This window comes from Nitrososphaera sp., from assembly GCF_037447015.1.
Taxonomy (GTDB): Archaea; Thermoproteota; Nitrososphaeria; order Nitrososphaerales; family Nitrososphaeraceae; genus Nitrososphaera.
On record NZ_JBBIHK010000002.1, the window covers coordinates 23273 to 80128 of the forward strand.

General features: G+C 57.7%; 57 protein-coding genes. 33 read left to right on the plus strand and 24 right to left on the minus strand.

The genetic code is table 11. The annotated features are described in order from the left end of the window. The 6 genes from WKI84_RS01120 to WKI84_RS01145 form a co-directional block, all read left to right on the plus strand. The coding region (locus tag WKI84_RS01120) for a substrate-binding domain-containing protein (protein ID WP_337861671.1) at positions 1-1084 on the plus strand (1084 nt) is incomplete at its 5' end. Between the two features lie 90 nt (positions 1085-1174). Continuing rightward, positions 1175-3502, plus strand: a complete 2328-nt coding sequence (pstS, locus tag WKI84_RS01125) for a phosphate ABC transporter substrate-binding protein PstS (protein ID WP_337861672.1) — start codon at positions 1175-1177, stop codon at positions 3500-3502. 8 nt (positions 3503-3510) lie between these two features. Then, a complete protein-coding gene (pstA, locus tag WKI84_RS01130; RefSeq protein WP_337861673.1) occupies positions 3511-4452 on the plus strand; it encodes a phosphate ABC transporter permease PstA in 942 nt (313 codons plus the stop codon). A 70-nt stretch (positions 4453-4522) separates the two neighbouring features. Continuing rightward, positions 4523-5386, plus strand: coding sequence for a phosphate ABC transporter ATP-binding protein PstB (gene pstB, locus WKI84_RS01135; protein ID WP_337861674.1), 864 nt, complete (start codon positions 4523-4525; stop codon positions 5384-5386). Between the two features lie 39 nt (positions 5387-5425). Beyond that, entirely contained in the window at positions 5426-6085 is a 660-nt protein-coding gene (locus tag WKI84_RS01140; RefSeq protein WP_337861675.1) for a PhoU domain-containing protein, read from the plus strand. Between the two features lie 116 nt (positions 6086-6201). After that, the gene (locus tag WKI84_RS01145) at positions 6202-7314 is read left to right on the plus strand and encodes a phosphate uptake regulator PhoU (RefSeq protein ID WP_337861676.1); all 1113 of its coding nucleotides are present in this window, start codon (positions 6202-6204) and stop codon (positions 7312-7314) included. A 44-nt stretch (positions 7315-7358) separates the two neighbouring features. Here the strand turns inward: WKI84_RS01145 and WKI84_RS01150 are convergent, their stop codons facing one another. Both WKI84_RS01150 and WKI84_RS01155 read right to left on the minus strand, forming a co-directional pair. Then, a complete protein-coding gene (locus WKI84_RS01150; protein WP_337861677.1) occupies positions 7359-8174 on the minus strand; it encodes a hypothetical protein in 816 nt (271 codons plus the stop codon). Between the two features lie 77 nt (positions 8175-8251). Continuing rightward, the gene (locus WKI84_RS01155; protein ID WP_337861678.1) at positions 8252-9199 is read right to left on the minus strand and encodes a hypothetical protein; all 948 of its coding nucleotides are present in this window, start codon (positions 9197-9199) and stop codon (positions 8252-8254) included. A gap of 187 nt (positions 9200-9386) precedes the next feature. Here WKI84_RS01155 and WKI84_RS01160 point away from each other — a divergent pair, with 187 nt between their 5' ends. Next, the gene (locus WKI84_RS01160) at positions 9387-10106 is read left to right on the plus strand and encodes a hypothetical protein (RefSeq protein WP_337861679.1); all 720 of its coding nucleotides are present in this window, start codon (positions 9387-9389) and stop codon (positions 10104-10106) included. A 203-nt stretch (positions 10107-10309) separates the two neighbouring features. Here the strand turns inward: WKI84_RS01160 and WKI84_RS01165 are convergent, their stop codons facing one another. Together WKI84_RS01165 and WKI84_RS01170 are read right to left on the minus strand one after the other, a co-directional pair. Further along, positions 10310-10651, minus strand: a complete 342-nt coding sequence (locus tag WKI84_RS01165; protein ID WP_337861680.1) for a DUF190 domain-containing protein — start codon at positions 10649-10651, stop codon at positions 10310-10312. A gap of 3 nt (positions 10652-10654) precedes the next feature. After that, positions 10655-11044, minus strand: coding sequence for a CrcB family protein (locus tag WKI84_RS01170; protein ID WP_337861681.1), 390 nt, complete (start codon positions 11042-11044; stop codon positions 10655-10657). Positions 11045-11287: 243 nt separating this feature from the next. On the opposite strand from WKI84_RS01170, the gene WKI84_RS01175 reads away from it, so the two are divergent. From WKI84_RS01175 to WKI84_RS01200, 6 genes are all read left to right on the plus strand, one after another. Further along, entirely contained in the window at positions 11288-11473 is a 186-nt protein-coding gene (locus tag WKI84_RS01175) for a hypothetical protein (protein WP_337861682.1), read from the plus strand. Positions 11474-11500: 27 nt separating this feature from the next. Then, positions 11501-12163, plus strand: a complete 663-nt coding sequence (locus WKI84_RS01180; protein WP_337861683.1) for an NUDIX hydrolase — start codon at positions 11501-11503, stop codon at positions 12161-12163. Positions 12164-12204: 41 nt separating this feature from the next. Continuing rightward, complete coding sequence (locus tag WKI84_RS01185) at positions 12205-14391, plus strand: ATP-binding protein (RefSeq protein WP_337861684.1); 2187 nt, start codon at positions 12205-12207, stop codon at positions 14389-14391. Between the two features lie 55 nt (positions 14392-14446). Next, positions 14447-15004, plus strand: coding sequence for a MarR family transcriptional regulator (locus tag WKI84_RS01190; RefSeq protein ID WP_337861685.1), 558 nt, complete (start codon positions 14447-14449; stop codon positions 15002-15004). A gap of 169 nt (positions 15005-15173) precedes the next feature. After that, on the plus strand, positions 15174-17483 hold the full coding sequence (locus WKI84_RS01195) for a HAMP domain-containing sensor histidine kinase (protein WP_337861686.1): 2310 nt from the start codon (positions 15174-15176) through the stop codon (positions 17481-17483). Between the two features lie 420 nt (positions 17484-17903). Further along, complete coding sequence (locus WKI84_RS01200; protein ID WP_337861687.1) at positions 17904-19802, plus strand: sensor histidine kinase; 1899 nt, start codon at positions 17904-17906, stop codon at positions 19800-19802. Positions 19803-19859: 57 nt separating this feature from the next. On the opposite strand, the gene WKI84_RS01205 is transcribed toward WKI84_RS01200, so the two are convergent. From WKI84_RS01205 to WKI84_RS01215, 3 genes are read right to left on the minus strand one after another with little or no spacing between them, the layout of a single operon-like run. Further along, positions 19860-20711: a metal ABC transporter permease gene (locus WKI84_RS01205; protein ID WP_337861688.1), complete on the minus strand. Its 852-nt coding sequence runs from the start codon at positions 20709-20711 to the stop codon at positions 19860-19862. An 18-nt stretch (positions 20712-20729) separates the two neighbouring features. Beyond that, positions 20730-21485: a metal ABC transporter ATP-binding protein gene (locus WKI84_RS01210; RefSeq protein ID WP_337861689.1), complete on the minus strand. Its 756-nt coding sequence runs from the start codon at positions 21483-21485 to the stop codon at positions 20730-20732. Beyond that, on the minus strand, positions 21473-22384 hold the full coding sequence (locus tag WKI84_RS01215; RefSeq protein ID WP_337861690.1) for a zinc ABC transporter substrate-binding protein: 912 nt from the start codon (positions 22382-22384) through the stop codon (positions 21473-21475). The genes WKI84_RS01210 and WKI84_RS01215 overlap by 13 nt, the downstream gene beginning before the upstream one ends. Positions 22385-22482: 98 nt before the next feature. Here WKI84_RS01215 and WKI84_RS01220 point away from each other — a divergent pair, with 98 nt between their 5' ends. The 3 genes from WKI84_RS01220 (at position 22483) to WKI84_RS01230 (ending at position 24399) form a co-directional block, all read left to right on the plus strand. Continuing rightward, entirely contained in the window at positions 22483-22866 is a 384-nt protein-coding gene (locus tag WKI84_RS01220) for a CopG family ribbon-helix-helix protein (RefSeq protein WP_337861691.1), read from the plus strand. Between the two features lies 1 nt (position 22867). Next, the gene (locus tag WKI84_RS01225) at positions 22868-23914 is read left to right on the plus strand and encodes a glycosyltransferase (RefSeq protein WP_337861692.1); all 1047 of its coding nucleotides are present in this window, start codon (positions 22868-22870) and stop codon (positions 23912-23914) included. Between the two features lie 242 nt (positions 23915-24156). Further along, positions 24157-24399 carry a hypothetical protein gene (locus WKI84_RS01230; protein WP_337861693.1) on the plus strand — a complete coding sequence of 81 codons (243 nt, stop codon included), beginning with the start codon at positions 24157-24159 and terminating at the stop codon, positions 24397-24399. 1327 nt (positions 24400-25726) lie between these two features. Here WKI84_RS01230 and WKI84_RS01235 read toward each other — a convergent pair. From WKI84_RS01235 to WKI84_RS01260, 6 genes are all read right to left on the minus strand, one after another. After that, entirely contained in the window at positions 25727-26146 is a 420-nt protein-coding gene (locus WKI84_RS01235; RefSeq protein WP_337861694.1) for a PPOX class F420-dependent oxidoreductase, read from the minus strand. Positions 26147-26225: 79 nt separating this feature from the next. Then, the gene (locus WKI84_RS01240) at positions 26226-27032 is read right to left on the minus strand and encodes a hypothetical protein (protein ID WP_337861695.1); all 807 of its coding nucleotides are present in this window, start codon (positions 27030-27032) and stop codon (positions 26226-26228) included. Beyond that, positions 27029-27379 (minus strand): hypothetical protein, encoded by a 351-nt coding sequence (locus WKI84_RS01245; RefSeq protein ID WP_337861696.1) that lies wholly within the window; start codon positions 27377-27379, stop codon positions 27029-27031. The genes WKI84_RS01240 and WKI84_RS01245 overlap by 4 nt, the downstream gene beginning before the upstream one ends. Positions 27380-27699: 320 nt before the next feature. Further along, on the minus strand, positions 27700-29070 hold the full coding sequence (gene thiC / locus WKI84_RS01250; RefSeq protein WP_337861697.1) for a phosphomethylpyrimidine synthase ThiC: 1371 nt from the start codon (positions 29068-29070) through the stop codon (positions 27700-27702). A 487-nt stretch (positions 29071-29557) separates the two neighbouring features. Next, positions 29558-29995: a cupin domain-containing protein gene (locus WKI84_RS01255; protein WP_337861698.1), complete on the minus strand. Its 438-nt coding sequence runs from the start codon at positions 29993-29995 to the stop codon at positions 29558-29560. Positions 29996-30099: 104 nt separating this feature from the next. Next, positions 30100-30234 carry a hypothetical protein gene (locus WKI84_RS01260; protein ID WP_337861699.1) on the minus strand — a complete coding sequence of 45 codons (135 nt, stop codon included), beginning with the start codon at positions 30232-30234 and terminating at the stop codon, positions 30100-30102. A gap of 119 nt (positions 30235-30353) precedes the next feature. Between WKI84_RS01260 and WKI84_RS01265 the strand changes: the two genes are divergently transcribed. Both WKI84_RS01265 and WKI84_RS01270 read left to right on the plus strand, forming a co-directional pair. Further along, the gene (locus WKI84_RS01265) at positions 30354-31865 is read left to right on the plus strand and encodes an aspartate kinase (protein WP_337861700.1); all 1512 of its coding nucleotides are present in this window, start codon (positions 30354-30356) and stop codon (positions 31863-31865) included. 2 nt (positions 31866-31867) lie between these two features. Continuing rightward, positions 31868-32818, plus strand: a complete 951-nt coding sequence (locus WKI84_RS01270) for a branched-chain amino acid transaminase (protein WP_337861778.1) — start codon at positions 31868-31870, stop codon at positions 32816-32818. Here the strand turns inward: WKI84_RS01270 and WKI84_RS01275 are convergent. The 3 genes from WKI84_RS01275 to WKI84_RS01285 are packed head-to-tail and all read right to left on the minus strand — an operon-like array spanning position 32767 to position 34604. After that, on the minus strand, positions 32767-33081 hold the full coding sequence (locus WKI84_RS01275) for a hypothetical protein (RefSeq protein WP_337861701.1): 315 nt from the start codon (positions 33079-33081) through the stop codon (positions 32767-32769). The genes WKI84_RS01270 and WKI84_RS01275 overlap by 52 nt on opposite strands. Before the next feature lie 2 nt (positions 33082-33083). Further along, on the minus strand, positions 33084-33917 hold the full coding sequence (locus WKI84_RS01280; protein ID WP_337861702.1) for a molybdopterin-binding protein: 834 nt from the start codon (positions 33915-33917) through the stop codon (positions 33084-33086). 15 nt (positions 33918-33932) lie between these two features. Continuing rightward, positions 33933-34604: a translation initiation factor IF-6 gene (locus tag WKI84_RS01285; protein WP_337861703.1), complete on the minus strand. Its 672-nt coding sequence runs from the start codon at positions 34602-34604 to the stop codon at positions 33933-33935. 353 nt (positions 34605-34957) lie between these two features. On the opposite strand from WKI84_RS01285, the gene WKI84_RS01290 reads away from it, so the two are divergent. Beyond that, positions 34958-35404, plus strand: a complete 447-nt coding sequence (locus tag WKI84_RS01290) for a hypothetical protein (protein WP_337861704.1) — start codon at positions 34958-34960, stop codon at positions 35402-35404. A 25-nt stretch (positions 35405-35429) separates the two neighbouring features. Here WKI84_RS01290 and WKI84_RS01295 read toward each other — a convergent pair whose 3' ends face one another. Continuing rightward, positions 35430-36077, minus strand: coding sequence for an NADPH-dependent F420 reductase (locus WKI84_RS01295; RefSeq protein ID WP_337861705.1), 648 nt, complete (start codon positions 36075-36077; stop codon positions 35430-35432). Positions 36078-36134: 57 nt separating this feature from the next. Beyond that, positions 36135-36371, minus strand: a complete 237-nt coding sequence (locus WKI84_RS01300; RefSeq protein ID WP_337861706.1) for a hypothetical protein — start codon at positions 36369-36371, stop codon at positions 36135-36137. A gap of 62 nt (positions 36372-36433) precedes the next feature. Between WKI84_RS01300 and WKI84_RS01305 the strand changes: the two genes are divergently transcribed. From WKI84_RS01305 to WKI84_RS01320, 4 genes are all read left to right on the plus strand, one after another. Further along, a complete protein-coding gene (locus WKI84_RS01305; RefSeq protein ID WP_337861707.1) occupies positions 36434-36820 on the plus strand; it encodes a hypothetical protein in 387 nt (128 codons plus the stop codon). Positions 36821-36886: 66 nt separating this feature from the next. After that, positions 36887-37828, plus strand: a complete 942-nt coding sequence (gene pyrB, locus WKI84_RS01310) for an aspartate carbamoyltransferase (protein ID WP_337861708.1) — start codon at positions 36887-36889, stop codon at positions 37826-37828. Between the two features lie 639 nt (positions 37829-38467). Continuing rightward, on the plus strand, positions 38468-38692 hold the full coding sequence (locus tag WKI84_RS01315; protein ID WP_337861709.1) for an AbrB/MazE/SpoVT family DNA-binding domain-containing protein: 225 nt from the start codon (positions 38468-38470) through the stop codon (positions 38690-38692). Further along, entirely contained in the window at positions 38692-39102 is a 411-nt protein-coding gene (locus tag WKI84_RS01320) for a PIN domain-containing protein (protein WP_337861710.1), read from the plus strand. Before WKI84_RS01315 ends, WKI84_RS01320 begins: the two co-directional genes overlap by 1 nt. 48 nt (positions 39103-39150) lie before the next feature. Here the strand turns inward: WKI84_RS01320 and WKI84_RS01325 are convergent, their stop codons facing one another. Then, entirely contained in the window at positions 39151-40497 is a 1347-nt protein-coding gene (locus tag WKI84_RS01325; protein WP_337861711.1) for an AAA family ATPase, read from the minus strand. Between the two features lie 94 nt (positions 40498-40591). Between WKI84_RS01325 and WKI84_RS01330 the strand changes: the two genes are divergently transcribed. Continuing rightward, positions 40592-41203, plus strand: coding sequence for a hypothetical protein (locus WKI84_RS01330; protein WP_337861712.1), 612 nt, complete (start codon positions 40592-40594; stop codon positions 41201-41203). A 178-nt stretch (positions 41204-41381) separates the two neighbouring features. After that, positions 41382-41540 (plus strand): hypothetical protein, encoded by a 159-nt coding sequence (locus WKI84_RS01335; RefSeq protein ID WP_337861713.1) that lies wholly within the window; start codon positions 41382-41384, stop codon positions 41538-41540. A 91-nt stretch (positions 41541-41631) separates the two neighbouring features. Here the strand turns inward: WKI84_RS01335 and WKI84_RS01340 are convergent, their stop codons facing one another. Together WKI84_RS01340 and WKI84_RS01345 are read right to left on the minus strand one after the other, a co-directional pair. Beyond that, a complete protein-coding gene (locus tag WKI84_RS01340) occupies positions 41632-42975 on the minus strand; it encodes a serine hydroxymethyltransferase (RefSeq protein ID WP_337861714.1) in 1344 nt (447 codons plus the stop codon). 59 nt (positions 42976-43034) lie between these two features. Next, on the minus strand, positions 43035-44018 hold the full coding sequence (locus WKI84_RS01345; RefSeq protein ID WP_337861715.1) for an acetoin utilization protein AcuC: 984 nt from the start codon (positions 44016-44018) through the stop codon (positions 43035-43037). 72 nt (positions 44019-44090) lie between these two features. Between WKI84_RS01345 and WKI84_RS01350 the strand changes: the two genes are divergently transcribed. Beyond that, positions 44091-44696, plus strand: coding sequence for a riboflavin synthase (locus WKI84_RS01350; RefSeq protein ID WP_337861716.1), 606 nt, complete (start codon positions 44091-44093; stop codon positions 44694-44696). A gap of 149 nt (positions 44697-44845) precedes the next feature. On the opposite strand, the gene WKI84_RS01355 is transcribed toward WKI84_RS01350, so the two are convergent. Next, positions 44846-46345 carry an ATP-binding protein gene (locus WKI84_RS01355; RefSeq protein ID WP_337861717.1) on the minus strand — a complete coding sequence of 500 codons (1500 nt, stop codon included), beginning with the start codon at positions 46343-46345 and terminating at the stop codon, positions 44846-44848. Positions 46346-47068: 723 nt separating this feature from the next. Here WKI84_RS01355 and ribB point away from each other — a divergent pair. From ribB to WKI84_RS01385, 6 genes are read left to right on the plus strand one after another with little or no spacing between them, the layout of a single operon-like run. Then, positions 47069-47761, plus strand: coding sequence for a 3,4-dihydroxy-2-butanone-4-phosphate synthase (gene ribB, locus WKI84_RS01360; protein ID WP_337861718.1), 693 nt, complete (start codon positions 47069-47071; stop codon positions 47759-47761). Between the two features lie 19 nt (positions 47762-47780). Continuing rightward, on the plus strand, positions 47781-48335 hold the full coding sequence (ribH, locus tag WKI84_RS01365) for a 6,7-dimethyl-8-ribityllumazine synthase (protein WP_337861719.1): 555 nt from the start codon (positions 47781-47783) through the stop codon (positions 48333-48335). After that, entirely contained in the window at positions 48313-49080 is a 768-nt protein-coding gene (locus tag WKI84_RS01370) for a GTP cyclohydrolase IIa (RefSeq protein WP_337861720.1), read from the plus strand. Before ribH ends, WKI84_RS01370 begins: the two co-directional genes overlap by 23 nt. Positions 49081-49090: 10 nt before the next feature. Next, a complete protein-coding gene (locus WKI84_RS01375) occupies positions 49091-50365 on the plus strand; it encodes an amidohydrolase family protein (protein ID WP_337861721.1) in 1275 nt (424 codons plus the stop codon). A gap of 7 nt (positions 50366-50372) precedes the next feature. Next, on the plus strand, positions 50373-51110 hold the full coding sequence (locus WKI84_RS01380; RefSeq protein ID WP_337861722.1) for a 2,5-diamino-6-(ribosylamino)-4(3H)-pyrimidinone 5'-phosphate reductase: 738 nt from the start codon (positions 50373-50375) through the stop codon (positions 51108-51110). Positions 51111-51114: 4 nt separating this feature from the next. Continuing rightward, entirely contained in the window at positions 51115-53877 is a 2763-nt protein-coding gene (locus tag WKI84_RS01385; protein ID WP_337861723.1) for a helicase HerA-like domain-containing protein, read from the plus strand. A gap of 18 nt (positions 53878-53895) precedes the next feature. On the opposite strand, the gene WKI84_RS01390 is transcribed toward WKI84_RS01385, so the two are convergent. Next, positions 53896-54156 (minus strand): hypothetical protein, encoded by a 261-nt coding sequence (locus tag WKI84_RS01390; protein ID WP_337861724.1) that lies wholly within the window; start codon positions 54154-54156, stop codon positions 53896-53898. 89 nt (positions 54157-54245) lie between these two features. On the opposite strand from WKI84_RS01390, the gene WKI84_RS01395 reads away from it, so the two are divergent. Continuing rightward, entirely contained in the window at positions 54246-55820 is a 1575-nt protein-coding gene (locus WKI84_RS01395; protein WP_337861725.1) for an aldehyde dehydrogenase family protein, read from the plus strand. Between the two features lie 9 nt (positions 55821-55829). Here the strand turns inward: WKI84_RS01395 and WKI84_RS01400 are convergent, their stop codons facing one another. After that, positions 55830-56822 carry a proline dehydrogenase family protein gene (locus WKI84_RS01400; protein WP_337861726.1) on the minus strand — a complete coding sequence of 331 codons (993 nt, stop codon included), beginning with the start codon at positions 56820-56822 and terminating at the stop codon, positions 55830-55832. Positions 56823-56856: the final 34 nt, after the last annotated feature.

A 56856-nucleotide genomic window follows, 5' to 3' on the forward strand; every position in this document is an offset into this window, starting at 1 on the left:
GTCGGACGGCTCGGGCACCACCTTTGTCTGGACCGACTATCTCTCGAAGGTGAGCAAAGAGTGGGATGAAAAGGTCGGCAAGGGGACGTCTGTGCCCTGGCCCACCGGGAGGGGCGCCCCCGGCAACGAGGGCGTGGCCTCCACAATCAGGGGAGCCATGTACTCGCTTGGCTACGTAGAGCTGTCGTACGCGCTTACCACGGGCATGAACTATGCGTACATTCAGAACCGGGCCGGCAATTTCATCGAGCCGACTATCGCCTCGACTAGGGCCGCGGTGGAGGCGTCGGCCGGCTCGCTCCCTGCCGGCGACGAGTCGTGGGAGCAGGTGTCGCTGGTGAACGCGCCCGGCGAGCAGTCGTACCCGATAGCCAGCTTTTCCTACCTGCTCCTGTACAGGGACATGAGCGCAAACCCCAAGGTGGACAGCGCGGCCAAGGCAAAGGCCATAGTGGACTTTGTCGCCTGGGCGGTCAGCCCGGAGGGCCAAAAGTATGCCGAAAAGCTCTCCTACGTGCCGCTGCCAGAGGAGGTCACAAAGCTGAACCAGAAGACGCTTGCCACGCTGACCTACAACGGCCAGCAGCTGTACTCCTCTTCTCCTCTTCCTCCCTCCCCGGTTCAGGAGCAACAGCCCGCAGCGCCCCCGCAGAAAGGAGAAGGGGCAGGCCAGCAGGCCGGGCCTCTGCAGACGGCAAAGAAGGAGTACAAGGCCAAGCTTGTGGCGGTGGCGTCCATCTCTGGCGGCGACAGGCTGAGCGTGCTGGTAAAGAACCCGCGCGCAAGCGACGCGCAGGTGTACAAGGTGCAGATCACGCTTGGCGCGTCCGAGGACACCCCAATCGTCATCGGCTCTGTCAAGGCTCCCCGTGGCTGGACCGGCGACTTTGACGGCAGCGTGGCCACGTTTTCCACCGAAAAGAGCCCGCTGAAAGCAGGCAAGTCTGGCCTATTCAGGGTCACGCTTGCCAGCGGCGACGATGATGGCGCCGGCGCCGCGCCGGCGCGCGCAGGCTGGGAGGCGTACGACGCCGCCGGCAATGCCATCAAGTCCGGCACTGCCAAGGTCAGGGTCCGGTCCTGACCGACGCCGCCTTTTTTCTCTATATAGAATACGTGGATTATGGGCAGTAGTTATAATAGCCCATTGCGTGCGTGATGCACCGTAGCAGTATTGCGCAAGCCTGCAGCAAGAGGAGCACATGCAAAGCCGGCGCTGGCCGTGACCGCAGCCGTCATCCTGATGATTATTATTACAATAACGGCGGCAACAGCAGGCGTTGCCTCTGCGCAGCAGAAGCAGCAGATAAACCTGACAGGCGCCGGCGCCACGTTCCCCTTCCCGCTCATAGACACCTGGCGCGTCGAGTACCAGAAGCTCAAGCCGCACGTCAACATCAACTACCAGTCCATAGGCTCCGGCGGCGGCATAAAGCAGTTCACCGCCCTCACCGTCGACTTTGGCGCAAGCGACGCGCCCCTCTCGCAGGCGCAGCGTGACGCCCTGCCCGCCCCGGCCGTCCACATACCGGAGACGATAGGCTCGGTCGTGGCCGCGTACAACGTGCCGGGCATCAACCAGAAGGGGCTGAAACTGTCAGGCCCCGTCCTTGCAGACATTTTCCTTGGCAAGATAACCCGCTGGGACGACCCCAGGATAAAGTCGCTCAACCCCGACCTGCCCCTGCCAAGCCATGACATCGTGGTGGTGCGCAGGTCGGACGGCTCGGGCACCACCTTTGTCTGGACCGACTATCTCTCGAAGGTGAGCCCGGAGTGGGAGGCGGTGGCCGGGAGGGGCAAGTCCGTCCAGTGGCCCACGGGCGTGGGCTCGCCGGGCAACGAGGGCGTCGCAAACTCGATCAAGGGGACGCCCTACACCGTCGGCTACCTGGAGCTGTCGTACGCGCTCACCACCGGGATGCCCTACGCTTACTTGCAGAACCCGGCAGGCAATTTCATCGAGCCGACCAAGGACTCTATCAGGGCGGCGATATCCTCGTACGCCGGCTCGCTCCCTGCCGGCGACGAGTCGTGGGAGCACGTCTCGACCACAAACGCCCCCGGCGAGCAGTCGTACCCGATTGCGAGCTTTTCCTACCTTTTACTGTACAAAGAGCTCGGCACGAACCCTGCCATGACCGGGGAAAAGGCGTCAGAGCTTGTCAGCTTTGTGCTGTGGGCCGTTACTGACGGCCAGGCATATTCAGGCGGCCTGTCCTACGTGCCGCTGCCAGACGAGGTGGTCGCGCTCAACAAGGAGGCGCTCTCCTCGCTGACGTTTGGGGGCCAGCCTGTGCTGGCGCCGCCGGGGCAGGGCCCGGCAGGAGGAGGAGAAGGAGGAGAAGGAGGAATAGGCGCCTGGCAGCTGGTCGCCGCGCTGGCGGCAGTCCCGGCCGCCCTGATAAGCTATTATTATTACTTGTACCGCCGCCGGCGTGGCAGCAGGGCGCAGCTCGCATTTCAGGAAGGGGCCGCCGGCGACAGCAGTAGCGCAAGAGGGAGGAGGAGAATAGACATTGCGGGCATGCTCAAAAAGCCCCGGGGCGACAGGAGCTTCCGATTCGTCGTGGTCGCAGCCGCCGGCTATACGGCGTTCCTGATAGCCCTCGTCGCCTTTACAATAGCCAGCGGCTCGTCGCAGGTCTTTGCAAAGGAGGGCCTCGGGTTCCTCACCGGGACGGACTGGAACGCAGTCGAGGGCCGCGAGTCCTACGGCGCCCTGCCGTACATCGTGGGCACGCTGGTGAGCTCGGGCATCGCGATGGCAATCGGCGTCCCGATAAGCATAGGGATAGCCGTCTTTGTGACTGAGATAGCGCAGCAGCGGATTGCGACGCCGCTCTCGTTCGTGGTAGAGCTCCTGGCAGCCGTGCCGAGCATCATCTACGGCCTGTGGGCGCTCTTTGTGTTCCGGTTCTGGGTCAGAGACCTGATAGAGGTGCCGCTGAACAACGCGTTTGGCGGCAGCCTGCCGCTGTTTGCGCAGACGCCGTTTGGGCTCGACGTGTTTACCGCCGGCATCGTGCTTGCCATCATGATTATACCCACCGTGTCGTCCGTGTCGCGCGAAGTCATAAGGGCGGTTCCAAACGCGCAGAGGGAGGCCGCCTACAGCCTGGGCGCCACGCGCTTTGAGATGGTGAAAATGGCCGTCTTTCCCTACGCCAAGTCGGGCCTTTTCGGCGCCGCCGTCCTGGGCCTTGGAAGGGCTGTCGGCGAGACCATGCTTGTCACAATGATAATAGGCAACGCCATCGGCGCGGCGGCCATCCCGGACTCGCTGTTTGCGCCAAGCCAGACGCTTGCCAGCCTTATCGCAAACGAGTTCAACGAGGCCGTGACGCCTCTGCACACGTCGGCGCTCATCGGCCTGGGCGTCGTGCTATTTATGCTCACTATAGGGATCAACATCGCAGCAAGGCTGATGGTCGCAAGGATGGCGGCCGGCGCGGCGGCCGGCCCGTCGGCGACGAGCGGGATAGCGAGGGTGAGGGACTGAGCAAGTATATGGGAGAAGAAACAGGAGCGGGGGGCAAGAACGCCGTGGAGGAAGAAGAAGAAAGGAGGAGCGCCAGCCGCGCAAGGGAGATCCAGGCGCTCATGGCCCGGCAGTCCATCAGGCGCAAGATGATGGACAAGCTTGCCACCATTCTGGCAGTCGCCTGCGTCGTCGCGGCGATAATCCCGCTTGGCAGCATTCTGGTCGAGGTGGTGAAAAACGGCGTCTCTGCCCTGAGCGTCGAGTTCCTGACGCAGCCGCCGGGCTCGCTCGGGTCGGGGGAGGGAGGCATCGGGCCGGCCATACAGGGGACGCTGATAGTCATAGGGCTCACGTCGCTCATCGGGGTGCCTGTCGGCGTCCTTGCCGGCATTTATCTGTCCGAGTTTGCCGGCTCCGGCCCGTTCCCCCACGCCGTGCGCTTTTTAAACGACGTGCTGACCGGCCTGCCCTCCATAGTGCTTGGCATAGTCGGGTACGTGGCAATAGTGCTTGCGCTTGGCTCGTTCTCGGTGTGGGCCGGCGCGTTTGCGCTCTCTATCATCATGATACCAATAATCGTCCGGGTGACCGAGGAGACGATGGGCATTGTTCCAAACTCGATCAGGGAGGCCGGAAACTCGCTTGGCATCCCCAAGTGGAAGACGGTGCTCTTTATCGTTCTGCCTGCTGCAAAGAGCGGCGTGCTCACTGGCGTCATCCTGGCCGTATCCAGGATTGCCGGCGAGACTGCGCCCCTCATAATGACCATTCTTGGGACGAGCCTCTTTTTCTCCGGCTTTGCCGCCCCCGTGGACGCGCTGCCGCTCCGCATCTGGCGCCTTGCGTCGCAGCCGTACGAGTCGGCGCACTCGTTTGGGTGGGGGGCCGCCCTCGTGCTCATACTCATCGTGCTTGGCCTCAGCGTGGGGCTGCGCATGGTGGTGCTGAGGAGGCTTCGGGCGCAGTGACCAGCAGCCGCTATTTTCTATATTCTCTATATAGGCAAGGCATAATTAGGCAAAGGGGCGAGTCTAACCATTGACAGCCGAAGGAGGGGGGCCGGCAAGCAGTAGCAGTAGCGGTGGAATGGACACCGAGGTCATCCCTTCGTCGTTATCATCGTCTTTGAATCCTGACTTTAGGCAGCGCTACAAGGTCTCAATAAGGGAACTCAACGCCTGGTTTGGCGCAAAGCAGGTTATAAAGAACGTCAGCCTCGACATCAAGGGCAACACGGCCACAGCAATCATCGGCCCGTCGGGATGCGGCAAGACCACCCTCATCAGGTGCCTCAACCGCATGCACGAGATGACCCCCGGCGCGGCCACGCGGGGCAAGGTGTTCCTCGACGAGACCGACGTCTATGACAAAAAGGTCGATCCTGTCGTCGTCAAGCGCCGCATAGGCATGGTCTTCCAGAAGCCAAACCCCTTTCCGACCATGAGCATCTATGACAACGTTGCCGCAGGGCTAAAGCTGAACGGCATACGGGACAAAAAGCTGGTGGACGACGTGGTCAGAGAAAGCCTCGAAGGGGCTGCGCTGTGGGACGAGGTAAAGAACGAGCTTTCCAAGCCCGGCATCGGCCTCTCTGGCGGCCAGCAGCAGAGGCTTTGCATAGCAAGGGCGCTTGCGATGCACCCCGAAGTCCTGCTGATGGACGAGCCCACGTCGGCGCTCGACCCGATAGCCTCTGCCAAGATTGAAGAGCTGATACACAGCCTGAAGAAGGACCTGACGATAATCATTGTCACGCACAACATGCAGCAGGCCGCCCGCGTCTCTGACTATACTGCTTTTATGTATCTGGGCGAGCTTATCGAGTACGGCCCAACCAAGCAGATATTTGAGAACCCGGAAAAGGAGCTCACCGAGCGGTACATCTCGGGCAAGTTCGGCTAGCGCGCAGGCGGCAAAGGAAGAAGAGGAAAAGAAGAGAAAATGACGCGCTTGCTGGACCTCGGCATGGACAGGATACGGAACATCATCATGGACATGGCCAAACTGTCAGAGCACTCGGTCGAGATCGCGATAGACTCGTACTCCAAGGGCATCAGCTCTAAAAAGCAGATATTCGAGTGGTCGGAGCAGCTGCGCGTTTTGCAGGACGAGGTCGGCGATTTGGCAATAGAGCTTATAGCGCGCTACCAGCCGGTTGCGACCGACCTGCGCTTTATCCGCTCGTGCATGGAGATTTCATACGGCTTTTCCCGGTTTGGGCGGTACGCCTACGACATCATGGACGTGCTTGAGACGATGGGCTCGATAGCGGACTGCGACAAGAGCGCGGTGATGGAGATGGCTGGCACCGTGAAGGAGATGATACACATGAGCGTCCAGGCGCTCCAGTCAAAGGACAAGGACGCGGCGGAAAAGCTGTACGAGATGGACAACACCGTGGACGCGCTGTACAGGAAATACCTGCGCGAGGCGATAACGCCGAGCACCAAAAAGGACGCAAGCGAGATGGTAAAAGACCCGCGCTGCTACGTGTCAAGCTTGCTGATTCTGCGGTATCTGGAGCGGATCTCCGACCACGCCTGCTACATAGGCGACTCTGTCCACTACATTGCCACGGGCGTGTCAAGCCCGCGACGGTGAGACGACGGTACAACGACTAGATGTTGTATATAGAAAACTGGGAGCCCCATAGCGCGACATAGTCTACCCTCGTAAAGGGTTTATTCACAGTTTCCTCATGCAATCGAGTGAAGGCTATGCAAGCTAATGAAATGGCAGCGGCGACAGCAGCAGGAGGGCTAGATTACCGGGAAGTGCGCAAAATCCAGTTCACCGGCAGGTCCACCTACGTCCTGTCCCTGCCCAAGAAATGGGTCGAAGAGATGGGGCTGAAGGCGGGCGACCAGGTCACGCTGCTGCGGGAGGGGGACAACTCGCTCTCGGTGGTGCCCATGTCCTCCGCTGCCGCCGCCGGCTCCGGCTCGCTCCCGGAGGCGACTGCGATCATTTTGCCGTCCGAGAGCCCAAGCACGCTCCGCAGGCGCGTCGTGTCGATGTACCTGGCCGGCTACAACATCATCCACCTGAAGGCGAAATCGGGCAGGATGGGGCCGGCGCTGCGCGACGCAGTGCGCGAGGTGGCCCGGCGCAACCTGGTGGGGACGGAGATGATAGCGGACGCGCCCGACATGATCACGCTGCAGGTGCTGCTGTCGCTCCCCGAGCTGTCCGTCAACACGGCGATAAGGCGCATGTACCTCATCGCGTCGTCGATGCACAGGGACGCCATGGCCGCGCTCGCCGAGATGAACGCCGAGCTTGCAAGGGAAGTCATAAAATCAGACGACGAGGTCGACCGGTTTTCCCTTTACGTCCTGCGCAACCTTGTGATGGCCGCGCAGAACGGCCGGGTGCTGCGCGAGATGGGGCTGAAAAACCCGTCTGACTGCCTGGGATACAGGGCGGCGGCAAAGAGCATCGAGCGCGTAGCCGACCACGCCTGCGGCATAGCCGAGGCGGCGGCCCGGCTGAAGGAGAGGCTGCCGAAAGAGACGCTGCAAAAGGTTGAAAAGATGAGCTACCTTGCGCTGTCGGTGCTTGGCGACGCGGCAGAAGCGCTCCTGCGCCGCGACTACCAGCTGGCAGACAGGACCGTCGACGCGGCCGGCGGCGTGCACGCGCTGGAGGCAGACGCCGTGCAGGCGATGGAAAGAGAAAAGGTGCATGACCAGGCCGCCACGGTGAGGCTTGTACTTGAAGACATACGGAGGACGGCAGAACATGCGAGCGACATTGCAGAAGCAGCCCTCAACGAGACGATAGGCGAAGAGATGGCGATGGCGGCAGCTGAAAAAGCGCTGGGGCGATAAAAAAATGAAAAAACTGGTTGGGTGAGGGCTCTGCTGCTGGCTGGTCAGCCGGTGAGCGGGAATACCGCCACCATTATCTGGCCGCTGTCGTACGCAGAGCCGTCGCCGTCCAGTCTCACCTTGAAGCTGCCGTTGCGCCATCCCGGGTCGACTGCCGTGCTGCCGACCTGCAGCTGCAGCTGCTGCGGCTGTGCCATCGTCATCGGCGAAGTAGCGTTCCCCATCGCAGGATTCATCATCATCTGGTTGTGCCAGTCCTGCCACTGCGTGGTTGTATTGCCGGCCTGCGCAAGCTGCCGCGCCATCTGCGTGTGCCACTGCTGCCACTGCGTGCTGTTCCACATGGGATAGCTGGTGTTTCCTGCAGCTGCAGTCATTCCACCGCTGCCACCCATCATCATTCCACCGCCGCCCATCCCACCGCTGCCACCCATCATCATGCCGCTACTGCTCATGGTGGGGCCGTGCATCATGCCCATCATCGCCATTGGGTTCGTGTTTGCCATGATGGTTATGCCCGGAGACCTGCCCGTTCCCGTGTACCTCAGCGACACAGTCACCTCGCTGTCGCCGGTCACCGACACGCCGGTCACCTGCACGCCTCTGGCGGCGCTTGAGCCCGTGCTGCTAAACATCTTGCTATACGGCTGCTGCTCCTGCTGTTGACCTGCAATGCCCTGGGCCATGCTCCCCTGGTTTGCCATCCCCTGGTGCTGCATAGTCTGGGCGGATGCCGGGTTGGTCTGGGCAAGGGCTGAAAACAGTGCCGCAAATGCCAGAATAAAAGCCAGTCCTGCTATTGCTCCTGCAAAGAATAGCCGCTGCCGCCGATGATTATTGTTGATGTTATTGTTGCTCATCGGATCAGGTTTTGCTGTTTTGTCTATTTAATGGACGGGAATACAGTGCACTGCATTGCACGCCATTGCCTTTCTCCTCATCCAAGGGGCACGAGCACGGCCAGGATGGCCACTATTATGACGGGCATCAGCTTCCTCATCCTGGCGTTCACCTTCACAGCCTCCTGCTCCTTCTTGTGGTCTACAAGCCTCATCTGCATCACCATCGAAAGCAGGTTGTTCAGGAAGAGCGCGTACACGATTATCATCACCTTGTCTATCAGCGTCAGATACCCGATTGGCGGCAGCTGGTTGGCCGCGTTCAGGTGGGCCGCCACCGCTGCAAGGAGCGTCGACGCGGCAAGGCCGATCCTGGGCGCAAAGTTGGTCGGGCTCATCCAGAACGCCAGCATCGCTATCGTCGTTATGATGAGCACCGGGAATATCGTCTTCAGAAACGACGAAAGCGCAGCCCGCTCTATCGTGAATGTAAAGACGTACCTTGAAAAGGCGCTGTCCGGGTACTCGTGAACCGTGACTTCGGACCTGCTGCCGCCCAGGCTCCAGCCCGGCACGTTTATCAGCCTGTCAAAGCCGCTTGCCTGCTCGTCCGGGACGAAGACCAGCCTGTCCACCTCCTCAAAGCCTTCGACCTCTATCGTGACCTGCTGCCTGTCAAAGGGGTAGTCGCGAAAGTCCATGTTCTTGATGAACGTGCCCCTCACCCTGGCCTCGTAATAGTTCTGCTCGACGCGCTGCGGCTCGGCCGTAAAGCGCAGCGCGTTTGTAAAGTCGAACCGGGGCTTTTCCTCCACAAAATTTGTGGTGGCCGGGTCGTCTGACGCAAACCAGATGTAAAAGTCAAGGTCGTACGAGCCTGTCTGGGTGTCTATCTTGCCGATGTTGACCAAGTAGACTCCGACCGTGTACTTCTTGGGCCCTTCGCTCTTTCCATCCTGCGCAAATGCAGAGGTAGGAGCAGGAACAGTAGTAGCGGCCAGCAAAGACGAAAACGCCACGAGCGCGATCAGGATTGCCGATGCCACAGGATTCCGGTACAATTTTTAGCATCTGCTTTCCATGAACAGATTATATATTAACGTCACCCCGGCGCTTTTTGCCAAAGCCGGGGCCGTCTTTTTGATTTCTCTTTTCTTGCTCCCGACGTTCCTGCGTATCTTTTGCTCCTGCAAGCAAGTATCTCATTAAAATTTCAGCGTCCAATAATGTCACATGGCAAGCGACAACAACAGCAGCAACAAAAGCCCCATAGACTTTGTAGACTGGGAGGAGCTCAAGGGCAAGGAGGCGCGGGGGATGACCGACAGCGTCGACCTTGGCGAGATTCAGGGCATAGGCCGCAACTATGTCATAACCAAGAAGGGGAGGGTGAGCAAGGACACGTTCTACGTCCCCAAATACCTTGCAGAGAGGTACGACGGGAAAAAGGTGTATTTCCACGTGAGCGAGTCGCAAAAACACGAGTTCATCCGCACAAGCCCGCCTACCTACGACGAGTATGTGGCAAGGTACGGGCCTGCCAGTGGCAGCAGCAACAGGAGCATGCGCCCTGACATCGAGACCCGGGTGTACGTGGTGGACACGACGCCGGTTGAGGTGGAGCCGGACACGACGACGGCCACGGTGACTACGGTTACGGCAGTAAAAGGAGAAGGGCCGGCCGCGGCTGCCAGTACAACAAGAATGGAAGAAGAAGAGGAGGAGCCTGCCGTGATCGACTGGGACCGCGTGGTGCACAAGAACGTCCGCACGATGGACGGCAAGCCGGTGGGCAACATCGTGGCGGTGCTGGGAGACGCCATACACGTCGAGTCGCAGGGCTCCCGGTCGGCGTACCTGATACCAAAGAAAGAGGTCGGGGCGTTCGACGGCTCCGAAGTCGTCCTGAAGGCGCCGATAGCCGACTTGGGGGCGTACATGCGCCCCGGCTAAACAAAGGGTCGGGAGGGACGGCTTTCATGACAGCAGGCCGGTGAAGAGATAGCCCGCAAGGAAAGAGAGAGGACGACAAGGGAAGGAGGCGGCCCGAGTCCATCGACGGCTGCTGCTGCCGCCGCAAGTACAGGCGTATTTGCAACTATGCAGCGGCGGGCCGCATATCATACAGCATCAGTTGCTGCTATTATTGCTGGCTACTATACCACGTCAACTTCGTGCAGCGTCACCAGGCCGTTGTCTCCCACCATCATCTTTATCTCTGGAAGCAGGGGCTCGATCTTTTCCTTCCTGTCTATCACCTCGATGACAAGCGGCATGTTGACTGCGATGCCTTCTATGTGCAGGGTCGACTTGCCGCGCTTGCCAAAGCCGTCGACGCCCGTCCACACCGTCGCCCCCGCGATGCCGGCCTTTATCAAAAAGTCGAGCAGCGCCTTTGCAAGGCGCCTGCCCTTCACCTCGTCGTTCCTTTTTATCCTGATCGTCAGGCTGACGTACATCTTGGCGCCTGCCATGCCCTCACCCCCCGCCCCCACCACCTGCTATTCCACGCTCCCCTTCATGATAAGGCCGGTTATCAGGCGGCCGCCCATGACTGCACCGATCGACAGGCCGACGTTTGCCAGTATGTTGACTGCCACGGTCAGGTACTGCCTGTTGTCGATCATGTGGCTGGTTTCAAGTGCAAAGGAAGACATTGTCGTAAGCGAGCCGCAGAACCCGGCTGCCGCAAGCAGTGAGTAGCGCGCGTCGAGGTTCCACACGACGGAAAGGACTGAAAACACCCCGAGGATAAAGCTGCCTGCCACGTTGACTGCCAGTATGTTGACCGGCATGGTCCCGATGATCAGGGGGGACTCGACCATCTTGTACCTCAGAAAAGCGCCGGCCACAGCCCCCGCTGCCAGGAAGACAAATTCAATCCCTTTCATTTTCCCGTGTGCCCACCAAGTAAATGCTCTCCTTTTTCCTGTCTGGTAGAGGCATTATCAGCACCTTTGCAAAAGGGCGGTTCTGACTTTTTTCTATTTTCAAGTCAAGGCTAATGCCATAGCCTCTGTGCGTATATTCTCTGCTACATGCTGGACTGGAGATAAAAAGATAACGCACCCGTCAGCAGCTTTTCCTCCCAAACTTTTTACGCAACGTTCCCGTAGGGATGGCTGATAGTAACAATGGCTACCCTGTGCTACATCTGCAACACAAACGCCGCGACGCTTGAATGCGCCGACTGCAAAAAACCGGTGTGCAGGAGGTGCACCAAGGACTTTCCGTTTTCGCCGGGCGTCTGCTTGGAATGCGCGGCAAAGGTAAAGACCGGCCTTGGCGGCATGAGGAAGGACAGGGGCGAGATCTTTTAATCCGTGCGCGGCTTTCCCTTGCTTGCCGTGAAAAGCAAGAACGCGCCAAAAGGCTGGAAGCTGAAATCGTCCCGGCAGGTGTACGACAGCTATTACCTGAAGGTGTTTGAGGACCGGCTCGACCTGGCCGGCACGGACAAGCTCTACATAAGGGGGGTGAGGCGCGACTATTGCACCATCGTGCCCTTTGCCACCGCCGGCGCCAACAACAATAACAACGGCAGCCCTGGCATCCTGACGATAAGGAGCTACCGGCACATAGTCGACTCGTACCAGCTAGAAGTGCCGTCCGGCTACATCGACCCCGGCGAGACGCCGAGGCAGGCCGCGGCGCGCGAGCTGGAGGAGGAGACGGGCTATGTCGCAAAAAAGCTGGTGCACGTCGGCTCGTACACGCTGGACTACTCGATGTTCGAGCAGGTGGGCCACGTCTTTGCGGCGTACGGCCTTGAAAAGACCGGCAGGCTCAAACTGGGGGACATGGAAAAGATATCCAGGACGGGTTTTCTGCCTGCGGAAAAGGTAAAGCAGATGCTGCTGAAGGGCAGGATACTGAACGCTGCGACCATCGTCGCCCTGTACCGGGCGCTGCATTACCATGAAAACACACTACGACAGCAGCAAAAGCGCAGACCCGGCCGCGCCGCTGCTGCGGCGTCCATGCAAAAGATAGAACAATCCCACATCTAGCTTATTTGCAGGCTGGATGGAAGTAACGCGCGCATACATTCTTGTCCGATTCTAGCACCAAAGAAGGAGAAGAAAGCCACATGCAGGAGAAGGGGAAAAGGGCAGAGGAAGGCTTTCTCCGGGAAAAGCAGCAGGCGCTGCTTGTGGCCGCCCTGGTGGTGCTATCGGTCTCGCTTGCAATATTCCTGCAGGCGTACTATTCTGCGACAGAGAGCCGGGCGGTCAATTCGGCGCGGGAGCAGGTGGAGAGGTACACAAAGACTGCGGCCGGCACGCTCTCGCGCCTGCTTGAAGTAAAGCTCGAGTCGATAGGGAACAACCTCGCCACCCTTGCAGACTCGCGGGCTGCCCAGGACGGCGAGCACGAGAGGATGAAGATGCTGCTGATGTCGAGGCAGCAGCTCACACAAGACCTGACCGAGAGTTACTTTTGGCTCGACAGGGACGGCAGGGTGGTGTGGGGCGCCCTGATGGTCGAAGACCCCGCGGCAGCCAGGTTCGCCGGCGCCGATTTCAGCAACAGGGACTATTTCCTAATGGCAAGGGACACCGGCCAGCCCTATTACACGTCCGTCACCGACTCGGCAGACGGCATACCGAGGATCTACATAGCGTACCCGATAATGGCGCCAAAAGGGGGCGCCGCCTCGCCTGACGGCGGCGGCGACGGCGACGGCGGCAGCAGCACGGAGGAGCTAGAGTTCAGGGGGGTCGTGGCGGCGTCCATCAAGCCCGGCGCGCTTGCCGAGTTCATAAACGCCAACCTCCCGGCCGGGTTCGCCGGCAGGATAGGGGTCCTGGACAGGGACGGCTCGATAATCTACACGGACGACCCCTCGCTCTTTGGCGAGAACGTCTTTGGGAGGCGGGTCCAGTCTGCCTTCAACGCCACCATCTTTTCAGGCTCGCCAGGTCAGAGGGACGCCATGAACAGCATCCTGCGCGACTCGCTGGCAGGCAACAGCGCCTCGACCACCGTCGTCATCTCAGGCTCCGACACGGCCTATTCCTACCACCCGCTGTATTCGAGCAACGGGCAGCTCGTGGGCACGCTGCACGTGCTCGCCCCCTTCACCTTCAGCAACGACATCGCGCAGGTGATCTCGTCGCAGAGGGCGGCAAGCCTCACCTCCATCGTGGCAATAGGGGGCACGGCCACCTTCCTGGCATACCTCATCCTTTCATGGAACAGGAGGCTTGAGCAGCGCGTGGGCGAGCGCACGGCAGAGCTTGCGGCCAAGACGCGGCAGCTGGAAAAGTCAAACGAGGAGCTTGCCGCAACCACCGAGGATTTGCGGGACGTGGTCGAAGAGCTGGCAGACAAGAACAGGGAGTTGCAGGATGCCAACAGGCAGCTGGAAGAGTACAGCTCGCAGCTTGAAGAGGCAAACGAGCAGCTGAAAAAGCACGACAGGATGCAAAAAGAGTTCATCAACATAGCCGCGCACGAATTGAGGACGCCCATACAGCCCATCCTGATGGTGTCAAGCCAGTACGACCTGTCCTCAAAAAACGCGGGAGAGGCGGAGGATGGGGAGGAGGAAGAAGAAGATACCGACGAAGAGATGCGGATAAAAAAGATAGAGATGCGCCTGATAGCAAGGAACGCCGCCAGGCTGGACAGGCTCGCATCCGACATTCTGGATGCGACCCGCATTGAATCGGGCATGCTGCGGCTGAACAGGGAAGAAAACGTGGACCTGTCCCGGCTGGCGTCTGAAGCAATCGAGGACGCAAAAAGGCAGGCTGCTGCGGCGGCCAACAATGCAAGCAACAGCAACAGCATCAGGTTCGAGCTGGACATCCCAAAGGGGCCTCCGCCCGCCGTGACGGCTGACAGCTACCGCATAAGGCAGGTGCTTGCCAACCTCCTGAACAACGCCATCAAGTTCACGCAGCAGGAAGGAGGAGGGGGGACCATAACCGTCAGGGTAGAGCGGCGGGACACGGCGGGAGAAGTGCAGGTGTCAGTCTCTGACACCGGCAGCGGCATAGACCCCGAAATAAGGCCCCGGCTTTTCCAGAAGTTTGCAGGCAAGTCCGAGGTCGGCACGAGCACCGGCCTTGGGCTGTACATCTCCAAAGCCATCGTAGAAGCGCACGGGGGAAGGATGTGGGCCGAGAACAACGCGCACGGCGACGGCAAGGGAACAACGTTCGCATTTACCCTGCCGCTGAGGAGCCCCGCCCCTTCATCGCGCGATACGCCGCCGGCCGATGGCAGATGACGACGATGATGATGACGGGAAACAATTTAAATCCTGATTTGCAGCAATCTACCATATGTCAAGCGTGAACGACAGCCCGCCGCACTTTATGGTGCTGGACGCGATATCGAGGGGCATGAGGTCGATAGGCAAGATAGCGAGCGTGACCAGGATGAACAAGGCGCAGGTAGAGATGATAGTCAACGACCTGGCCGCGCAGCGCCTCATAATCGTGAGCGAGAAAAAGGGCTTTTTCGGCAACAAAAAGCAAGAGATCACGATAACCGAGACGGGCATGCGCGTGCTCATGGCAAAAAAGCAGGAGCTGGAGAAAAAGTTCCAGCAGTTCCAGCAGTGGTATTCAAACGGCCAGATACAGCAGATGCAGAACTCGATGGGCTCCGACAGGATGTGGATCCCGTTCATGCTGTTCTCCGGCATAATGAACGCCATGTTCTTCATGTCCATGATGTCGCTCATGGGCGCCGCAATGACGCCGGCAGAGAGCCAGTTCGCCGGCGACGCCGGGGGAGCTGGAGCTGACGCCGGGGCTGCGGGCGCAGACGGGGGCGGAGCAGACGGCGGCGACGCCGGAGGCGGAGGAGATTTCGGCGGCGGCGACTTCGGGTTCTAGCAGACGCCGCCTGCCCTCTTCATTTTCTCTCTCTTTCTCTTTCTTTTGAAGCACAAGCGGCTCCTTTTTCCAGTTTCAAGCCGGCAAAAGATCCCACGGTAAAAAAATCCTAGAACTGTGTATTCTTTCTTTTAAATATCCGGGCTCGTCTCTATAGCTAATACGTGCCATGGTAGGGGACGCGACACCACCATCACCGCCACCGCCGCCACCACTAAAAGAAGAAACAACGATTCTCCGCGGTATAGAGGCAGTCACCCCTGCAGTAGTACAGGTGACTGTCAACGCCAAAAAGCGGTACGCCGTCTGCGCAAACTCGGCAGGCCCTTCCCTTGCTTTTGAGGTGCCCGAATTCAAAAAGGCGATTGCGGACATGGTGGCGAGGGGAGTGCGCTGGCGGTACATCACAGAGATAACAAAGGAGAACCTGGCCTACTGCAAGCGGCTGCAGGAATACGCCGAGCTGCGGCATCTCGACGGCGTCAAGGGCAATTTCGGGGTGAGCGAAACAGAGTACATTGCCGCCGGCATACTTGACAGAGAAGAAGAGGAAAAGTCAATCCCCGAGCTGGTCTACAGCTCTGCAAAACCGGTCGTGGAGCAGCAGCAATACCTCTTTGAGCTCCTCTGGGGCAAGGCGGTGCCGGCCGAACAAAAGATAAGGGAGATAGAGGAAGGGGTGCTGCCGCCGGAAACCCGGGTACTGCGCGACCCAAAAGAGATCGTCGCAAGCACCGTGCGCATGGTCGAAACCTGTTCCGAGCTGATGATCTCCGGGACGCCACAGGTGATGCGGCTTGTCCGGGGCCACGGCATCCTCTTTGACCTCTACAAGAAGCTGGCCGCCATGCACAAGGCAGGACGGCACGGGGGTATACGCTACGCGCTGTTCATCGACAGGGAGGCCGTCGATGTCGTCAAGGAGTTCCTGGAAATCGGCGTGCAGGTGAGGCACATAGGCAACATGCCGCCCAACTATTTCGCAGTCACCGACAAGATGTATGCCAGCATAGTCGAAAGGGTGCAGGGCGACAGGATCCCCGGCAACCTGCTCATCAGCACCGAGCAGCCGTATATCGAGCATTTCAGGCGCATCTTTGAAGAAACGTGGGACGACGGGATCGACGCCCAGAAGAGGATCGAGGACCTGGAGTCTGGCTATAGCATCGACATGGAAAGCGCCATCCTGTCCAGCCCGTCCAAGATAGAGGGCATCTACAAGGAGATTCTGGCTTCTGCCAGGCAGGAGGTCAAGCTCATCCTGCCTTCCGTCTCGGCGCTGAGGAGGCAAAAGGAGCTGGGCGTGCTTGCAGCGCTTGAGCAGCTGGTGGCGCGCCGGGGAGGAGGAGAAGGAAAAGAAGGCGTCAGGGTCAGGCTGCTGCTGGCGTCGTCTGACAGCGATAAAGAGCCGCCGGAAAAAGAGTTTGCCGCGCTGCGCCAGCATGGCATAGACGTTCAGCTCCTTGCCAGATCGCCCGCATCATCGTTGTCGCCAGAGGCGGCGACGACGACGGCGGTGGTGATGGCGACCAAAGTGATAGTGGACGGCAGGGTGGCGCTGGTGATCGAGATGCGGGACGACTCAAAAGCCACCTTTGCAGAAGCGATAGGCCAGGCCATGCTCCTGACCCAGAGGTCGCTTGTAGCGTCCTATTCGAGAATGTTTGAAACGCTGTGGTCGGAGGCGGCGCTGATAGCAAAACTCAAAGAGTCTGACCGGCTGCAAAAAGAGTTCATCAACATAGCCGCCCATGAACTGAGGACGCCCATACAGCCCATCCTGATGATCGCAAGCACGTTTGAGGTCGACCCCTCCCAAAAAGAAGAAACGCAAGAGGAGAAAGAAGGAGAGCAAACGGTGCAGCTGAGCAGGCAGGAGCTGCGGCTGATCGCCAGAAATGCTCGACGGCTGGAGAGGCTGTCGTCAGACATACTGGACGTTACAAGGATAGAGTCGGGCACGCTAAAGCTGAGCAAAGAGGACACAGACCTTGCGGCGCTAATATCGGAAGCAGTCGACGACGCCAAGAACCAGGCTGCGATAGCAGACGGCCACGTCAGGTTCGCCCTGAACCTGCCGCCAAAAGAAAAGGGGCCCGTGGTCGCCCCGGTGGACAGCTACCGCATAAGGCAGGTGATGGCAAACCTCCTGAACAACGCCATCAAGTTTACAGAGAAAGGCACGATAACCGTGGGCCTGGAAAAGATCGACGATGGCGGGCAGCAAAAAGAAGCCAAGGTGTCCGTGTCTGACACCGGCCGCGGCATCGACCCCGAAATAATGCCCCGGCTGTTCCAGAAATTTGCAGGCAAGTCCGAGCTGGGCACAAGCACAGGGTTGGGGCTGTACATCTCTAAAGCGATAGTGGAGGCGCACGGGGGCCAGATCTGGGCTGAAAATAACAAACAGGATGGTAAAGAAAAGGAGAAGAAGGGCAAGGGAGCGACGTTCAGCTTTACCCTGCCGCTAAAGTCCTGACTTTTGGCTGCCCTGCCTCCTGCCTTCCTCCCATCCATCAATCCATGCTCAACAAAACAACCGGCCTGCTTTTTCACGCAAGCCGCCGGCGAAAAGATGAAGTAAAAGGAAGAAAGAAGCCTCGCTCTATGGGCAAATTGCAAAAGTCATTAAATTGTCATTCTCGTATGTATCATCACACGCATACGCAGGCATCTGTAAAAGAAAGAGGCAAGATGACGGGGTCAGGCTTGGCTGGAATCCGGAGGAGCGAGAGAGATGGCATTCCAGTTCCCCTGATCTCCTGACGCTTGAAAGGCGGCAAAAACACCGTTCTCCATATACTATATCTATCAGGATACGGCACCCATCCTGTTGTCAAGGCAACGTGACAATAGGGAGAGGCGGTCTTCTTCTTCTCTCTCCTCCGCTACTGTAGTCTTGCTACCACTGGTTGCAATAGCCGCCGTTGCGGCCATCGCCTTTGGCTCTTACGCCGCCTTTGGTTCTGCGGCAGAGGAGAACGTGAAAAAAGCCCTGCTGGAGCAGCAAAAGGAGAGGCTGACAGAGACTGCAAGGTCGCTGAGCAAGCACATTTCGTCTGACATTGACTCTATCGTGCTGAGGCTCCAGCTACTGGCAAGCCAGCCTGCGCTTCAGAGTGGCGAGCTGGATGACCCGGAGGTTGCGAACCTGCTAAAGGAAGCTAATGCGGAAATTAACAGCTTTACTCTGGTCGACGGCATCGTCCTTCTGAACAGAGACAACGTCGTCACATACAGCACCAATTACCCGGAGCTCGTGGGCATCGACGCATCGTTCAGAGATTACATAGTAAACGCAAAACAGACCTCAAAGCCCGTCATCTCGGAAGGTCTCATGGACAGGAACGGCAAGTTTGGCGTGGGGATTGCCGTGCCAATAACAGGTGAAGGGAAAGGAGGCGGCCGGGAACACCTTGGCATGCTGGTGGCAGCCCTCCCATCCATCGAGTTTTTCGGGCGCTATGGCAACGTGCTTGACATCAACTCTGAATACATAGTCGCACTTGACAGGGAGGGCAACTACCTGGTCGCAGGTCTTACCGACGTAATAGGCAAGAACTTTTTCAGCGACGAAATACAGGAGCTGGCAAACCACAACCCGCAGCTACACAAGCTCTATTCAGACGTCATCCTGGAAGGCAAGCAGGGATCGGCGTTATTTGAAGCAGGGTTTGGAGAAAGGCTCGTAGTCTCCTACCCCGTCTTTTACAGGGGCGAGCAGGTGATGTCCGTCGTCTATGGCACGCCTACTGCCACAATATACGGCCAGGTGAACGATGTCCTGTCGGTCCAGAGATTGCAGACCGTTGCAATGCTGGCGTCAGTCATCGCGGCAATAGCAGTACTCTTTGTATTTGTGATGAGGTGGGGCTCGATCCTCCACAAGGCGGTGAACGAAAAGACGGAGGAGCTGACTACCATGACTGAGGACTTGCAGGACACAGTGGCGGCGCTTGCAGATAACAACAAAAAGCTGCAGGATGCCAACAGGCAGCTGGAAGAGTACAGCTCGCAGCTTGAAGAGGCAAACGAGCAGCTGAAAAAGCACGACAGGATGCAAAAAGAGTTCATCAACATAGCCGCCCATGAACTGAGGACGCCCATACAGCCCATCCTGATGATCGCAAGCACGTTTGACATTGGCTCCAAAAAAGCAGAAGAAGAAGAAGAAGAAGAAGAAGATACGCAAGAAAAAGTGCTGATAAGCAAGCAGGAGCTGCGGCTGATCGCAAGGAACGCGCAGCGCCTGGAGCGGCTGTCTGCAGACATCCTTGATGCGACAAGGATTGAATCAGGCATGCTGAAGCTGAATAAACAGCAGGTGGACATCGTGGCCCTGGTATCCGACGCCATCGAAGATGCAAGGAGGCAGGTGAAGGCACGCGATAGCGTTGAATTTGTAGTTAGCGTCCCGACAGAGCCGGTGACTGCAGAAGTGGACGGCTACAGGATAAGGCAGGTGCTTGCCAATCTGGTGAACAACGCAATAAAATTCACTGAAAAGGGAACGATAACTATTAGCTTGGAAAAAAAGAAAAAGGCAGACGGCAGCGGGCAAGAAGAACTCCAGGTGTCCGTGTCTGACACCGGCCGCGGCATAGACCCGGAAATAATGCCCCGGCTGTTCCAGAAATTTGCCGGCAAGTCCGAGCTTGGGACAAGCACAGGGTTGGGGCTGTACATCTCTAAAGCGATAGTGGAGGCGCACGGGGGCAAAATATGGGCAGAGAACAACAACAGGGAGAAAGGAGGAGAAGGGGCGACCTTTGCTTTCACCCTGCCGCTAAAATCCTGACTGCCTGCGTTCTTTTTCTGAAATGTTGTGCGCATGACGTAGTAGCAACATTAGCAGCTATGCCTTGGCCTCTGCTGCAGGCGCGGCGCGCCTCTTTTTCGCCACTAGGACTTTCCCCGCAAGCGCGGTGATGAACGTGGCCGTGGACACGAGCACAATCGTTCCCGCCGGCGCCAGGTTGAACGCGTACGACACGGCTATCCCCGTCACCACCGAAAACACGGACACCGACAGGGAGACGAGCGCCGTCTTTTTGAACCCCCTCCCAAAGAGGAGGGCCGTGACGTTTGGTATCACTATCAGCGCCGACACCAGCAGTATCCCGACCAGCCGCATCGACACCACTGCCGTGACGCTTGCAAGTACGACAAACAGGTAGTTGAGCGCCGAGATCGGGAGGCCGCTCACCCTGGCCTGCTCCTCGTCAAACGTGATATACATCAGTTTCTTGTACAGGACGACGACTGCGGCAAGCACCGCACCGGCCATCGCAAGTATCGCAAGCGTGTCGTTGATGCTCACAAGCAGGATGCTCCCAAACAGAAAGCTGAACAGGTCGAGCGTAAAGCCGCCGGTCGCGCTCACAAGCAGTATGCCAAGCGCAAGCCCAGACGACAGCAGTATCGCCACGGTCGCGTCCGCCGGTATCCTGGCAGCAGACGACTGGCGCAGCTTCGTCATCCCAAGCGCCCCGAGGATGGAGAGCCCAAGGCCGGTCCACAATGGGTAAATGTTGGCGACGAGGCCGACTGCTATACCGCCAAACGCCACATGAGAGAGCGCGTCGCCAAAGAGCGAGTTGCGCCTGAGCACCAGGAACAGCCCGATGACCGACGTGGTTATGGCGACTGCGACGCCGGCTATGAGCGCCCTCTGCATAAAGCCAAATTCGAGGATTTCAAGCACCATTATTACTATCTGCCCATCCTAATGATGGTGGTGATGATGGTCGTGCATGTGCTGCTGCATGCTCGACTCCGAGTACATCCTGACCTTCTCCGGGTCTGCAAAGAACTCGTGCGCCCTGCCGTGGAAGAACATGCTGCGGTTGATGCACGCCACGTCGCTTGCGAGGCTGCTCACCGCCTCCAGGTCGTGCGAGGACCAGATTATCGTGATGCCTTCCCCATCCCTGTTGAGCGTTCGCAAGAGCTCGTAGAATTTGTTCTGCGTCTCAACGTCGATGCCGGTCGCCGGCTCGTCCAGTATCAGGAGCTCCGGTTCGTTCACTATGGCCTTTGCGATGAGCACGCGCTGCTGCTGGCCGCCAGAGAGCTCCCCTATCCTTTTCTCTTTCAGAGAGGAGAGCCCGACGGTCTCGAGGGCAGACGCCACGCGCTCGCCCTCGCTCTTTTCTTTCAATTGCCGGGTTATGCCAAGCGCCACCACTTCTTCCACCGTGGCCGGAAAGCCGCGCTCGACTGACATCCTCTGCGGGATGTAGCCCACCCTGCGCAGCATTTTGGTGTTTTTCCTGATGTCCTCGCCGAAAATCCTGATGGCGCCCCTGTAGCCGGAGAGCAGGCCGAGCATGCACGAAAAGAGCGTGGTCTTGCCGGCGCCGTTTGGACCTATCATGCCAAGCAGGTCGCCCTTTTCCACCGTAAACGAGATGTCGTCGAGCACCAGCGTGCTGCCGTACGAGAACGAGACGTGCTCCAGCTCGACTACTACTGCGCGCATTGCAGCCCCTCCTTTAGCGCAGAGACGTTTGCCTCCATCTTTTCTACGTAGCCGACGCCCTGCGCCAGTTCCTCTCTGTCTATGCCCTCCACGGGGCTCAGCACTAGCACCCTGCCGCCGGGTATCTCGGCTGCGATGACCTCTGCAAGCCGGCTGTCCACCAGCTCTTCGGAATAGATGGTGTCGATGCCAAGCTCGTTTGCGAGTACGACTGCCTGCTGCACCTGCTGCGGGAGCACCTCGCCTTCCGGCGACATGCCTTGCACCGGGTGCTGGCGCAGGCCGTACCGCTCTGCAAACCTGCCAAATGCGTCGTGGAACGCGATAAAGTCGGACTTTTCGCAGTTTGCCAGTCCTGACTTTATGGAAGAGTCGAGCGCGTCCAGCCTTGCTGCATAGCCGGCCGCGTTTTTCAGGTAGTACTGGGCGTTGGCAGGATCTGCCTCTGCAAGGGCGGATGCGATTGCCGCCACCTGCCCCTTGGCAAGCACGGGGTCGAGCCAGATGTGCGGGTCTTCTTTATTTTCTGCGTTTGCAAATGCCGCCTGGCCCGTGTTGACAACCCTCTTGGCCTCTATCCCGCCGGTCCAGCTCTCAAAGCCGGCGCCGTTTATCACCAGCAGGTCGGCAGACCTTGCCCTGTTGATGTCGCCGGGGGACGGCTCCCAGTCGTGGGGCTCTATCCCGGGCGGGATCAGACTCGACACCTCTGCCCTGTCGCCTGCCACGTGCGACGCAAAATCATAGAGCGGGTAAAAAGAGGCGACCACCCTTAGCCTGCCATTATTGCTGCCATCGCCCTCCTGCTGGCCCGGCCTAGCTCCCGTGTAGACTGTGGCAAGCATGGCAAGCGGCACCACCACCGCAATTGCGACGAGCGCGGCGTCTCGCTGTTTCAACTGCTCTTGCTAGGGTTATTAAGAATATATACTTTTATTAATAATATCTATGGAAGTCTTTATAAAGTTGTTAATAACAAGGTAGGCAGAAGAAAAAGATGCCGATAGTAAGCGTGTCACTCAACGACGACATACTGAACGAGATGGACGGCCTGCAAAAGGCGCTCGGGTTCTCCGGCAGGTCCGAGATAGTGAGGGCAGGCATCCGCCAGCTCGCCGCCGAAGAAAAAGACAGGCAGAACCTCGTCGGCTTTGTGCACGCGCTCCTGATGGTGGTGCACAACGAGGAGTCGGAAAAGCAGGTGACAGAGATGAAGCACGACTATGACGACCTTGTGCAGACCCACCTTCACAGCAAGATAAGGGGCGACAGGTGCCTGGAGCTCTTTCTTCTCAAGGGGGACGCAGAGGAGGTCAAGCGCATGACCAAAGAGTTCCAGTCCAACAAAAAGATGGACCACGTCAAGCTAATATCGATGTGACATGCCGACGCTGCCGTTTTTTGCCAGCCCGATAGGGCTGGGCCACGCCACCCGCGACATTGCCATCGCCGAAAAGCTTCAGAACGATGACGTGCTCTTTGTCTCTGGCATGGGCGCGGCGCGCCTCATCGAAAAGAGAGGCTATCCTGTCCTCGACCTGTACAGGCCCGAGAAATTCGTCGTAGAAAACGGGCAGCTGCGGCAGTCGTTCCGGTGGCTGATGGCCTACTACTCGTACTACAAGAGGTGCAAGGAGGCGGCAAGGGGCGTACTGCAAAAGCATCCCACAAGCTCTGTGATAGTGAGCGACGAGGACTTTGCCTCGATAGCAGTAGCAGAGGAGCTTGGCAGGAAAAAGAGGGTGCTGGTGACAGACATACTGGAGACGCACTTTACAAAAGGCGCGGCGTCCCTTTTGGAGAAAAAGATGAACGGCGCAATGAAGGACATGATGGGCAAGTGCGAGCGGGTCATCATCCCCGACTTGGGCGACGACCGGGACAACTTCGCCTATGTGGGCCCGATAGTGCGCGAGGCGTCTGCCGGCCGGGACGAGCTGCGCGCCCGCTTTGGCTTTACCAGAAAGACAATAGTGGTGAGCATAGGGGGGACGGACGCCGGCCGCTACCTGATAGAAAAGGCGATGGAAGCATATGAAAGGTTGCGCCCCCGGCTCGACTGCGACCTTGTGGTGGTGCCCGGCCCGTCGCTCCAGCTGCCGCAACCGGAAGGCGGCAAGTACCGCAACATGGGGTTCGTGGACAACCTGCACGAGCTCGTCTACGCCGCCGACCTTGTCGTGTCGCTTGCCGGCAGGTCCACGATGGACGAGTCCATCGCGTACGGCACGCCCGGCATCTTTATCCCGATAAAGGGCCATTTCGAGCAGGAGCAGGGGGCCGCCAGGCTCGGCTACAAATACGAAGATATTTTTCGACTGGAAAAGCTGATGGAGGAAAAGCTGGCTGCTGGAGGGCGCGGCCCGGTCCTGGGGTCGCAGGGTGCAAAAAAGGCGGCAGAGATAATTTCCAACCTTGCCGGTGCCTGATGCAAACGTCGTGTCGCTTCCCTGCTGTCCTGTCTGACATTGGCGGGTAATATACATAGTTGTATATACATTAATGTATAACTAGTCAACCCGATCCAGAATAGGTGACATACACGCACACATGCGCGCACGCACACACAGGAGATGAGCGATAAATGAGCATTTTAAAACGGTCAAAGCCGGGTCGAATTGCTCCGGGAAAGCGCTCTTCGTCCCCGCCGTCTTCGCGCAGGCGGACCATCATGCCCCGCCTTGACACCCTGGAAATGATCGAAGATACCATCCGGAAAGGACAGTACTTTGAATCAAAGACCAAGCTCTGGAAGTCGCTGCCCCGGGGCGTCCAGTACGGGACCCTTGGCGTGGCGCTTTCCTACCTGGAAAGATCGAACAAGATAGCACAGAACAGGGATGGCTCGATAGTCTGGATATTCGTAGAAGGCAAAAGAGCAAGAAAATCTCTGGAAGAATCGACAGAGCTATAGCAACTATAACTAGCTATGTCGTGCTATAGCCAAACAGCCTGTCAAGTTCTGGTGCATAAACGGGAGTTTTCTTCCGTTGTTGCGCATCGGGAGGTTTTGTTGCAAGGCGGGAGCTGATAAAGTCGTCTCATAAATGACCCGTCATCCAAAAACCAATATCATGTAGTCAAGATCAGGCAGGAAGAGTGATCAGCCATTCGACAATTACCGCGTTTGACTATTTATGACATGACTTCTAGTAAAGATACATCAGATTTCACCCAAGAAATTGACCGAGTGGCCGAAAGAATGAGTAAGTGGGTACTAGCTGATAGGAACTTCCATTGTAATTTACGGAGACGATAGAATTGCCTTTTGGGAACAGAGTCAGAGTCGGCGTTGACCTGTGTGGATAGTGTTGAAGAGCATCTGAATGTGTATCTACCAACATGCGGTTCATGGAGTCAAATTCTGCCATGTTCATATTGACCGTGTACACGGGCGGATTTGTCAGAAATGGTTTCACATTAAGAACCTTGACTAGCCCTTCCCTCAGTTGTGGACTTTGGTCAAGAAGGGCATCGTCTAACATGATGCTCCAGTTGTCGTAACACTCCGTTGATTGTGTATCATTTCCTCTACAAGCCAAAACTATGTGCAATTGGACTGGAGATAAGATTGTGGCATAAATGTAAATCAAAAGACTTGCAATGCCTATTCCAATTATCAGTAGATACCTGTCTTTCGTATTCTTTGATTATGGTTGTAGCGAGTTAAAGTTTGAGTATGCTAGCTCTGCATCCTGATCCAGCAGCTATCCTTCCCATTTGGTAACCAACTAAAACCTTGCAGTCTGAGAATGTCAGTCATATTCTTTATTCGTAAGCAAATCCAAGAGCTGGTAGATCTTGTCCTCTCTCCTGCCCCTGATAGTATAGATCAGTCTGTGGTTGCCGCTACCTCGCATCTGTAAAGGCTGGTAACCTCGTGCGTTCTGGTATATTTTTCAGACCAGAGCTCTTTTTTTGATACAGTCTCCTAGATTCATGTCCTGCTTCATCCCGCCTATTGCTTGATCGATTTTGATCTTTATGGGGTCATTGTTTGACAGGGTCGCAAGAACGTCCAGCACGTCAGGAGAGGCAAAAACGCGAAACCTTTGCTTGGCAAATAATCATTGACAGGAGCAAAAACGTCTACTTGTGCTTTGTCGGCTATAACACTTTTTTTGGCGGCGGCAGCAGAGCCACCGAAGGAGCCGATTCCAGTCGCAGACAGCTGATCTCTGCATGGATCCGGCGCATAAAAAAGGCGGCAGCAGAGAGATAATCTCTGGCCTTTTGCTGCCCTAGCCCGGCGGCTTCATGTGGAATATGCGCTCCGGCCTGATGCGCAGTATTATCCTCTTTTCGCCCGGCGCCCTGAACGGGTACTTGTCAAGGCCCAGGTAGCGCTTGGCAAGCTGGTCGATGTGCGCGTCGGCCCCCTGCTCCGTGATGTCCTCCACCCTGCCCCTGATGGTCGCCATGTTGTAGGGGTTTGCGCTGTCGTAGACTGACAGGGCGACGCGGCTGTCCGATTTCACGTTCTTCTCCTTTGTCCTGCCGGCGGCGGTGTTGACGAGTACCGCCTGGCCGTCGGTGTCTATCCACACCGGCGTGACCTGCGGCGAGCCGTCCTTCATCAGCGTCGCAAACGAAGCAAAATTCTTGCCCTTGAGCAGCTGCTGCACTTCGGGAGTTATTGTTGTCGATGATGATGCGCTCATAAGGAGTACATAATGCGTTTTCTGCTATTTCTACTTCTTGGTGGCATTGGCGGCTCTGCCGCTATCATCTTACCCTATCCTATCCTATCTCCACGAGCTTGGAGTCGTCAAACCTCCCTGCGCCGTTCCACATCTCTGAAAACAGGTCGTTGCACCATTTCAGAAAGTCGTCGCCGTCCCCGTAGAACATGGCGTTCATGTCCACCTCGCCGTTCAGGTACGGGAACATCACGCACGCCCCGGCCTCGGTCACCACCAGGTGGAGGTTGACCCTCTTGACCATCCTCCTCTCGACCTTGCCTTTCTGCAAATAGTCTTTCCACTGGATCTCGCTCAAAAGCTGCGCCCGGCCCTTTGGGACCACGGTGTTCTCGCCGAATATGTACGAGATGCGGGCGCCGTCGCGCCGGACAAACTCGCCGGCGTTTTTCATGTGGTCCCTGGTCACTTGGGCGGCGACTGCCCTGAGGTGGCGCGCGTCTTTGCACATGTAGGCGGTCTTGTCGAATATGGCCGCTGCGCCGTGCATCATCTTGCAGCTGCCCAGCGCGCCTATGGTGTGGACGAACCTGCCCGGCAGGTACGAAAGGGTGTGCACCATGAAATACGCCTGGTGCCGGAAGACGAACTCGATGGGCGGCAGGAGCGACAGCAAAATCCTGCCCGCCTCGGTGACGTTCAGCATCGAGTCGGGCTCTTTCTCGATAAGCCCCATCTCTGCGAGCTTGACGGCGTTCCTGTGTATCTCCTGGACCGGCCGGTTCAGCTCCCGCGACAGGGAGGACATCTTGCTCCGGCTCTTGTTCAGGCTGAGCAGCATTTCAAAGCGCGAGCTGCCAAATGCCTCTCTCAGCAGCGACGCAAGCGAGTTCCTGCTCTGCCTCACGCGAACTCCCCGTTGTTGGTCAAAGGGCGAGCCGGCCCCCTGTAGCCGAGGGCGTCCAGCAGCTCGTCCTCAAAGCACGGCTCGTAGAGCCGGATGCGGCGTATGTCATAGTATGACAGGAGAAAGGCGGCTGCGTCGTCCGACCTGTCTCTCAGGGCCAGCATGACTTTCAGGCCGGTGTCGAGCCACTTTACGTACGCCCTGATCGCGTCCTCCTCCTCGCCGCGCGCATAGTCCAGACCGAACCGGCTGCCGTCGTACGTGATGAGCAGGTCGAAACGGTGGAGGACGCCGCTTGCGCCCCTTACCCCGGCGCAGCTCACAAACGGGATATTCCTGTTGAGCAATATTCTTGTCAGGGAATCCACTAGACCACCTTTCCGGAATTTAATCCAGTGGCAATATTTATCTAAATATCACAATTGATCTGATTCTTCACAATCTTTTTGAAAGGGCACCCTCGGAAGGGATTGACAGGTTCAGTGCCGCTATGTGGGCATCGGCCCGACCCTGCTCGAGGACGACGGCCCTGAGCGAGTGAGCGAGCGAAGCCTGTCTCCTCTCTTTTTTCTGTACATGCACACACGCACACAGTATGTGTGCATCAGCAGCAACAGCAACAGCAACAAAAAAGAAAAAGAAGAAAAGAAAAATCCGTCCCGGCCTATCACGGGGAGAAGGAGGCGGCGGCCGCCTCCGCCCCGCCTTTCTTCTCCTCCTCCTCTTCTACTTTGTTTTTCTGCTGCTGCCGCCTCTGCTGCGGCAGCATGATGTATACGCACGCCGAGCCGCACATGGTGCAAGGCACGTTGTTGCCGGGGTGCTGGCCTTGCCTGGTGTGGATGCGCTCTGCCTCTTCGGGGTTGATTGAAAGCGATATCTGCTTCTCCCAGTCCAGCGTGCGCCTCGCCTCGGTCATCGCCGCGTCCCACCTGATCGCCCTTTCCCTGATCTTTACCAGGTCGCCGGCGTGCGCGGCTATCCTGTACGCTATCAGGCCCTCCTTGACTTCCTCGGCGCTTGGCAGCGCCAGGTGCTCCGCCGGCGTCAGGTAGCACAGCAGGTCTACCCCCTCCGCCGCGGCCACGGCGGCCCCGATGGCGCTTGCTATGTGGTCGTACCCTGCGGCAATGTCGGTCACAAGCGGCCCGAGCACGTAGTACGGCACGTCGCCTATGAGCGACTTGGCCAGCCTGACGTTTGCGGCCACCTCGTTCAGCGGCACGTGGCCGGGGCCCTCTATCATCACCTGGACATCTTTTTCGTGCGCCCTCTTGGCAAGCCGCGAGACGTTTATCATCTCGGCCACCTGCAGCTCGTCGTGGGAGTCCAGTATCGAGCCGGGCCTCAGCGCGTCGCCCAGGCTGAAGGTGACGTCGTATTTCCTGGCGATCTCGCACATGTAGTCAAAGTGCTGCAGGTAGGGGTTCTCCTTTTCGTGCCTGAGCATCCACGCCGCCGTGATGGTGCCGCCCTTTGAAACGATCCCTGCGTGCCTCTTTACCTCCAGGACGCGCCCGGCAAGCTCCCTCGTTATGCCTGAATGAATGGTCGTATAGTCGACGCCGTCCCTGGCGTGCTTTTCAAACGCGTTCAAAAAGTCGTCTTCGGTGATGTCGAGTGGGTTCTTTTTGGCGACTCCCACTGCGTACGCCTGGTAGACCGGGACCGTGCCGAAGGTTATGGGCGCTGCTTCGAGCAGTTTTTCCCTTATCAGGTCGAGGTCGCCGCCGTCTGACAGGTCCATGATGGTGTCTCCGCCGTACTTGACTGCGACCTTGGCCTTGGAGACCTCCTCGTCCAGGTTCTGGTACAGGGTGGACGTGCCGATGTTGACGTTCACCTTTGTCTTCAGGCCCTTGCCGATGCCGACCGCCCTGACGATCTTTTGCTTCCTTGCATTGTTTTTCGGGATGATTATAGAGCCGGTGGCGACGCGCCGGACGATGTAGTCAAGGCTGACGCCTTCCTCCTTTGCAACCTGCTTCATCTCCTCCGTTGCGATGCCCCGCCTTGCGCTGCTCATCTGCGTGCTCATGTGTGTATCTCTCTGGTGGAGAGAGCTGCAATATGGTATAAAGGATTTTCAGACGCCCGTTCCTTATGCACGCTGGCTGCCCGATGGAACGACCTGCTGAAGCCGCAGAATAGGCCTCGGCCTTGGTCACGACAGGATTAAAGATCTGATAGTGAAGGGTACGGAAGCAAACAGCAGCAATTTTGCAGTCCAGCTTGGAAAGAGGCTAGAGAAGGTCAACGTATCAAACAAAAAAGGACTGCGTCAAGGTCTATTGCAAAGAATGAATTGAGAAGCAGACTTGACGAGAGAGATAAACAGCATTCTCAGGATAAACGGCTTTGCGTGGCTCTTAAATGGCAAAGACTGTATCCAAAGAAAATCTTTAGAAAAGTTATTTGGCCTCTAAAATAGCGCCCTAATTTAACATTGTCCGCCCCATCAACCCTATCTGACCCCTCTTTTTGCACGTCGGAGAATCAGCAGCCAGCTCGACAGCGTCTAAAATCTATTGCTTGGCGTATGTCTTTGCTCCCGTAAAGTCTATTGCGACGCATCGCTCATTTCCAACTACCCAAGCATCGTGACCGGGTGGAACTACTCCCGTATCTCCGGGACCAAATTCCTGCTCGGTTCCGTCATCCATCCTTACCCTCATCCTGCCTGATATCACGTACATTGTATGGTGTTGCTGGCAACTGTTCGTCTTGACTAGCGGTTTGACAGATGTTGACCACTTCCAGCCAGGTTCAAAGTTTATTCGGCCAATCGTGGTGTCTCCCAGCTTTGCAATGTCCATCTTTCCGTTCTCAAATTTTCGTGTTTCATCCGGAGAATCAAAGCTTTTCCTTTGCATACCTGAGGCCATATTCGTATAAACAGTTGGGATTGTTTTATCGATTGCCTCTGTGATTAGCAGAATAATCTTACATTCTTGTAGCTGCAAGTTTGCGGCTGGTCGCCAGTGATTTTACAAAAAAGAGGAAACGTGAAATCAGCAGCCAGCTTGACAGCGTCCAAAAATTTCCCTGCAGGCTCAAAAATGGCGGCCTACATCAGGTCTTCCGGCTTTTCCTCGTGGCCGCAAACCTGGCAGCGGTATATCTTGAAGCCGACGTGCACCATCCTGCCGCCGCACCTGATGCATTCATCGTCGTCGCCATCATCGTCGCCCTTTCTTCCCATGTGCCTTCTCCTCCTCTCTGCGCAGACCCTATTTATCCAAAACGCGTATGTGCATGAAGAGCTCGCGCCGTGGCCACCGTCCTATCTTTAATATATGGAGCCTGACGCTCTAGCCCTACTTGACCCACTCCACCCCGACGACCCCGATAACAGTCGCCAAGTTTGGCGGCAGCGCGCTTGGAGCCGACGGCGTGCTCATCCCCAAGATAATGGACAGGCTCAAGCAGATGCTGCAGGCCGGGTCCAAGGTCGTCGCCGTCTTTTCGGCCCCGCTCATAGAGTACGACGGCAAGGTGAGCTCTATGACCGACGTGGCCATCAAGGTGGGCCGCAACTATGCCGCTTCAAACCCTGTCGACATCGAGGTTCTGCGGGAGGTCTACGAGAGGATAGCGGCGCGCCACGTCAAGGATGAGGCAGAGAAAAAAGAGTTCCTGGACCAGCTCGACAAGTTCTACAGGCAGGTGATCATCTCACTGAAAGTCGCCGCAGAGAACAGGCGGTTCGTGGACGTAATACGCAGCAGGACGCTTGCGTACAGCGGCGAGGTGACCATGTGCTACCTGATGGGGTACGTGATGAGGGCATACGGCATAAAGGCGGCGCACGTGCCAATCGAGCACTGGCCGATTATCACCGACGACAACTTTGAAGCGGCCAACTTTATGGCAGCCGAGTCGAGGCAGGCCGCCGGCCACCTGATAGAGCTGATAGAAAAGAACGACGTGGTGTCGATGGGCGGCTTTATCGGCAAGACGGCCGACGGGCTTGAAACCACCTACGAGCGGGGGGGCTCTGACCGCACCGCGGCAGACATTGCCATAATCCTCTCGTCGCACAAAGGGTACGAGACCCGTATATCGTTTGAAAAGGACAGCGCGGTCCTGAGCGCCGACCCCAAGATAGTGAAGGAGGGGCTCGATTTCGTCCACTATCTGTCGTACAACGAGGCACGGATTGCGGGAATGTTTGGCATGAAGATCCTCGACCCGATAGCGATAAAGGAGATAGACGACAACGAGCTGGACATCCCGATTGCAATAACGGACATGGGCCGGCCGGAAAGCGTCACTATAATCAAGCGCTCGCTGCCAGCCACGGACGCGTCGTCAAACCCGATAAAAATAGTCACCGGAAAAAAGAACTGCGCCATCGTCAGGATGGAGGCCATATCGGCGTCGCACCTCATAGCCAACCTTGAGCGGGACAAGCAGTACCACGACTTTGTCAAGCTGTCTCCCTATTTCAGGGACGACACCGAGATGACCCGGCTGCTGTTCCTGGACGCCGACTATGTAAGGAGGCACGAGCGCCACTTCCGGGCGTACTACCCAAAGGCCGAGGTGGTGTACGGCCGTGCGGTGGTGACGCTGATAGGCGACGAGATGTGGCGCGTGCCCAAGATAGCCTCGACTGCGTCAAGCACGGTGAGCGAGCATGACATCAACATTTTGAACCTGGACGCGCAGGAAGAAACGTCAAGGATACTGATAGTGCTCGAGGACAAGGGAACTAGCGTTGCAGAGGCGGTCAAGGCCATACACGCGACGAGGGCGGGGCTGATGGCCGGTGGTAACAAAGGCGGCAGCAGTAGTGGGGCAGGAGGAGGAGGGGGGGCGCCGAAAAATTGACCGTGAACAAAGAAGGCAAGATCTGGCTCGACGGCGCGCTCGTTAACCACGACGGCGCCAGGATCCACGTGCTGACGCACGGGCTGCACTATGGCACCGGCGTGTTTGAAGGCATACGCTGCTACAGAACCGCCACAAAGGGCAGCGCCGTGTTCCGCCTGCAGGACCACGTGCAGCGGCTGATGGACAGCGGCAGGATCTATTTCATGGACATCGGCTTTTCGCGCCAGCAGCTTGAGCGGGCCGTGCTGGACACGGTAAAGGCAAACGGGATGGACGAGTGCTACATCAGGCCGATAGCGTACTATGGCTACGGCAAGATGGGCGTCAACCCGATGCCAAACAAAGTTTCAGTCGCAATCGCGGTGTGGAAGTGGGACGAGTACATCAAGAGCGGCAGCAGCAGCCCCGGTGAGGAAAAGGGCGCGCGCCTCATGACCTCGTCTTGGGCCCGGCTCGACCCGCGCACGATGCCCATGCACGCCAAGGCGACTGCCAACTATGCCAACTCGGCGCTTGCCCGGGTGGAGGCGCTCAAGGCCGGCTTTGACGAGGCTATAATGCTCAACACGTCCGGGATGGTGGTGGAGGCTTCTGCCGAGAACATTTTCATAGTAAAGGACGGGGCGCTCGTGACGCCGCCCACCTCTGCCGGCGCGCTTGCAGGCATCACCCGCGACAGCCTGATGGTGATCGCAAAGGAGAACGGCATACCATGCAGGGAGGCCAACATTTCAAGGGATGAATTATACACGGCAGACGAGGTGTTCCTGACCGGCACGGCCGCAGAGGTCAAGCCGGTGGGCGAGATAGACAACCGCACGATAGGCAGGGACGGCATCGGCGGGGGCAGGCCCGGCAGGCTTACCAAAGAGCTGAAGGCGCTGTTTGAGGCCGTGGTTCACGGCAAGGACGAAAAGCTGAGCGACAGGTGGCTCACGCCCGTAAACTGAAGGATGTCTTTGATCAGCAGGGCGTGGATGGCAAGGTGGACGGGCAGCGCGCCGGCCACGTAGGCGCCTGCCCTTTTTGCGTCCAGCAATTTTTTCCCGTTTATGAAAAACGCGGCGGGAAGAAGGAGGCCGGACGCAAATATCGCAGCGTGCACCGCGCCGTGCAGCAGCAGAGGGTGATGGTAGTTGTAAAACAGGTAGAGCGCGCTTGCCGCGCCGGCCGCGACGCCGGCAAGTGCCCATTTCGCAGTCGTCGTCATCATCGTTATCGCCGTCGCCGCCGCTCTTCCAGCCTGCCGCCCAGCCTGCGTATCTCCTTCAAAAGGAGCGCCGACACCCTGCGGTGCCTCTCTTTTACTTCCTCCCTGTCGTCGCCCTTGCATATCAGCTGTACCCTGATGCGCGGCGTCATCACCGGCTTTTTCAGGTAGCCCCGTGGGTGCGTCTTCAGGTAAAGCGAATGGGGAGGGTTCGAGCCGACTATTTTTGCCAGCGCCGGCGCTATCATGGCCTCCGACACGCCGGCCACCATGTAGTTGGCCTCCTCCGCCGAAAACCTGCCGACCTGCCGCCTGACGAGCGGGAGCACGTGCTTTTTGAACACGTCCTTCATCTCTGACGGCACGCCGGGCGTGCAGAATATCTTTGTCCCCTTGCCGGAATCGATGGCCACCGAGGGCGCGCTCCCGACCATGTTCTCTATCGGCGTCGCGCCCTGCGGGATGGTCGCCATCTTGAGCCTGACCCTGTTTATCCTGTACTTCAGGCCGCGCCTTTTGTAGCTGTTCTTCAGCATCCCTGCCGCCTTTTTGTCGAGCACAAGCGGCCTGCCAAGCGCCGCGGCCACGCCTTCAAGGGTCATGTCGTCGTAGGTGGCGCCAAGGCCGCCCGTGATCACCAGTATGCCCGGCTTCCTTGCAAGCGACTCTTTCACCGCCGACGAGATGGCCGCAAGCTCGTCCCTCACGACTGTGATCCTGCTGACCGTGCCGCCGGCAGCGGCCACCCGCCCCGCTATCCAGTGCGCGTTCGTGTTCATGGTTATCCCCGACAGCAGCTCGTTTCCGACGCACAGGATCTCTACTAGCATCATTGTCATTATTATTATCATCAGTCAGGCCTGGTATATCCTGCTCAGCATTATCAGCTCCGGGCCCGAAGTTAGGCTGCCGACCACGACGTTTTTCGTGTTTGCCACTATGCCGGACGACAGAAAGGGGACGCCGCCGTTCACAGTCAGCGGCTCTGACGGCACCTTCAGTATCTCTGAAACCGCCTTCACCTCGTCCTCGCTTGCGCCGGGGTGCACGCCTGCGCCAGAGTTCGTGGCCACCACCATCGCCCCCGTCTGCACGTAGCCGCCCACATCCATCACCTGCGCCTCGGGGACGCCCAGCACGTCGCGCACCTGCTGCGCCGAGTCCTTTATCGCAGACGACAGCACCGCGCCCCTGTCGTTTGCCGCCACCAGGTTGCCTATGGCAGTCATCCGGGTGTTTTCAAGGCGCTCGACGTTCAGGCTGGTGTTCTGGCGGAGCCACCGCACCTCCTCGTCCTCTGTTATGGGCGGGAGCAGTATGCCGTTGTTGTTCATGGCAGTCATGGGCCCGAGCAGGCGCGTGCCTGCGACTGACGCCTGCACTATTTTCCCCACCTCGAGGTACTCGGCCAGCTTGTCGCCCTTGGTGTCTGCAAACCCGTGGGGCATGACAAGCACGCTGTCGTTCGCCTTCACGAATATGCCGATGTTGGGGCTCTTGTAAACCGTATAGCGGTAGATTGCCAAGCGCAAGTCCTTTTGGAGGGTATCGGATATGAACCTAGTGTTCGCGGTGCTGCGCGCACATACGCGGCCGCGCCGGCCGCCGATCTGCTCCTGTGTGCGTGCGTGCTTGTGTGCGTTCGCGCGCACCCGTTGTGGCCCGCAGCAGGTTTTCAAGAGCCGCCGGGACGACGCGCCCTGACAAGAAAAAACCTGCCACCGGAACAACCTGCGCGTACCGGCTTGCAGAAACTTTATCTTTGCCAGAATGCCACTGCGGCCGCATGCGGAAAACTGCACGCAAATCCGTAAAAGCTCTGCCCCGTGCACCAGTTGCGGGCACCCCTCCCACCATTTCCAGACAGCTGAAATACATTATGCAAAAGCTGGACAGCATTGAAAAAAAGATCGACGAGTGCTGCGCCCCCTCGTGCCTGGACTTTACGGCGCAGCAGGCGGCAAGCCTGCCAAACCCGTATTCTGCGATGGTGGGCACCCGCAGGTTCGTGTTCTCCACGACCAACAGCGCAGGGCTGGAGGTGAAGCCAAACCCTCCAAGCGCGTCAAACGGCCTCAGGATCCCGTTCGACCTCGCAGTCGAGATCTCTCCTCCGTGCAAAAAGGTGACGGTGGAAGGCTCCAGCTATTCCACCTTAAAGTGGGAGGCTTTTGACAGCGCAGGGAACGTGCTTGTGTCAAACCCTCCGCCGCCGGCGCCCCGCAACTCGAGCTATGTCTTTGAAGTTGCCGGCGACGTTGCAAGGATCGAGTTCAAGAGCCAGAACGAGGACGACATCAAAAAGATCTGCTGCCTGGCGCACTGAGTCTGCCGGCAGCAGGCGGCCATCTTTATTTCCTCAGCAGCTTGAACGCGTGGTTGCCCGTGTTGGTGCGGAAATAGTACGTTATCCACAGCATGGCTAGCGGCTCCAGCAGGCGCGACCCCTCTATCCCGCCGATGTCGACGCTCTCCCACCCGAACGCTGTCAGCACGTCTGTCACCATTTTTTTGGCCTGCTCGTCGTTTCCGCAGATGAACATGGTCGGCCTGCCGCCGGGAAAGTCGGGCCGGAACATGTGCGGGTTGCCCACCGTGTTGAACGCCTTGACGACCTTGGCGTCGGGCAGCATGCGCTGGACGGTCTCGCCGGCCGAGTCGGTGCAGCCGATAGCCAGCTTGGGCGGCATAGTCGAAAAGTCGAGCGGGTTTGTTACGTCGATGACCGTCTTGCCTGCAAAGTTCTGGGGGCCTGCCATCTCTATCGCGCTCTTGGTGCCGGCCCAAAGCGTTGCAATCACGATAACGTCGCCGAACTTTGCGGCCTGCTCAAACGTCCCGGTTGATGCCCTGCCCGACTTGCTGCCGTGGTGCTTGCCCGCCCATGCCGACAGCTTGCCCGGGTCGCGGCTTCCTATCATGACTTGGTGCCCAAGCTCTATAAAGCCGTCGCCCAGCTTTTGCCCAACGTCGCCAGAGCCGATTATCCCTACTTTCATTTTTTCTTGAGAAAGAAGAGAGCGCGGTGCGATTTAAAGTAGTCAGTTGAGCGATGATTATGAGAGGCCCTCGTCCCGCCTGGCAAGCATCCTGGCGATGTAGGTGTTTATTTTTTCTCTTGCGGCAGGGTCGCCTTCCACCTTTTCCTTCAGGGCGGGGCTGGTGTACTCGGCCGAGACGTACTCGACCTTTTTCTCGGAGGCGTAATACTTGTACCTGAAAATCGCCTTCTCGACCCTGCCTTCCACCTCGAAATCTAGGGAGACCTGTCCGTAGACAAACGACGCCGGCATATGGTGCTCTTTGAGAAAGGAGAGACTGACAGTTAAAATAAGCTAACGCCCACTACAGGAACGTGGAAGGAGAAGAAGCCGCCGACGCAGCGGGCCTGCCAGAGCTGGTGGACCTGACGTACTTCTCGTTCGGCCTGATAAAGAGCAACCGCGAGTTCTCGCTCCACATCGAGTCGTCCGACTTTGGGATGGCAGTCGACTTTGCCATGAAGTACGGCGAGTACTATGACATCGTCAACATCATGCAGGCGGTGCTGTACGACGACGGCTACCAGGGCGGGCCCCGCGACCTCGACTACCTGGAGTTTGAGAAGGACAGCGATGATGGCGAGTACTGCCTCGTGATAGGCAAGTACGTGACAAGCTTTGCCCTCTACTTCAAGGACGAGGTCGAGGCCAAAAAGTTCCTGTCCGAGTTCCAGCGCACCGCAGGGCATTTTGACAAGTAGGTGCTGCTGCTAAGAGTTTATTACGGCCCCTCCTTTTTGAAAAGGTAAGAGCGAGTGAGGAAAGAGATGCCTGACAACAACCCCTTTTTCGACCGCGACATTGTCTCGATCAAAGATTTTTCAAAGTCGGACCTGGAGTACGTGTTCTCTGCCACGGACAGGATAACGGCCATGAAGCCGGTGCAGAGGGGCGAGCTGGGCAAGGGCAGGACGCTGGGCTATATTTTCTACGAGCCCAGTACAAGGACGAGGATGAGCTTTGAGGCAGCGATGGCGTCGCTTGGCGGCAGTTTCATAGGGATTTCGGAGCTAAAGTCGTCGTCCGTAGAGAAAGGAGAGAGCCTGGCCGACACCATCAGGATCATAGACCTTTACTCGGACGTGATAGTGCTGCGCCACCCGATGGACGGGTCGAGCAGGTTTGCCGCCGAGCTTTCGACAAACCCCATCGTGAACGCAGGATCGGGGAGCGAGGAGCACCCGACGCAGGCCCTGCTCGACCTCTACACTATTTTGAAGGAAAAGGGCAGGATCGACGGGCTGTCCATTGCAATAGTGGGCGACCTGAAGTACGGCAGGACAGTGTATTCTCTGCTGTACGGGCTTGCCAATTACAAGGTCGACGTGCACCTGGTGTCGCCGCCGTCGCTTGCCGTGCGCAAAGAGTCCATCTATGAGATACAGGGCAGGATGAAGATAAAGGAGCACAGCGAGCTGGACGACGTGCTTGCGCAGGCAGACGTGCTCTATGTTACCAGGATCCAGCGCGAGCGCTTTCCGGATATACAGGAATATGAAAAGGTGCGCGGCTCTTATACAATCGACCTGTCGACGCTGGAAAAGGCGAAAAAGGACGTGGCCGTGATGCACCCGCTGCCGAGGCTGGACGAGATAGCGCACTCGGTGGACGCCACAAAGAACGCGGTGTACTTCAGGCAGGCGGCGTACGGCAAGGAGCTAAGGGCCGCGCTGCTGGCGCTGATGCTGAATGAGAGTCCGGCACTTTAGCAAACAGAAAATAATACTTTTACAAGTTGATAGACAGTTCTATTCTTTATAAAAAGTCTCATCTGAGAAGATGGGCATGCCCACCGTGCATATCACACAGAACCATCACGAAGGACTAATGATTTAGTATGATGGATAATCCTATCGAAGAGCTAATTCAGATTAATAGAAAAAGCAAACAGGTAAAGGTGCGACCAAGAAAATCCCAATTCATCACCGCATTTTGGGATGAGGGCAAGAAACCTGTAGGTGTCCTATGCTGCCAATTCCATGAAGCAAAATGGTCCAATGGATGTGTATGTACGAATGCGATTACTGCTAGACTAATAGAAAGATTCGGTCAACAGGACAAGCACACTCTCTCTGCTTATTCTGACTAAATCTGATAATGTAGATGCCCTTCTTAACTTACAGCATAATAGAATGACCGTTATTGGTTTCAGTATTAATCCCTCTGCGATTGCGAGAGATTATGAAAATGGTGCTGCTCCCACAAAAGCTAACAAGCTTGGCTAGGCACACACTTGCTTTTACTCTGCGAGAGGCGTTTTCATGCAAAACCGTATTGTAGAGGGTGAATCTGGCATCAGGTCCGGTAACCGTTTAATACTACTTTATTGTAGTTATACCTGCTGCAAGTTGTACAAAGTCCGGGTCAAACAAAAGGGGCAGGTCACCGTTCCTGTGCGCATAAGGGAAAAGATGAAGCTCGACGAAGGGACACTGCTTGAAGTCGAGGAGCGCCCCGAGGGGATACTGCTAAAGCCCTTGCCAGAGCTCAAGAGCGGCAAGCCCGTAGGAAAAAAAGAGTACGACCGGATAATTGGGGAGCTGGACCGGCTCCGCAGCGATGAGTGGCGGTAATGACTGCCGCGGCGGCATCGGTAGCTGATACCAGGCTTCTGCTGACCCTCCAGTTCCCTCTCGACGAGGCAGCCGGCGAAAAGGTGCGGGCGTTTGTGCAGAAAGAGCTCACACGCGGAATCTTGCTGCCAAGCATAGTTATGGGCGAGTTTATCAAGGTGGCCGGCTCGAGGATAGGCTTCCTGGAGGCCGTCAGGGCCGTAAACACCCTGAAGGAGCGCGGCATGAAGGTGCGGCCGATAGACGAAAAGTTGGCGGTGGAGGCTGGCAGGCTGCTTGTCCGGCACAGGGGAGTGCCGTTTGCAGATTCGCTCGTAGCCGCGTTCACGTCCAGCAAAATGGCTGACTATGTCTTGACCGACGACCCGCACTTTAAGGAGCTCGGCAGCAGGACAAAATGGTTCCCATAGGTGCAAAAGACGCCGAGGGCCAGCTTTGGAGACGTTGCCAAACGCAAATCATGCCCCGACAAAATCCGCCCACCACCGCCTCTCACTCTCGAGCATCTCCTTTGCGCGCCGGCGCTCGTACTCGCCGACGTACTGGTTCTCCGATTCTTCTTTGAACCGCTTCATGCGCGCCCCGTGCTCCTGCCTTTCCTTTTCCGCCTCCATCCACAGCCCCGGAAAGCTGCGCATGAAAGCGTCCGGCGCCGCCGCCAGCCTGTACTGGCGCCCAAACCCTCCCCTGCCCTTCGAGCCTGCATGCGACTCGGCAAGCCCGAGGCTGACAAGCTCGCCCAAAAGCTCGGCCACGCGCCTGTAGCCGAGCCGCTCGCTGTCCACATCGTTTTGCAGGAAAAAGCTGTGATAGTGCCTGTACACAGCCGACGTGGAGTACCAGCCCGGGCCGCCAAGCATGGTCGCCCGCACAAGCTCCCTGCACACCGCCATCAGGTGGAACGACGCGCCGGCAAGCGCGGCCTCCACCCTGTCCTTTTGCAGCCGGGCAGACGCCATGTCGACGTGCTTTTTATCAATCCCCCCATTGCCGGCCGGCCCCGCAATTTCTGCCGCCGCCTTCAGCAGGTCGATGGCCCTGCGCGCGTCGCCAAACTCGTCGGCGGACAGGCGCGCGCAGTACTCCATCACCCCGTCGTCCACGGGCTCTGCAAAAGCCGCGGCCGCCCTGTCCTTCAGTATGGCAAGGATGTCCTGCTTGCTGTACGCCCCAAAGTAGATCTCTGGCGCCGACCCTATCCTGGACCTCAGCCTCTCGTCCAGCTCTGAAGGGCTGTTTGCGATGGCGACGATGCAGACCATCCTGCCCTCCTGCCGCAGCCGCTCCTGCTCTGCAAGGAGCCTGTAGACAAAGTCCGACGCCCTGCCCCGCCTGTCGGAAAAGAGCGAGTCAAACTCGTCGAGCACGAGGACGAAAGGGGCTCCATGGGACGCCAGCTTTTCCATTCTCTCTACTATCCTATGCAGCACGATGGAAGTGCTTTGCCCGTTCCCTGCCGCCTCCCCTCCGCCAAGCTCTTCTAAGATGAGACTAGCGCACCCGAAAACAGTCCTCGCCTTTCGCAGGTTGACCATCCTGTACGCGACTGGCAGGCGCTCGCAGACGAATTTCACGACGGTAGACTTGCCCGAGCCGGTACGGCCGTAGACAAAGACAAAGGGGGCGACGTAGCCCCTGCAGCCGGCAAGCGCCCTCACAAGCTCGCCGGCCTTGTCCTCCCTCCCGGCAGGCGGCTGGCCTGCAGCCTGGGGAAGCGAGCCGTCCAGCTTTTTCTTGTCTGCAAACAGCGCGTTTTCCCGCGCGGCCTCCTGCACCATCCGCTCGATGTCGTTCCCGCTCACCACGGCGCTCTTCTTTTTATTACAATCACGCAACAGGATAAAAGAAGTAAAGTAGTGGTTTCGATCAGGTTATACAGCACACGCTCCTGATAGCAAGGTGATGGAAATCGACGTGTCCGGCGACCGGATAAGGCTGGACAAGGAGCTGAACGACCTTGACAGGCTCGTCCTTGATTTCGTACGCATCCTGGACAGAAACTCGATAAAGTATGCGATCGTCTCGGCCTACGTTTCCATTCTCTTTGGGAGGAGCCGGTCGTCAGAAGATGTCGACATCATAGTGGAGGAGATGCCGGAGGCCAGATTCCTGGCCCTTTGGGAAGAGGCATCAAAGAAGAAGTTTGACTGCCTGGTTCCAGACAACCCTGAAAGCGCCTACAGGAATTACCTTGCAGCTGGCGCGCCGCTGCGCTTTGCCAGAAAAGGCGAGTTCGTGCCCAACGTAGAGATCAAGTTCCCTGCGGTCAGGGAGATAGATAGCTGGGTACTGGACAAAAGCAGGCAGGTCCTGCTGAATGGCAAAACCATCCGGATCTCCCCTATCGAGCTGCAGATAGCCTACAAGCTTTTTCTTTCCACCGATAAAGACATAGAGGAGGATGCCCGACACCTTTACAAGCTGTTCAAGGAAAAGCTCGATAAGGACATGCTCCAAGGTTTTCTGAAGAAACTTGATAAGCAGGGCGGCTTTAACAAGTACCTGGCGTGACAGAGGAACTCCCCGATATAGACCTGGAAGAGCTTGCCAAGTTCAAGGAGAGGAACTTTCGGGAGAGGCTTGAATTTCAGGACATGTACGTGGAGTGAGTGGCTAAAAAGGACGGGCAACGTCAAGTGGAGCGCGGCCCAGAAATCCCTCATCAACAGAAAATCAGGTTCCAAAAGTGATGATGGTGATGGCTAGCATGAAGATCCGGCCGAACCAGCCCTGCCCGCCTGGTGGAACCTGCAAGAGCAGGATCAAAGCCGGCGAGCCCGTCGGCCGTGCAGAACATCGCAGGATTATCGCGGAGCTGGACGAGCTTCGCAGCAGCAGGTGGCGCTAAGCTTCTCTTCTCCCGCCGCACCTTGCCCTGCCGGGGCTGGAGGTTGCATAAAAGAACAATTATTTGCAGCGTTTTCCACTGGAAACGCGCGCTAGCGGTTGTTGCCGCCGACCAGGCTTATGTACTCGTACGCGCCCACGGCGTTGTCAAACGCGTACTGCACCTTCTGGAACTGCCTGCGAAAGTCGGCCACGTCCCTTGCCACCCTTGCAGTGTCCTGCCTGTCCACCACGACGCGCTTGATGAAATCTGCGACCTCTTTCATCTCGCTCTCCTTCATGCCAAGCCGCGTTATCTCGGGCACGCCTATCCTGACGCCTCCGGGGTGCATGTAGTGCCTGCCGGCCTTGATGTCGCCCGGCAGCAGCTGCCTGTTGAGTATGATGCCGGCTTTCTCCAGCTCTTTTTCGATGGTGCCGCCGTCGCCGAATTTCGTCACGTCGACTGCAATCTGGTGCGACATCGTGTACCCCCTCTTTTCGCCAAGCACGCCAAACCCGTACCCTGCCAGAGCCTCTGCAAGCGCCCTGGCGTTTTTGATGACCTGCCTTGCGTATTCTCTGCCGAATTCAAGCGACTCTGCAAGAGCTATCGCCTTGCCTGCCACGTGGTGCAGGTGGTGGCTGGACGTGTTGCCGGGGAATATGCCCTTCTTGATGGCTTCGGCGTGCTTTTCGTACGACACTATTATGCCCCCCTGCGGCCCCCACAGCGTCTTGTGGCTGCTCATGGTCATCGAGTCTGCCCCCTCGCGCAGCGGGTCCTGAAACTCGCCCCCTGCTATCAGGCCGGCCACGTGCGCGCCGTCATAGTTGACGTACATGCCGTGGTCGTGCATAAAGCCGGCCAGCTCCTTGACCGGGTGCGGGAACAGGAACAGCGACCCGCCAAACATGCCCATCCTGGGCGCCCTGCCCTCCCGGGCCATGTCCTCTATCTTTTTCTTGGTCGCGTCCACGTCGATGGTCATCTCCTCCTTGGTAAAGGGGTAGTGCTCTATGTTGAGCCCGTGCACGAGGCCGGCGGTGCCTGCGTGCTCTTTTTTGCCGTGCGAGATGTGTCCGCCTGACGGGATGGAGGCGGCCATCATCCAGTCGCCCGGGTTTGAAAACGCTGCATAGATGGCGAGGTTTGCCACGACGCCCGACGTGGCCCGGCAGTCTGCAAACTCGGACCGGAACACCCTGCGGGCAAGGTCGTTGCAGATGAGCTCCACCTGGTCGATGTAGATGCAGCCGGCGTAAACGCGCTCGCCCGGCCAGCCCTCCGCGTAGCGGTTCCCAAAGTCGGACATGATGGCCTCCCTTACTGCGGGGCTCGGTATGTTCTCGCTTGCGATGAGAGGTATCGAGCGGTTGAACCACTCGTGGTGCTCCTTCATCAGCCTGAGGACGTCGTTATAAGCTTGCCTTGGAGTGCTGCTGCCGGTCGTCATGATGTGTTATCTCTCTGGTTCCACTCTGCCGGCCAGACCTTAATAGTATATCGCTTTTTTCAATGGGGCGAAGAAGGAAAGGGAGAGGCAAACGCCTTTACCACCTCTGTCCACGCGCTGCCGATGTTGAACGGGTTGTAGCCCCCGCCGCCCAGCGCGATTATCCTGCCTGCGCAGTGCCTGTGGGCAAGCCTGTGCAGCGCGCCTGCCGCATGCGCATGAGCCTGCGCGCTGTACCGCAGGTCTGTTATCGGGTCGCCGGCAAGCCCGTCGGCGCCGCACTGCAGTATTATCAGCTCCGGCCTGCAGCCGTCGACAAACCGCTCCATCTCTGCAAAAGCTTCCAAAAACTCGGCGTCGCCGGCCCCAGCGCGGAGGGGCACGTTCAGTTTCGTCCCCTTTGCTGCGCCGGCGCCCGTCTCTGTGGAAAAGCCCGTGCCGGGGTAGATCCCCTGCTGGTGCACGTCTGCAAAGAACAGCTCGGGGTCGCTTTCAAACTCGTAAAAGACGCCGTCGCCGTGGTGCGCGTCGATGTCGACGTACGCTATCCTCCTTATCCGGTGTTTCTGGCGTGCCCGCATTACCGCGGCCCCGATGTCGTTAAAGACGCAGAACCCGCCTGCAGAGTCGCGCCGGGCGTGGTGCAGCCCAGCTATCGGGTTGAACGCGTGCTCCACCTTCCTGCCGAGCCTGTCTTTTCCCTCAATCACCATGTCGAGCGCGGCGAGGGTCGAGCCGACGACATACAGCGCGGCTTCAAACACCCCCCGGAACGACGGCGTGTCGCCCCTGTCAAGAGGTATGCTCCTGCACTGCCGCGACGCCATCTTGACAAACTCGACGTAATCCTTGTCGTGGAAAGACAGGATGTCCTGCTCGCTTGCCAGCTCGGGCTGCTCTATCAGGAAATTGGCATCGCGGCGCTCTGACTGGAGGCGCGACCAGAATGCGTGGATGCGCCTGTTGTTCCACGGGTGCGAGCTGCCAAAGCCGTACCGGGCCAGCTCGTCGCCGTACATGACGGCAGTGTTGCAGCAGCACACGCCATAATTTGCTTGGCAGGGACGGCAAATCAATCTTTTTATTCCAAGGGTTGCGCCTGTCATTTACAAGGAATGTTCACCGGCATCATAGAGGGGCTTGCACAGGTGGTGTCAGTAGGCAAGGCCAAGAAGAAAGGCGCCGACACCGTTATGCGGATAAAGCTTGGCAGCAAGATGGCCAGGGGGCTGAAGAAGGGCGACAGCGTCTGCATAAACGGCGCCTGCCTCACCGTTGCAGCTCTGTCAAAGGACACGGCGCAGTTTGAGATGGTGGCAGAGACCGTGCGCAGGACGTCGCTTGGCTCGGTCCGGCCCGGCGACAAGGTGAACGTCGAGCGCAGCATGAAGGTGGGCGACAGGCTGGAAGGGCACTTCGTCCTGGGCCACGTGGACGGCACGGCCACGATCCTGGAAAAGCAGGAGGGCCCGACAGAGACCAAGATGTGGTTCCAGCTCGACGACGCAAACGACCTTGCGCAGGCGCTTGTGGAAAAGGGCTCGGTGGCAGTCGACGGCATCAGCCTCACGGTGGTGGACGTGGACGGGCCGAAATTTTCGGTGTCGCTGATACCCCACACCCTTGCGATAACGTCGCTTGGGATAAAGGGCAAAGGAGATAAAGTAAACATCGAGACGGACGTGCTCAGCAAGTACGTGGCAAAAAGAAACGCGCAATAGAACAGGCCGTATTGAATTTTCGGTTGTTGGAATCCGTTATTGATTTTGGGTGCTAGCCATTCATGATCGAGGAGCGTGTCTGGTTACGGCACAGTAACCGAATCTGTTTCGCTTTCTTCTAATACAACTTGCATATTCTAAGCAATTTGCTATACCAGCATCAAGAATAGCCATATTGGTAAAATGGGTATTCCTCCTCTTACTTGCAATGTATTCTTTGAAAGAATCATTCCTTTAGCTTTATTTGTAGTCTTCTTGAAGTCAATTATGCCGTGCAGGTCATTTCTAGTAATATCCCCTGTGTACTTGACTTCACATGCCATTAGATGTTCTTTACCAAGTTTGGTAATAAAGTCAACCTCTCTGCCTTTTCCACTCCTCCAATAAAATAGGTAATTTTCATAATCAAAGAGCTGTTGCTGAGAACTATAATTAAATGCCAACCTTACCAAATGGTTCCCAACGATACTTTCGCATAATAAACCGGCATTCTGCTCATTGTTCAAAAACTCTTGACTGGCTGTGAATGGATCGGTACCGCTTATCCAACCACGTAACGCATGGAAAAAGAATGGATCATAAAAGTGGATTTTTTTGTCTTTCTGATATAATGGACCATTTCTTCCAACATCATAGAAATTCAAATAATATAATACAAAGCTGTCCTTGAGGCTGTCTGCATAATCGGCGATGGTATTATGGCTCGCAATATCGGTTCCTTGTTTGAGAGTATTCCATCCGACAGAATTGCCATATGCTTCAATAATTCTCCTCAGAATTTGCCGTAGATAGGTTTCCTTCTTGTTCCACCTAGTCAAATCTCCTAAGACGATGTCAACATAAGTACGGTAAACTCCCTCCGTCAGGTTTCCTGTTTTAACATACTCGTCTATCACTCTTGGAACACCTCCAGTGATCAGATACTCGTTGAATAACTTGGTCAGCTCTTTGCTGTATAATGAAAGTCCCTTTATTTTCTCTGGAATTTCACCGTTGAGTATCTCGTTTATGGCTTTTTTCCTATCAATTGTATGAAGTAAGCCTATCTCGTCTATCATTTTGGCCAAATCACCATTCCTAGTTTCTACATACTCAACAAATTTCATCGGTACCAATATCTTATCAGGAACATCATCTAATACGCCTCTCCTACCCGGAAGTTTTTCGTATGCTTTCTTGATATCTAATGAATGGGAACCTGTCAAAATGATGCTCGTATTGGTGAGCCTGCCAGTATCAAAGAGATGTTTTATGCCTCTTTGCCAATCTCTAATGGATGAAACTTCATCCAAGAAAAGATACGCCCTATCTTTTTTTCTTGGTCTGTATGTATCTAAATAAGCATTGACAATATTTACCAATCCTGCCGGGGTATCAACCAGATCACAAGTGTAATAGAATATCCTGCGCGGGTCGATTTGTTTTTTTAAAAGTTCTCTAATTAACATCTTTAAGAAAGTGGTCTTGCCAACCTGTCTTGGACCTCTAAGAGTATAAACAGTGTCTTTGTCGAAATTGAATTTATAATAAATTCTAGGCAGCCAACGTATCTGCGAAGTTTCAAGTGTGAGTAAATGTTTATCCTGTTTGATTCCGTCTTTATTTTTCCACCACGGATTTTGACTTACAAGTTCGATGGCAGTTGCCACAGGTTAGGTATCTATAAGGTCTTTATAAATTAGCTGTCAATGTATTGACAAGCTCTTTATAAACAGCTTGGCATTTCATCGACGCTGTCAAGTTGGCTGCGCATTTTCATGTTTCCAGCAGGATGTTAACTTGCGGCTGTCTTTCGCGCAGGTAAAAGAGGGGGGGAGGAAAAGGGCCCCTGCTGCATCTAGGCAGCCCAAAGTAGTCAATCGTCACATGATCCGCAAGTTAACGCCCCCGGCTGGCCGGGGCGAAATCAGCAGCCAAGTTAACAGCGTCATATAGACCTCTGCGCGAAATAGCGGATCATGAGCTAGAACAAGAACGACAATTACGTGCTAGTGCAGCAGAGAGGGAGAAAAAAGCCAAGGGGTATGTCATGTATGGATGACTACCACCTAAAGATGCAAGAACTAGAAGAGCTTAGAGAAGCGGTCAAAATTAAAAGGCTAAACACAGCTATTGAAGCACCTATCCTGCTCCATAGACCGGCTGATTCGATACTCAAACAAAAATGGCATTCAATTGCCAAATACTGAACAGCTACAAGACGCCGCCAAAAGAGCCAACACCTAATCGAACAAATATCTCGCCTATCTGCGCACAGTCCGCCAACCAAAATTCAACAACCAAAGAGAGCACCCGATAAAGGCAACACCACCACAAAACAGGTAAATACCATCTTTTTAGTAATCTTTTAATAACCAGGCGGCAAAGGCAGCATGTTGCTTGAACAGGCCATAGAGGCGCTCAAGGCCGGCAGGTTTGTGCTGGTCCACGACGACAGGGGGCGCGAAGACGAGATAGACATGGTGATTGCAGCCGAGCACGTCAGGCCAGAGCACGTCGCGGCGATGAGGATGGACGCCGGCGGGCTGCTCTGCCTTGCGATACCGGGCGAGGTCGCAGGCAAGCTCGGGCTTGCCTACATGCACGACATGATTGCCAGCATGGGCAAGGTCAACCCCGTCTTTACAAAACTGACGGAGGGCAGGGCCGCCTACGGCGACCGGCCGTCGTTTTCAATACCGGTCAACCACAGGTCGACCTTTACCGGCATCACCGACACGGATAGGGCACTGACGATATCAGAGATGGCCAGGGTCTGCAAATCCATCGACAGGGACGGCGTAGATTATTTTGCGAATAATTTCCGGGCTCCCGGCCACGTGCCGCTCCTGATAGCGGCAAAAGGCCTGCTTGCAGAGCGCAGGGGCCACACCGAGCTTTGCGTCTGCCTTCTAAGGCTGGCAGGCATGGTGCCTGCGGTCGCAATGTGCGAGATGATGGACTCGGCCACCCACAGGGCGCTCTCGATAGCCAGGGCGCAAGAGTACGCGCAGAGAGAGCGCATCCCGCTCGTCGAGGCAGCCGAGCTTGTACAGGCGTACGAGAAAAAGGCCAAGGCGGCATAGCAAGAAGAGGGATAGAGAGATGATGATCAGGCTAGCGCTGGTGGTTTCCGAGTTCAACCAAGAGGTCACGTACAGGATGCTGGAAAAAGCAAGGGAGCACGTGGAAAAGAAAAGGGGCGCGCAGGCAACCTACATCTTTTACGTGCCCGGCGCGTTTGACATGCCCCTTGCAGTCGAGCGTCTGCTGAAAAAGCGGGACGTGGACGCCGTCGTGACCCTGGGCGCGGTGATAAAGGGCGACACGCGCCACGACGACATTGTGGCCGAGAACGCGTCCCGGCTTATCTCCGACCTGTCTCTAAAGTACGGCAAGCCGGTGGCACTTGGCATCACCGGCCCGGGCATGACAGAAGAGCAGGCAATAGCCCGCCAGGAGGAGGTGCCTGTCCGCGCAGTAGACGCGGCGGTGAGCATGGTGGCGAGGCTGAGAAAGCTAGAAAAGCCAGCGGCCAGGGGAAGAAAAGCGGCAACTGCTGCTACTGCTACTGCTGCTACTGCTACTGCTGCTACTGCTACTGCTGCTACTGCCAGCAATACAATAGTGATCAACAATGATACAGCTGACAATAATTAGGATAGAAGGCTACGGGCCGTGGACGCTGACGCTTGGCTACGACAGGGAGGCGCAGCTGCAGATGCTGCAGGCGCGCATATACCACGACGTGCAGCGCCTGTTCGACGCGGCAGGCTGCATCGTCTACTTCAACCGCTTTGACGAGTATTTTGCGATAACGACGGGGTTGTCGGTGGAAGGCCACGCCAGGATACAGCAGGAGCTTGCCCGTTCGTACAAGGACCTGAAAATGTCGATGGCTATAGGGTCGGGCAAGAGCGCGCTCGAAGCAAGCCTGGCCGCGTACGAGGCAAGAAAGCAGGAAAAGTTTGCCGACGAGAGAGCACGGATATTCGGAGCGGCTGCCAACAATAATAGCAGCAGCCCGGGGCAGACGGCGGTGCAGATAATGCACATCGACGTTGACAGCTCGACCAAGCTGAGCGGCAGGGTGTCGCCCTACGAGATAACTGCGCTCGTGATGAAGCTGTACAGCAGGCTTGCTGACGAGTTCGTCAAGCTGGGCTCGCTGACCTTTTTCCTTGGAGGCGACAATTTCATGGTGATCGCCAACGGCGTGACAAAGGAGCAGGCCGACGCGGCCATCAAAGCCGCGACTGCCGGCATCGACATCAAGCTCAACTGCGGAATAGGCATAGGCGCGACGGGCAAAAAGGCGGCAGCGGCGGCGACCGAGGCCCTTGACACCATCCGCGACCTGCGAGACGAGGGCAAGGTCCAGACGATCTATGAGATACAAGCCTGATGATGGCCCGATGGCGACAAGAAAAACGACCACGACCAAAACGACAATAATAGAAAACGCAAGCATCCTCCTCGGCCCTGACCTGGAATACGTCGAGCGCGGCTTTATCGAGATAGAAGGCGGGCTGATAAAGAGCGCAGGCGCAGGCGGCATCGGCGGCAGCAGAAGAGAAGAAGCAAGGCGCCTTGATGCCGGCGGCTTTCTTGTTATGCCGGGTTTGATCAACGCACACACCCACATCGCCGACTCGATGGGCAAGGACATCGGCGCAGGCAGGAGGCTCGACGCGCGGGTGCACCCCGTCGTTGGGGCCAAAAAGGCGATACTTGAAAAGAGCCGGCCGGAGCATCTGGAGGCGCTCATGCGCAGCTCCGCCCTTTCGATGCTGCAAAAGGGCATCACCACCTTTTGCGACTTTCGGGAAGGCGGGCCGGAGGGCATCAGGATGCTGCGCAGGGCGGTAGCCGGCCTGCCGATAAAATGCGTCGCGCTCGGGCGCGCCGAGCACTATTATTATTATCACTCTTCTCAGGCGGATCGGCAGGGCGACAACGATCCTCTGCCGCAGCAGGCCGTCGCGCAGGCAGAGGAGGTGCTAAAGCTTGCAGACGGTCTGGGCATCAGCGGCGCAAACGAGAACACGGATGCCGCGCTCGTACAGTACGGCGAGCTTGCAGCTGCCAAGCTGGTGGCAATCCATGCGGCCGAGTCGAAAGAGACGGTCGAGCTCTCGCTTGCGCGCACTGGAAGGAGCGAGGTCGAGAGGGTGATGGAGCACCTGAAGCCCGACGTGGTGGTGCACATGACAAACGCCTCCGACAGCGACATCGCCCTCGTGGCCGGCAGGAATGCAGGAGTGGTGGTCTGCCCCCGCGCAAACGGCGTGCTGGGCGCCGGCGTGCCAAGGGTCGCAGACATGCTGGAGAAAGGCTGCCAAATAGCGATAGGCACGGACAACGTGATGCTCAACTCGCCAGACGTGTTCCGCGAGCTCGATTACATCTGGAAGGTGTCGCACGCGCAGGGCCGGTTCATAGAGCCACAGGAGCTTGTCAGGATGGCGACCGCAAACGCGGCCAGGATGCTTGGGCTCAACTCGGGTTTTATAGAGGCAGGCAGGGCGGCCGACCTCGTGTTCATCAGCAAGAGGCACGCAGACCTCTATCCGGTGCACGACCCGTACGCGGCAATAGTGCACAGGGCCAGCGCCGCCTCTGTTGCGGCCGTTATGGCAGGCGGCCACTGGTTCGTCGCCATGCCGCCGGGCGGCGGAGGGGGGCTTTGACCGCGCAATGCCGATGATGAAAGTGACGATAAGCGCGGCAATGACCGTCGACGGCAAGATATCGACTGCGGCCAGCGACTCGGCCCTCTCGTCAAGGCAGGACCTGCGGCGCGTCCACGCCCTGCGCGCAGCCTCCGACGCGGTCATGGTCGGCATCTCCACCGTGCTTGCAGACGACCCGCGGCTGACTGTGCGGCTTGCAAAAGGCAGGAACCCTGCCCGGATAATAGTCGACAGCACGTGCAGGACGCCGCCGCAATCCCGGATACTGAGGACTGCCAGAAAGATAAGGACGATAATCGCAGTCACAGAGAAGGCGCCGGCTGCAAACATTGTGGCGGCAGAGCGTGCCGGCGCGCAGGTGGTGACGATAAATTCGGGCGGCAAGGGCCAGGTCGACCTCAACGCGCTGTTTGCCCGGCTGGAAAAAGAAACGGGGTTTCGGAAAATCCTGGTGGAGGGGGGCGGGGAGCTGAACTGGTCGCTTCTGCGCCTCGGCCTGGCAGACGAGCTGGTAGTGACGGTCGCGCCCCGCATAGCAGGCGGCCGGCTTGCCACGACGCTTGTGGAAGGCGACGGCTTTGACGCCATGTCAGAGGGGATAAAATTGAAACTGATAGAGGCCGACTGCTTGGAAGAGACGGGCGAGGTCGTGCTCCATTACAGGGTGGCCCGCAATAGGCGGGGGAGAGGGGGAGATGGAGGAGGACTTTTTAACGCCTGCCGCGGGACAGAAAGTCGATAGAGAGATGTCCTCACCCTCCTCCTCATCCCACTCTTCACCTCCTCCTCCTTCCTCTTCCCTCCTGCGCATCGGCCAGTCGGAAGGCGGCCGCCCATTTGAGATAGACAGGCTGTCGCTGACAAAACACGCGGTAATCCTTGGCGCCACCGGCTCGGGCAAGACCGTGCTCTCAAAGGTGATGGTGGAGGAGGCCGCGCTGCAGGGCGTCCCGACGTTTGCCATCGACCCCAAGGGCGACATCGGCAACATGGCGTTCCGGTCGCCGGATTTCGACTTTTCAAGGTGGTCTGCAAAGGAGGCCGACGCGCTTGGCCAGGACAGGGCGCAGTACGCCAAACAGCTGCAAAAGACGTACCTTGAAAAGGCAAAAGAGTTTCTGGCAAAGCCGGAGGCTGCAGCGGCCAGGCTCGCAGGGATCCAGGTCAGGATATACACGCCCAAGTCGGCGGCCGGCCTGCCGGTGGGCATATCGCCGGACCTCTCGGCGCCAAGAGACTTTGCAGGGCTGATGAAGGAGCCAGACACAATGTCTGCCGCGGCCGACTTGCTAGACCTGACATCGTACGGCCTGCTCAGGCTCGCCGGCTACTCTGAAGGCGACAGGGACGAGGTGACGTTCATCTCGGCGCTGCTGGAAGACGCCTGGAAGGCAGGCCAGAGCCTCACCATCAGCGACATAATCAGGCGCGTCGAGAACCCGCCGATAAGCGCGGTGGGCTCGCTCCACGTGTCTGACGTGATATCCGACAGGGACAGGCGCAGGCTCGCAACCCGGATAAACCTGCTAATATCGGATCCCAAGATGAGGTCGTGGTCTGCAGCCCCGCCGCTAGACTTTGCAGAGATTTTTTCCAGCAAAGACGGGCGGCCGTCGATCAACGTGCTGGACCTGCGCAACATCCAGTCGGAGCAGGAAAAGCACCTGTTCGTAGAGCTCGTGCTCCAGCAGCTGTTCCAGTGGCTCATCAAGCAGGGGAGCGCCCAGACGCTCCGCTACCTCCTGTATTTTGACGAGATAGCCGGCTACTGCCCGCCTGTCAGGGAGCCCCCGTCGAAAAAGCTGCTTTTGCTCCTGATCAAGCAGGCCAGGGCCTTTGGCCTTGGGCTGGTGCTTGCCAGCCAGAACGCGGTCGACCTCGACTACAAGGTCATTTCAAACGCCAACGTCCGCTTTATAGGCAGACTGGGCGCGCAGCGCGACATACAGCGCGTCAGCGTCGGGCTCGAGCTCGACTCGTTTGCCGAGAAAGAGATCGCAAGGCTGAAGGCAGGCGAGTTCTTTTGCAACATCTTTGACCCGAAATTCCGGGGCGTGGTCAAGTCGAGGTGGACGCTGACCTACCACAGGGGGCCGCTTGAAAACAGCGAGATAGCCGAGCTTATGGAACCCTTCAAGGAAGAGCGGCAGGGGGCGGCTCCTGAAGCAAGGGAAGGAGGGGAAGAAGAAGAGGAAAAAACTGGCAAAGGGGGAGAGCCAGCGGCGGCGAGTATGCCTGCCGCAGCAGAGGGGCGAAATGTCGTCGCCGGCGCAGCAGAGCCAAAAAGCTACAGGGGGAGCGATTACCACAACTATGACAGCAGCAGCGGCGACGAGACCTTTACGCTTCTGGAAAAGAGGTTTGCGCCAGAGAAGCTGGCGTCTTTCATAAAGCTTGGCAACAACGTCAAGTCCGTGCAGGTGCTGTCAGTGGAGCAGGAAGAGGAGTTCCACCCCGTCTTTGGGCTTGCCGCGTCGGTGCACGAAAAAGCGTACGCAAAGCAGTCGCTTGAGAAGCTGGAAGAGCTGGCCGCTTTTGGCGGCCGGCTGGTGCCGGCAGGCGAGCTGCTGGCAGGCGTCGGGGAAGGAGGGGGCGGGGAGCCGGCGCCGCAGCGCCCCGTGCCTGCAAAGGCAAGGGAGGAGGCAGAAGGCTGGCACGGCGAGATCGAAAGGCGCGCAGCTGACCTGCAGCAGAAGCTGCGAGCCAGGTTCGACGTGATAATGGAGGAAAAGCGCAAGGAAAACGTCGAGGCCAAGTCTGAAAAGCCCCGGTCAAAAATCGCGGCCATCGACGCCAGCGCAGCCAGGCTGCAGGCCGCGCTCAACGCCGACATCGACGCCGTCAAGGCCGGCGAAAAGCTGTACAAAGAGCTGAAGAAGGAAAAGAAAAAGGCCCGGATGATGTCTGTCGAAAACAGGGTCGAGGCAAAAAAGCAAAAGGTGCTGGCGACCCGGCGCAGGATAGAGCAGCTGCACATTGACAGAAAGGCGCTGGAGGAAAAGCTGCGCCAGATAGAGAAGGAGGAAGACGAAAGGCTCCATGAAGCGCTTGCCAGGATAAAATCAGAGTCCAGCTTTTCGGTCCAGGGCTGGCTCGTCGAGACGATATACAGGGCAAGGGTCGTGATCAACGGTGGCAGGGAGCACTACGGCGACGTGAGGTGGAGCGCCTATACCGGGGAGGGGACGTGGGGCAGGTGCTCTGCCTGCTCTGTCGCGCTCCAGTCAGGCTCGGCGTGCAGCTGCGGCAACCTGATGTGCAACCATCACCTTGCCTACTGCAGGTCGTGCCTTGAGCCGGCCTGCGGCCTGCACCGGGCGCTCTGCCACGTATGCAACTCGACCTTTTGTGCCCGGCACAGCATCAAGTGCGAGCTGTGCGGCAAGAGCGCATGCACGGGCCACGGCGGCGTGTGCTCGGTGTGCAGCCGCAGGGCGTGCAGCGACTGCTCGCAGAAGAAGGGGCTCATAAGGCGCGAGCTTGTGTGCAAGTCCTGCCTTTCTTCCTAGTTAAATAAAAAAATAAAATCACGACGGCGAGCAGTCAGCAAACGTGCGCTCGCCGGTGCGCACCACTATGCAATCTCCTGCTGCCGCCCCCACCACCACCGTCCCCTCCCTCTCGGCCGCGCTCTGGCTCGCAGCTCCGCCGGTGGTGGTAGTAGTAGTCGTGGCGGCGCCGGGGCCGCTTGAAACTGCCGCGGCCAGAAAGCTTGCCACAAAGAACACGAGCGAGATGGCAATCATGAGGAATATCAGCAGACGCGACTTGTTGCTTGTGGCGCTCATATGATCGCTCTTACACAGTACTGGATGCAGGAGCCGTTACTAACCTTTTCTGATGGATTTTTAAGGTTCCTTGACGGAGGAAAGACGCGATGTTTGAAAACGAGCACACGCTCCGCCACTACATGGTGGAAAAGGCGGAAGGCCAGTTCCACGACAGGTACGCGCAGGCGCTGGAGCAGGCAAGGTCCGAGTTTGGCAGGAAGTACCCGATGGTGATAGGCGGCAAGCACGTCAAGGCGGCAAGCCATGCGCCGCACACGTCGCCCATCGACACCAGGATAGTGCTCGGGTACACGCCGGTAGGCACCGCCCGCCACGTCAGGCTCGCCATCGGTTCTGCGAAAAAGGCGTTTGAGGGGTGGGGCAGGGAGAAGGGCTGGCAGGAGCGAGTGCAGGTTTTCAGAAAGGCGGCAGACATCATGAGCGAGCGCAAGTTCGAGCTTGCCGCCTGGGTGTCGTACGAGAACGGCAAGAACAGGTACGAGGCGATAGGCGACGTCGACGAGGCCATAGATTTCGTGCGCTATTACGCCGAGGAGATGGAGCGCAACGCCGGCTTTGTGACAGAGATGAAGAGCGCGCAGCCCGGCGAAAAGAGCAGGAGCGTGTTAAAGCCGTACGGCGTCTGGGGCGTGATTGCCCCGTTCAACTTTCCGGCGGCCATACTGACCGGGATGACTACAGCCGCGCTGATAACGGGCAACACCGTCGTTTTAAAGCCGTCGAGCGACGCGCCGATAATTGCAAGCAAGATAGCAGGGATATTTGAAGAGGCCGGCGTGAGCGCCGGCGCGCTCAACGTCGTCTTTGGCTCTGGCGCGACCGTCGGCAACGAGCTCGTGCAGAGCAAGGACGTCTCGGGCATCGTTTTCACAGGCTCGCGCGAAGTGGGCTTCAAGATGTCGCAAGAGTTCGGCAAGGGCGGCAGGCCAAGGCCGCTGATAGCCGAGCTTGGCGGCAAGAACCCCGCTCTCGTGTCAGAGCACGCCGACCTCGATAAAGCGGTGGACGGCGTGCTAAAGGCGGCGTTTGGCTTTTCCGGCCAGAAATGCAGCGCCTGTTCCAGAGTATACGTCCACAAAAAAGTAAAGGACGAGTTCCTGCGCCGCCTTGCAGAAAAGGCCGGGCGCCTGCCTGTTGGGAACCCGCTTGAGCAGAACACCTTCATGGGGCCGCTGATAAACGAGGACGCCTACAAGAAGTACCAGCAGTACGCCCGGCTCGCAGACAGGGACGGCAAGGTGCTGGTGGGCGGCTATGTAAGGAAGGACGGCGAGCTGAAACACGGCTATTACGTCGAGCCGACGGTGGTAGCCGGCCTGCCAAAGAACCACAGGCTTTTCCGGGAAGAGCTGTTCGTGCCCATACTGTGCGTCGCAGAATACGAGAAATTCGACGACGCGCTAAAGATGTGCAACGACGCCGACTATGGGCTGACTGCGGGCATCTTTAGCAGGGACGAAAAGGAGGTCAAAAAGTTCCTCGACCACATAGAGGCCGGCGTGGTGTACGTGAACCGGCAGGCGAGCGCGACCACCGGCGCGATGGTCGGGTGCCAGCCGTTTGGAGGCTGGAAGGACTCGGGCACCACCGGCAAGGGGACTGGCGGGCCGCACTATCTCACGCAATTCATGCGCGAGCAGAGCCAGACAATTTCCGGGTGACAGCAAGATCTATTGCTGCACCAGCGAGCGCGCAAGCAACAGCAGGTTTCTTTTGCGCTCCCTTATCCTCCTGACGGAATAGGGGAGCCACTGGCTGCCGTAGGGGATGTATTCTGCGACCTGCAGGCCCCTGGAAACGAGGTGGGACTTTAGCTCGTCCCTTATGCCCATCAGCAGCTGGAACTCGATGTTGCCGGATGGGCGGAGGCTGGCGGCGTATTCGGCCAGCCTGTCGTCGTGCGTGGCGACTGCAAAAAAGTTGCCGCTCTTGGCGAGCATGTCAAGCAGGCGCAGGTAGTTCTGGTCGACTTCCTCCCGGGAGGAAAAAGCGTGCTCTTGCAGCTCGTGGTACGCCCCTTTGACCAGGCGCACCTTGCCGCCGTGCTCGATTATGTGCAGCAGGTCGGCGCCGCTGCGCCTCAGGTACGCCTGTATTGCGATCCCTATGTCTTTGTTCTTGGCGTCTTCTTCTTCTCCAAGCAGGCGCAGGTAGATTGTTATCGTGTCCTCGGTGAACCTGACCGACTCCATGTCTATCCACATGAACTGGCCCAGCTCGTGCGCCCTTGCAGCAAGCCTCTGAAAGTTCTTCAGGCACGCTTCATAGCCGATGGCAAGGCCAAGCTGCGTCGGCTTGACAGACACGCAGCCCCTCACGTTTTTCGCCTTTATCAGATCCATAAGGGAAAGATATTCGTCGACTGCGGCCTGCACCTGCGCCTCCTCTACAGCGTCCTCGCCGAGGTAGTTGAGGATGGCAGACATGCCCCGGCTGTTGGCGCCAAGGGCCGCCGAGATGGCGTCCTGCGCGCTGTAGCCGGCGACCCACTTTTTTGCCACCCTGAACAGCAGCCGCTCCGTCAGGCTGGAATCATAGCTTGGAGAATGGGGATGATGGTGATGTTGTTGCTGTTGCTGTTGGTTGTGGTGGCCTGCCGTCGCCGCAGGGGCGGCATCAGCATCAGAAGAAGAAGCAGTAGCGTTGGAAGCAGGCTCTGCCAACAGGTACACTTGGCGCTTCGATGATATAAAATAA

Bases quoted from the DNA above. Each gene is read 5' to 3' on its own strand.
- thiC (WP_337861697.1), bottom strand. From the start codon at position 29,070: ATGAGCACGCAGATGAGCAGCGCAAGGCGGGGCATCGCAACGGAGGAG.
- WKI84_RS01235 (WP_337861694.1), bottom strand. From the start codon at position 26,146: ATGAGCGCATCATCATCGACAACAATAACTCCCGAAGTGCAGCAGCTG.
- ribB (WP_337861718.1), top strand. From the start codon at position 47,069: ATGTTGCTTGAACAGGCCATAGAGGCGCTCAAGGCCGGCAGGTTTGTG.
- WKI84_RS01340 (WP_337861714.1), bottom strand. From the start codon at position 42,975: ATGACGACCGGCAGCAGCACTCCAAGGCAAGCTTATAACGACGTCCTC.
- WKI84_RS01295 (WP_337861705.1), bottom strand. From the start codon at position 36,077: ATGAAAGTAGGGATAATCGGCTCTGGCGACGTTGGGCAAAAGCTGGGC.
- WKI84_RS01320 (WP_337861710.1), top strand. From the start codon at position 38,692: ATGACTGCCGCGGCGGCATCGGTAGCTGATACCAGGCTTCTGCTGACC.
- WKI84_RS01190 (WP_337861685.1), top strand. From the start codon at position 14,447: ATGTCAAGCGTGAACGACAGCCCGCCGCACTTTATGGTGCTGGACGCG.
- WKI84_RS01260 (WP_337861699.1), bottom strand. From the start codon at position 30,234: ATGGGAAGAAAGGGCGACGATGATGGCGACGACGATGAATGCATCAGG.
- WKI84_RS01300 (WP_337861706.1), bottom strand. From the start codon at position 36,371: ATGCCGGCGTCGTTTGTCTACGGACAGGTCTCCCTAGATTTCGAGGTG.
- WKI84_RS01350 (WP_337861716.1), top strand. From the start codon at position 44,091: ATGTTCACCGGCATCATAGAGGGGCTTGCACAGGTGGTGTCAGTAGGC.
- ribH (WP_337861719.1), top strand. From the start codon at position 47,781: ATGATGATCAGGCTAGCGCTGGTGGTTTCCGAGTTCAACCAAGAGGTC.
- WKI84_RS01375 (WP_337861721.1), top strand. From the start codon at position 49,091: ATGGCGACAAGAAAAACGACCACGACCAAAACGACAATAATAGAAAAC.
- WKI84_RS01220 (WP_337861691.1), top strand. From the start codon at position 22,483: ATGCCGATAGTAAGCGTGTCACTCAACGACGACATACTGAACGAGATG.
- WKI84_RS01160 (WP_337861679.1), top strand. From the start codon at position 9,387: ATGGCAAGCGACAACAACAGCAGCAACAAAAGCCCCATAGACTTTGTA.
- WKI84_RS01210 (WP_337861689.1), bottom strand. From the start codon at position 21,485: ATGCGCGCAGTAGTAGTCGAGCTGGAGCACGTCTCGTTCTCGTACGGC.
- pstA (WP_337861673.1), top strand. From the start codon at position 3,511: ATGGGAGAAGAAACAGGAGCGGGGGGCAAGAACGCCGTGGAGGAAGAA.
- WKI84_RS01370 (WP_337861720.1), top strand. From the start codon at position 48,313: ATGATACAGCTGACAATAATTAGGATAGAAGGCTACGGGCCGTGGACG.
- pyrB (WP_337861708.1), top strand. From the start codon at position 36,887: ATGCCTGACAACAACCCCTTTTTCGACCGCGACATTGTCTCGATCAAA.
- WKI84_RS01150 (WP_337861677.1), bottom strand. From the start codon at position 8,174: ATGAGCAACAATAACATCAACAATAATCATCGGCGGCAGCGGCTATTC.
- WKI84_RS01275 (WP_337861701.1), bottom strand. From the start codon at position 33,081: ATGATGACGACGACTGCGAAATGGGCACTTGCCGGCGTCGCGGCCGGC.
- WKI84_RS01385 (WP_337861723.1), top strand. From the start codon at position 51,115: ATGTCCTCACCCTCCTCCTCATCCCACTCTTCACCTCCTCCTCCTTCC.
- WKI84_RS01280 (WP_337861702.1), bottom strand. From the start codon at position 33,917: ATGACAATGATGCTAGTAGAGATCCTGTGCGTCGGAAACGAGCTGCTG.
- WKI84_RS01335 (WP_337861713.1), top strand. From the start codon at position 41,382: ATGATGGTGATGGCTAGCATGAAGATCCGGCCGAACCAGCCCTGCCCG.
- WKI84_RS01390 (WP_337861724.1), bottom strand. From the start codon at position 54,156: ATGAGCGCCACAAGCAACAAGTCGCGTCTGCTGATATTCCTCATGATT.
- WKI84_RS01290 (WP_337861704.1), top strand. From the start codon at position 34,958: ATGCAAAAGCTGGACAGCATTGAAAAAAAGATCGACGAGTGCTGCGCC.
- WKI84_RS01380 (WP_337861722.1), top strand. From the start codon at position 50,373: ATGCCGATGATGAAAGTGACGATAAGCGCGGCAATGACCGTCGACGGC.
- WKI84_RS01205 (WP_337861688.1), bottom strand. From the start codon at position 20,711: ATGGTGCTTGAAATCCTCGAATTTGGCTTTATGCAGAGGGCGCTCATA.
- WKI84_RS01170 (WP_337861681.1), bottom strand. From the start codon at position 11,044: ATGAAAGGGATTGAATTTGTCTTCCTGGCAGCGGGGGCTGTGGCCGGC.
- WKI84_RS01140 (WP_337861675.1), top strand. From the start codon at position 5,426: ATGACGCGCTTGCTGGACCTCGGCATGGACAGGATACGGAACATCATC.
- WKI84_RS01395 (WP_337861725.1), top strand. From the start codon at position 54,246: ATGTTTGAAAACGAGCACACGCTCCGCCACTACATGGTGGAAAAGGCG.
- WKI84_RS01225 (WP_337861692.1), top strand. From the start codon at position 22,868: ATGCCGACGCTGCCGTTTTTTGCCAGCCCGATAGGGCTGGGCCACGCC.
- WKI84_RS01145 (WP_337861676.1), top strand. From the start codon at position 6,202: ATGCAAGCTAATGAAATGGCAGCGGCGACAGCAGCAGGAGGGCTAGAT.
- WKI84_RS01175 (WP_337861682.1), top strand. From the start codon at position 11,288: ATGGCTACCCTGTGCTACATCTGCAACACAAACGCCGCGACGCTTGAA.
- WKI84_RS01195 (WP_337861686.1), top strand. From the start codon at position 15,174: ATGGTAGGGGACGCGACACCACCATCACCGCCACCGCCGCCACCACTA.
- WKI84_RS01230 (WP_337861693.1), top strand. From the start codon at position 24,157: ATGCCCCGCCTTGACACCCTGGAAATGATCGAAGATACCATCCGGAAA.